This window comes from Terriglobia bacterium (genome assembly GCA_020072815.1).
Classification (GTDB): Bacteria; Acidobacteriota; Terriglobia; order Terriglobales; family Acidobacteriaceae; genus Angelobacter.
The window spans coordinates 286,860-334,700 of sequence record JAIQGE010000012.1 but is presented as its reverse complement, the minus strand read 5'-3'; the positions used below and the strand labels follow the sequence as shown (position 1 = coordinate 334,700).

63 protein-coding genes are annotated in these 47,841 nt (G+C 60.0%); 27 read left to right on the top strand and 36 right to left on the bottom strand.

What is annotated here, in order from left to right:
- Nucleotides 1–8 precede the first annotated feature (8 nt).
- The 19 genes from LAO20_16830 to LAO20_16740 form a co-directional block, all read right to left on the bottom strand.
- Nucleotides 9–416 carry a hypothetical protein gene (locus LAO20_16830; protein MBZ5533097.1) on the bottom strand — a complete coding sequence of 136 codons (408 nt, stop codon included), beginning with the start codon at nucleotides 414–416 and terminating at the stop codon, nucleotides 9–11.
- A 148-nt stretch (nucleotides 417–564) separates the two neighbouring features.
- A complete protein-coding gene (locus LAO20_16825) occupies nucleotides 565–1,347 on the bottom strand; it encodes a hypothetical protein (GenBank protein MBZ5533096.1) in 783 nt (260 codons plus the stop codon).
- A 293-nt stretch (nucleotides 1,348–1,640) separates the two neighbouring features.
- Nucleotides 1,641–1,931: a hypothetical protein gene (locus LAO20_16820; protein MBZ5533095.1), complete on the bottom strand. Its 291-nt coding sequence runs from the start codon at nucleotides 1,929–1,931 to the stop codon at nucleotides 1,641–1,643.
- Nucleotides 1,932–2,001: 70 nt separating this feature from the next.
- Entirely contained in the window at nucleotides 2,002–3,468 is a 1,467-nt protein-coding gene (locus LAO20_16815) for a hypothetical protein (GenBank protein MBZ5533094.1), read from the bottom strand.
- On the bottom strand, nucleotides 3,465–3,821 hold the full coding sequence (locus tag LAO20_16810; GenBank protein ID MBZ5533093.1) for a hypothetical protein: 357 nt from the start codon (nucleotides 3,819–3,821) through the stop codon (nucleotides 3,465–3,467). Before LAO20_16810 ends, LAO20_16815 begins: the two co-directional genes overlap by 4 nt.
- A gap of 13 nt (nucleotides 3,822–3,834) precedes the next feature.
- A complete protein-coding gene (locus LAO20_16805; protein ID MBZ5533092.1) occupies nucleotides 3,835–6,006 on the bottom strand; it encodes a hypothetical protein in 2,172 nt (723 codons plus the stop codon).
- A 9-nt stretch (nucleotides 6,007–6,015) separates the two neighbouring features.
- On the bottom strand, nucleotides 6,016–6,450 hold the full coding sequence (locus tag LAO20_16800; GenBank protein MBZ5533091.1) for a hypothetical protein: 435 nt from the start codon (nucleotides 6,448–6,450) through the stop codon (nucleotides 6,016–6,018).
- Between the two features lie 8 nt (nucleotides 6,451–6,458).
- Nucleotides 6,459–6,923, bottom strand: coding sequence for a hypothetical protein (locus tag LAO20_16795; protein MBZ5533090.1), 465 nt, complete (start codon nucleotides 6,921–6,923; stop codon nucleotides 6,459–6,461).
- Nucleotides 6,923–7,411, bottom strand: coding sequence for a phage virion morphogenesis protein (locus LAO20_16790; protein ID MBZ5533089.1), 489 nt, complete (start codon nucleotides 7,409–7,411; stop codon nucleotides 6,923–6,925). Before LAO20_16790 ends, LAO20_16795 begins: the two co-directional genes overlap by 1 nt.
- Nucleotides 7,411–7,839, bottom strand: coding sequence for a DUF1320 domain-containing protein (locus LAO20_16785; protein MBZ5533088.1), 429 nt, complete (start codon nucleotides 7,837–7,839; stop codon nucleotides 7,411–7,413). The genes LAO20_16790 and LAO20_16785 overlap by 1 nt, the downstream gene beginning before the upstream one ends.
- Nucleotides 7,840–8,136 carry a hypothetical protein gene (locus LAO20_16780; GenBank protein MBZ5533087.1) on the bottom strand — a complete coding sequence of 99 codons (297 nt, stop codon included), beginning with the start codon at nucleotides 8,134–8,136 and terminating at the stop codon, nucleotides 7,840–7,842. It abuts the gene before it with no gap.
- A 213-nt stretch (nucleotides 8,137–8,349) separates the two neighbouring features.
- Nucleotides 8,350–8,997 (bottom strand): hypothetical protein, encoded by a 648-nt coding sequence (locus LAO20_16775; protein MBZ5533086.1) that lies wholly within the window; start codon nucleotides 8,995–8,997, stop codon nucleotides 8,350–8,352.
- 170 nt (nucleotides 8,998–9,167) lie between these two features.
- Complete coding sequence (locus LAO20_16770; GenBank protein ID MBZ5533085.1) at nucleotides 9,168–9,494, bottom strand: hypothetical protein; 327 nt, start codon at nucleotides 9,492–9,494, stop codon at nucleotides 9,168–9,170.
- Nucleotides 9,491–9,892, bottom strand: coding sequence for a hypothetical protein (locus LAO20_16765; protein MBZ5533084.1), 402 nt, complete (start codon nucleotides 9,890–9,892; stop codon nucleotides 9,491–9,493). Before LAO20_16765 ends, LAO20_16770 begins: the two co-directional genes overlap by 4 nt.
- On the bottom strand, nucleotides 9,889–10,284 hold the full coding sequence (locus LAO20_16760) for a hypothetical protein (GenBank protein ID MBZ5533083.1): 396 nt from the start codon (nucleotides 10,282–10,284) through the stop codon (nucleotides 9,889–9,891). The genes LAO20_16765 and LAO20_16760 overlap by 4 nt, the downstream gene beginning before the upstream one ends.
- Nucleotides 10,285–10,503: 219 nt before the next feature.
- On the bottom strand, nucleotides 10,504–10,689 hold the full coding sequence (locus LAO20_16755) for a hypothetical protein (protein ID MBZ5533082.1): 186 nt from the start codon (nucleotides 10,687–10,689) through the stop codon (nucleotides 10,504–10,506).
- 63 nt (nucleotides 10,690–10,752) lie between these two features.
- A complete protein-coding gene (locus tag LAO20_16750) occupies nucleotides 10,753–10,956 on the bottom strand; it encodes a hypothetical protein (protein ID MBZ5533081.1) in 204 nt (67 codons plus the stop codon).
- 88 nt (nucleotides 10,957–11,044) lie between these two features.
- Entirely contained in the window at nucleotides 11,045–11,530 is a 486-nt protein-coding gene (locus LAO20_16745; protein MBZ5533080.1) for a hypothetical protein, read from the bottom strand.
- Nucleotides 11,527–12,168: a hypothetical protein gene (locus LAO20_16740; protein MBZ5533079.1), complete on the bottom strand. Its 642-nt coding sequence runs from the start codon at nucleotides 12,166–12,168 to the stop codon at nucleotides 11,527–11,529. The genes LAO20_16745 and LAO20_16740 overlap by 4 nt, the downstream gene beginning before the upstream one ends.
- 49 nt (nucleotides 12,169–12,217) lie before the next feature.
- On the opposite strand from LAO20_16740, the gene LAO20_16735 reads away from it, so the two are divergent.
- The 17 genes from LAO20_16735 (at nucleotide 12,218) to LAO20_16655 (ending at nucleotide 20,879) form a co-directional block, all read left to right on the top strand.
- Nucleotides 12,218–13,075, top strand: a complete 858-nt coding sequence (locus tag LAO20_16735; GenBank protein MBZ5533078.1) for a hypothetical protein — start codon at nucleotides 12,218–12,220, stop codon at nucleotides 13,073–13,075.
- Between the two features lie 90 nt (nucleotides 13,076–13,165).
- Nucleotides 13,166–14,047: an ATP-binding protein gene (locus LAO20_16730; protein ID MBZ5533077.1), complete on the top strand. Its 882-nt coding sequence runs from the start codon at nucleotides 13,166–13,168 to the stop codon at nucleotides 14,045–14,047.
- Between the two features lie 262 nt (nucleotides 14,048–14,309).
- Complete coding sequence (locus LAO20_16725) at nucleotides 14,310–14,510, top strand: hypothetical protein (GenBank protein ID MBZ5533076.1); 201 nt, start codon at nucleotides 14,310–14,312, stop codon at nucleotides 14,508–14,510.
- Nucleotides 14,507–14,794, top strand: coding sequence for a hypothetical protein (locus LAO20_16720; GenBank protein MBZ5533075.1), 288 nt, complete (start codon nucleotides 14,507–14,509; stop codon nucleotides 14,792–14,794). Before LAO20_16725 ends, LAO20_16720 begins: the two co-directional genes overlap by 4 nt.
- Nucleotides 14,791–15,141: a hypothetical protein gene (locus LAO20_16715; GenBank protein ID MBZ5533074.1), complete on the top strand. Its 351-nt coding sequence runs from the start codon at nucleotides 14,791–14,793 to the stop codon at nucleotides 15,139–15,141. Before LAO20_16720 ends, LAO20_16715 begins: the two co-directional genes overlap by 4 nt.
- Nucleotides 15,131–15,622 (top strand): hypothetical protein, encoded by a 492-nt coding sequence (locus tag LAO20_16710; GenBank protein ID MBZ5533073.1) that lies wholly within the window; start codon nucleotides 15,131–15,133, stop codon nucleotides 15,620–15,622. The genes LAO20_16715 and LAO20_16710 overlap by 11 nt, the downstream gene beginning before the upstream one ends.
- Nucleotides 15,623–15,803: 181 nt before the next feature.
- Nucleotides 15,804–16,145: a hypothetical protein gene (locus tag LAO20_16705; protein MBZ5533072.1), complete on the top strand. Its 342-nt coding sequence runs from the start codon at nucleotides 15,804–15,806 to the stop codon at nucleotides 16,143–16,145.
- A gap of 26 nt (nucleotides 16,146–16,171) precedes the next feature.
- Nucleotides 16,172–16,399 carry a hypothetical protein gene (locus LAO20_16700; protein ID MBZ5533071.1) on the top strand — a complete coding sequence of 76 codons (228 nt, stop codon included), beginning with the start codon at nucleotides 16,172–16,174 and terminating at the stop codon, nucleotides 16,397–16,399.
- Nucleotides 16,400–16,402: 3 nt separating this feature from the next.
- Nucleotides 16,403–16,963 (top strand): hypothetical protein, encoded by a 561-nt coding sequence (locus LAO20_16695; protein MBZ5533070.1) that lies wholly within the window; start codon nucleotides 16,403–16,405, stop codon nucleotides 16,961–16,963.
- 64 nt (nucleotides 16,964–17,027) lie between these two features.
- A complete protein-coding gene (locus LAO20_16690; protein MBZ5533069.1) occupies nucleotides 17,028–17,489 on the top strand; it encodes a hypothetical protein in 462 nt (153 codons plus the stop codon).
- 319 nt (nucleotides 17,490–17,808) lie between these two features.
- The gene (locus tag LAO20_16685; GenBank protein ID MBZ5533068.1) at nucleotides 17,809–18,036 is read left to right on the top strand and encodes a hypothetical protein; all 228 of its coding nucleotides are present in this window, start codon (nucleotides 17,809–17,811) and stop codon (nucleotides 18,034–18,036) included.
- Nucleotides 18,033–18,329: a hypothetical protein gene (locus LAO20_16680; protein MBZ5533067.1), complete on the top strand. Its 297-nt coding sequence runs from the start codon at nucleotides 18,033–18,035 to the stop codon at nucleotides 18,327–18,329. The genes LAO20_16685 and LAO20_16680 overlap by 4 nt, the downstream gene beginning before the upstream one ends.
- Nucleotides 18,326–18,745 carry a hypothetical protein gene (locus tag LAO20_16675; protein ID MBZ5533066.1) on the top strand — a complete coding sequence of 140 codons (420 nt, stop codon included), beginning with the start codon at nucleotides 18,326–18,328 and terminating at the stop codon, nucleotides 18,743–18,745. The genes LAO20_16680 and LAO20_16675 overlap by 4 nt, the downstream gene beginning before the upstream one ends.
- On the top strand, nucleotides 18,742–19,041 hold the full coding sequence (locus LAO20_16670; protein MBZ5533065.1) for a hypothetical protein: 300 nt from the start codon (nucleotides 18,742–18,744) through the stop codon (nucleotides 19,039–19,041). The genes LAO20_16675 and LAO20_16670 overlap by 4 nt, the downstream gene beginning before the upstream one ends.
- On the top strand, nucleotides 19,038–19,442 hold the full coding sequence (locus LAO20_16665) for a hypothetical protein (protein ID MBZ5533064.1): 405 nt from the start codon (nucleotides 19,038–19,040) through the stop codon (nucleotides 19,440–19,442). Before LAO20_16670 ends, LAO20_16665 begins: the two co-directional genes overlap by 4 nt.
- Nucleotides 19,443–19,850: 408 nt before the next feature.
- Nucleotides 19,851–20,360 (top strand): hypothetical protein, encoded by a 510-nt coding sequence (locus LAO20_16660; GenBank protein ID MBZ5533063.1) that lies wholly within the window; start codon nucleotides 19,851–19,853, stop codon nucleotides 20,358–20,360.
- 3 nt (nucleotides 20,361–20,363) lie between these two features.
- Nucleotides 20,364–20,879 (top strand): hypothetical protein, encoded by a 516-nt coding sequence (locus LAO20_16655; protein MBZ5533062.1) that lies wholly within the window; start codon nucleotides 20,364–20,366, stop codon nucleotides 20,877–20,879.
- A gap of 575 nt (nucleotides 20,880–21,454) precedes the next feature.
- Here LAO20_16655 and LAO20_16650 read toward each other — a convergent pair.
- Complete coding sequence (locus LAO20_16650) at nucleotides 21,455–22,291, bottom strand: CoA transferase (GenBank protein MBZ5533061.1); 837 nt, start codon at nucleotides 22,289–22,291, stop codon at nucleotides 21,455–21,457.
- 138 nt (nucleotides 22,292–22,429) lie between these two features.
- Between LAO20_16650 and LAO20_16645 the strand changes: the two genes are divergently transcribed.
- Nucleotides 22,430–23,746 carry a Xaa-Pro peptidase family protein gene (locus LAO20_16645; protein MBZ5533060.1) on the top strand — a complete coding sequence of 439 codons (1,317 nt, stop codon included), beginning with the start codon at nucleotides 22,430–22,432 and terminating at the stop codon, nucleotides 23,744–23,746.
- A 181-nt stretch (nucleotides 23,747–23,927) separates the two neighbouring features.
- Here the strand turns inward: LAO20_16645 and LAO20_16640 are convergent, their stop codons facing one another.
- Nucleotides 23,928–24,674 carry a hypothetical protein gene (locus tag LAO20_16640; GenBank protein ID MBZ5533059.1) on the bottom strand — a complete coding sequence of 249 codons (747 nt, stop codon included), beginning with the start codon at nucleotides 24,672–24,674 and terminating at the stop codon, nucleotides 23,928–23,930.
- A gap of 141 nt (nucleotides 24,675–24,815) precedes the next feature.
- Here LAO20_16640 and LAO20_16635 point away from each other — a divergent pair, with 141 nt between their 5' ends.
- Both LAO20_16635 and mdh read left to right on the top strand, forming a co-directional pair.
- Nucleotides 24,816–26,237: an NADP-dependent isocitrate dehydrogenase gene (locus LAO20_16635; GenBank protein ID MBZ5533058.1), complete on the top strand. Its 1,422-nt coding sequence runs from the start codon at nucleotides 24,816–24,818 to the stop codon at nucleotides 26,235–26,237.
- 29 nt (nucleotides 26,238–26,266) lie between these two features.
- Complete coding sequence (mdh, locus tag LAO20_16630; GenBank protein ID MBZ5533057.1) at nucleotides 26,267–27,193, top strand: malate dehydrogenase; 927 nt, start codon at nucleotides 26,267–26,269, stop codon at nucleotides 27,191–27,193.
- 165 nt (nucleotides 27,194–27,358) lie between these two features.
- Here mdh and LAO20_16625 read toward each other — a convergent pair whose 3' ends face one another.
- From LAO20_16625 to LAO20_16610, 4 genes are all read right to left on the bottom strand, one after another.
- Nucleotides 27,359–27,955, bottom strand: coding sequence for a hypothetical protein (locus LAO20_16625; GenBank protein MBZ5533056.1), 597 nt, complete (start codon nucleotides 27,953–27,955; stop codon nucleotides 27,359–27,361).
- Nucleotides 27,956–27,969: 14 nt separating this feature from the next.
- Entirely contained in the window at nucleotides 27,970–28,500 is a 531-nt protein-coding gene (locus LAO20_16620; protein MBZ5533055.1) for a peptidylprolyl isomerase, read from the bottom strand.
- A 30-nt stretch (nucleotides 28,501–28,530) separates the two neighbouring features.
- Nucleotides 28,531–29,289 carry a peptidylprolyl isomerase gene (locus tag LAO20_16615; protein MBZ5533054.1) on the bottom strand — a complete coding sequence of 253 codons (759 nt, stop codon included), beginning with the start codon at nucleotides 29,287–29,289 and terminating at the stop codon, nucleotides 28,531–28,533.
- 71 nt (nucleotides 29,290–29,360) lie between these two features.
- Complete coding sequence (locus LAO20_16610) at nucleotides 29,361–29,999, bottom strand: peptidylprolyl isomerase (protein MBZ5533053.1); 639 nt, start codon at nucleotides 29,997–29,999, stop codon at nucleotides 29,361–29,363.
- A gap of 219 nt (nucleotides 30,000–30,218) precedes the next feature.
- Here LAO20_16610 and LAO20_16605 point away from each other — a divergent pair, with 219 nt between their 5' ends.
- The 4 genes from LAO20_16605 (at nucleotide 30,219) to LAO20_16590 (ending at nucleotide 33,825) form a co-directional block, all read left to right on the top strand.
- Entirely contained in the window at nucleotides 30,219–30,809 is a 591-nt protein-coding gene (locus tag LAO20_16605; GenBank protein MBZ5533052.1) for an RNA polymerase sigma factor, read from the top strand.
- Complete coding sequence (locus LAO20_16600; protein ID MBZ5533051.1) at nucleotides 30,806–31,642, top strand: HEAT repeat domain-containing protein; 837 nt, start codon at nucleotides 30,806–30,808, stop codon at nucleotides 31,640–31,642. Before LAO20_16605 ends, LAO20_16600 begins: the two co-directional genes overlap by 4 nt.
- A gap of 186 nt (nucleotides 31,643–31,828) precedes the next feature.
- Nucleotides 31,829–32,938 (top strand): hypothetical protein, encoded by a 1,110-nt coding sequence (locus LAO20_16595; protein MBZ5533050.1) that lies wholly within the window; start codon nucleotides 31,829–31,831, stop codon nucleotides 32,936–32,938.
- Nucleotides 32,939–32,955: 17 nt separating this feature from the next.
- Nucleotides 32,956–33,825: a hypothetical protein gene (locus LAO20_16590; protein ID MBZ5533049.1), complete on the top strand. Its 870-nt coding sequence runs from the start codon at nucleotides 32,956–32,958 to the stop codon at nucleotides 33,823–33,825.
- A 63-nt stretch (nucleotides 33,826–33,888) separates the two neighbouring features.
- Here the strand turns inward: LAO20_16590 and LAO20_16585 are convergent, their stop codons facing one another.
- The 7 genes from LAO20_16585 to LAO20_16555 form a co-directional block, all read right to left on the bottom strand.
- Entirely contained in the window at nucleotides 33,889–35,379 is a 1,491-nt protein-coding gene (locus LAO20_16585) for a dipeptidase (GenBank protein ID MBZ5533048.1), read from the bottom strand.
- Nucleotides 35,376–36,071: a DUF5715 family protein gene (locus LAO20_16580; GenBank protein ID MBZ5533047.1), complete on the bottom strand. Its 696-nt coding sequence runs from the start codon at nucleotides 36,069–36,071 to the stop codon at nucleotides 35,376–35,378. The genes LAO20_16585 and LAO20_16580 overlap by 4 nt, the downstream gene beginning before the upstream one ends.
- Before the next feature lie 362 nt (nucleotides 36,072–36,433).
- Entirely contained in the window at nucleotides 36,434–37,180 is a 747-nt protein-coding gene (gene sdhB / locus LAO20_16575; protein ID MBZ5533046.1) for a succinate dehydrogenase iron-sulfur subunit, read from the bottom strand.
- Complete coding sequence (locus LAO20_16570; GenBank protein ID MBZ5533045.1) at nucleotides 37,180–37,377, bottom strand: hypothetical protein; 198 nt, start codon at nucleotides 37,375–37,377, stop codon at nucleotides 37,180–37,182. Before LAO20_16570 ends, sdhB begins: the two co-directional genes overlap by 1 nt.
- Nucleotides 37,378–37,530: 153 nt before the next feature.
- Nucleotides 37,531–39,318, bottom strand: a complete 1,788-nt coding sequence (sdhA, locus tag LAO20_16565) for a succinate dehydrogenase flavoprotein subunit (protein ID MBZ5533044.1) — start codon at nucleotides 39,316–39,318, stop codon at nucleotides 37,531–37,533.
- A gap of 109 nt (nucleotides 39,319–39,427) precedes the next feature.
- On the bottom strand, nucleotides 39,428–40,165 hold the full coding sequence (locus tag LAO20_16560; protein MBZ5533043.1) for a DUF1691 domain-containing protein: 738 nt from the start codon (nucleotides 40,163–40,165) through the stop codon (nucleotides 39,428–39,430).
- Nucleotides 40,166–40,481: 316 nt separating this feature from the next.
- Nucleotides 40,482–41,252 (bottom strand): hypothetical protein, encoded by a 771-nt coding sequence (locus tag LAO20_16555; protein MBZ5533042.1) that lies wholly within the window; start codon nucleotides 41,250–41,252, stop codon nucleotides 40,482–40,484.
- Between the two features lie 177 nt (nucleotides 41,253–41,429).
- Here LAO20_16555 and LAO20_16550 point away from each other — a divergent pair, with 177 nt between their 5' ends.
- Entirely contained in the window at nucleotides 41,430–43,100 is a 1,671-nt protein-coding gene (locus LAO20_16550; protein ID MBZ5533041.1) for a M20/M25/M40 family metallo-hydrolase, read from the top strand.
- A 257-nt stretch (nucleotides 43,101–43,357) separates the two neighbouring features.
- Nucleotides 43,358–44,656 carry a Xaa-Pro peptidase family protein gene (locus LAO20_16545; protein ID MBZ5533040.1) on the top strand — a complete coding sequence of 433 codons (1,299 nt, stop codon included), beginning with the start codon at nucleotides 43,358–43,360 and terminating at the stop codon, nucleotides 44,654–44,656.
- An 82-nt stretch (nucleotides 44,657–44,738) separates the two neighbouring features.
- Here LAO20_16545 and LAO20_16540 read toward each other — a convergent pair whose 3' ends face one another.
- The 3 genes from LAO20_16540 to LAO20_16530 form a co-directional block, all read right to left on the bottom strand.
- Nucleotides 44,739–45,095 carry a four helix bundle protein gene (locus LAO20_16540; protein ID MBZ5533039.1) on the bottom strand — a complete coding sequence of 119 codons (357 nt, stop codon included), beginning with the start codon at nucleotides 45,093–45,095 and terminating at the stop codon, nucleotides 44,739–44,741.
- A gap of 86 nt (nucleotides 45,096–45,181) precedes the next feature.
- Entirely contained in the window at nucleotides 45,182–46,759 is a 1,578-nt protein-coding gene (locus LAO20_16535; GenBank protein MBZ5533038.1) for a peptidase S10, read from the bottom strand.
- A 74-nt stretch (nucleotides 46,760–46,833) separates the two neighbouring features.
- Nucleotides 46,834–47,001 carry a hypothetical protein gene (locus LAO20_16530; GenBank protein ID MBZ5533037.1) on the bottom strand — a complete coding sequence of 56 codons (168 nt, stop codon included), beginning with the start codon at nucleotides 46,999–47,001 and terminating at the stop codon, nucleotides 46,834–46,836.
- Nucleotides 47,002–47,284: 283 nt separating this feature from the next.
- Between LAO20_16530 and LAO20_16525 the strand changes: the two genes are divergently transcribed.
- Nucleotides 47,285–47,506, top strand: a complete 222-nt coding sequence (locus LAO20_16525) for a hypothetical protein (protein ID MBZ5533036.1) — start codon at nucleotides 47,285–47,287, stop codon at nucleotides 47,504–47,506.
- A gap of 3 nt (nucleotides 47,507–47,509) precedes the next feature.
- On the opposite strand, the gene LAO20_16520 is transcribed toward LAO20_16525, so the two are convergent.
- Complete coding sequence (locus tag LAO20_16520) at nucleotides 47,510–47,791, bottom strand: 4a-hydroxytetrahydrobiopterin dehydratase (GenBank protein ID MBZ5533035.1); 282 nt, start codon at nucleotides 47,789–47,791, stop codon at nucleotides 47,510–47,512.
- Between the last annotated feature and the right edge of the window lie 50 nt (nucleotides 47,792–47,841).

The following is a 47,841-nucleotide window of genomic DNA, read 5'->3' as shown; positions in this document are numbered from 1 at the left end:
CGTCGCCATCAGCGCCCCATCCTTTCCCGCATGAACTTCTGTTTGCAGTTGTGCGCCGTTCCTTTTCGGAGGCGCGCGCCGCAGTCACCACAAGGCGGATTGTCGGCGTTCCACTGTTCGCGTCCGCGCGCGATCGCGATCAATCCTTCGGCTTCTTCCACTGTAAGTGGCTCCGTGAACTCAACGCCGGCATTGAGCATCTGCTCCAGCCAGATCAGGTACACCGCTCGCTCCGCATATCCGGGCGAGAGCCTGGTTCGCGGCGCCAGCTTGGCAAGCTGCTCAAGAGCGTTTGGCTGGCCTTCTTCATAGATGGCGTCCGCGCGCCGCGTGGCTGCGGGGTCCGGCTGGGAATGGTCACACAACTCCAGCATCGCCAACCGGACTCCTTCCAGGTCGTTGCTTACGCGAATCACAGATTCGCACCCCTCTTACGGCCGTTCCTCCGCTCGGAGTGCGATTGTGCGCCTGTTGCAGCGCGACGCGGCGCCCTGATGGGCCGCGCCGCTTGACCTGCATTTTCTGATCCGCGTTCATCTGCGGCAATCAGCGGTAAGGTTTGCCTCATGCCGCTTCCTGCGCCTCGCTGATGTCCGGGCCGCGGAAGATTTCATCCACAGCGACGAACTTGTGATAGGCGTCCATCTCCCGGCGAATGTTCTCCGGCCCTTCCAGCGGACACCCGTTGATTGCGTAGCCGTCCACGCTCAGAACCAGCTCGTCATAGATGGATAGCAGCGCCTTGTGGCGTTTGCTGAAGACGGTTGCGCCATCGCGCGAACCGCCCACCACCGTGCTCTTGCTGCCGGCGCTCAGGAACGCGCGCTTATGGTTCACCGTGGGAGGCGAGAAGCGATGGGCCAATCCTTTGAACTTGGTCATGCTTCCGTCCGCGGCGGCCGACCATAGCGCGTCCAACAGGACCTCCATGGAATCGCCGTCTGCGGGCGCCTGTGCTTCCTCGGTGGATGAGAGCACGTCAATCAGCGCTTGCGACGCTGGCAGCATGTGCCGCGGCCAGATGCGTTTCTGCCAGTCCGTCTTGGCCATGATGTCGCCGGAATAGCCTTCCACTTTGAAGAGCTTGCTCTCAGCCAGTTCGATCAGTGCGGACTGCGCGTCAATGGTGGTTTCGCGTCCGGCGGTCACGTTGCGCGCGGTCACCGTGATGCTGGCGAAGTAGCGCTCCCACTCCGCCTGGCTGATGCGGCTGAAGTGGAAGGTGTAAGTGTATTTGCCGTCGCGGATGGCGATGATGCGCGGCTGGTCGAGCGGCAGCAGCGCAGGCGTCGAGGGCGTGATCTGTACATTTTGTACATTTTCCAAAGTTCCCGATTCGCTGTTCATGGCGAGGATCTCCTGACTTTTGATTGTGAGTTTTTTCAGATCAGAATTGCTCGCCGTGCAAGCGGCCCGGAGCAGCAGTCAGTCTCCAGGCGGACCGGAGAAGTGTTTCCAGTCCAGGACCGCGAAGCGGTGCGGCCCTTTGTTACGAATCAGAAGTTACCACCTGTCTCTTGCCGTTTCCACCAACTTTTTTATAACCGAGGCCGCTTTTGGCGGCGGCCCCGGTCCCCCGTCTTTCAACGGGAAGCACGGCACGGAAGCTCCCCCGAACTGCGTGCCGAACGTCGAAAATCCTAAGTTGAAGTGGGAGCCGCGAAGAGTGAAGACGGATCAACCGGCATACACTGGCTGAGCGTCGCCGACCACTCCTGCCCGTGGATAGGCAGCCATGGACCGAAGCCCAGCTCAGACTTGAGCCGCTTCGCGACCGGAACAAGAGTTCCGTTGCACGTTGTCGACTGGCTCTGCGCTCCACAGAGAATGCCGATAGTTTCGCTGCCGACTTCAATTTCTCCGGCCTTATAAAGCTCGCGTTTGACAACCAGGTCGCCCGCTTTGGCTTCCTGTCCGTTTGCGTAATGCATGTTGGTTCTCCTTTAAAGTTTGAGGGGTCCGGAGCGGCTCGCCTTTAGGGCTGCCGCTCCGTCATTTTGCCTACGCTCCAACGCCGTAGGTAGCCTGGTTATTGATCACCACCGCCTGAAACACTTCCTGCGGTGAGTTCTTGAACACGTCCTGGTCGCCGGCGCTAATGGGCCAGATAATCTCGCGGCCGTACGCCGATCCCGCCGTCACCATGGGGTATGACCCGGGGAACTGCAGCGTGAGCTGCGCCGACGCGCCGGAGTTGGTGATGATCTGCAGCTCCTGCGGCGTGTCATTCAAACCGATGGTGCGCAGATCGTCCACGTCTTTCGCCGCCACGCTCATCTGCCAGTTGGCGCGCTGCTTCAACACTTTCATGAACGTGCCAAACAAACCGCCACCCGGAGCGCGGTTGAGTTGCATTTCCATCACCAGGTGCACTTGCCAATCGCGCACGCGCTCTTTGATGCTGGTAAGCGCCGTAGTGGATGACGGCAGCGCCGCGCCGGCGACGAAGCCGGTAGATGGCTCGGTGAAAATACCGCCGCCCGTGGTGATGGTGGCCACCTGCTTGGTTTCCGTGCCCGTGGTGGTTGAACCATAAATATTGATCGCCGTGATGCCCTTGGGAAACACCGCCGGCCCGGTGACCTTGCTTACGCTGTTGGCCGGCACGGCGATGGACATTTCCTGGCTGGCCAGCGTTTCTCCCGCGGCGTTCTGGTAGGTGAACTTATAGAACGCGGTGCGAGCGCCCAGGGCGCCAAGGACCGTGGTTGACAGCGTGAACTGCTGTTTGGCATCGAAGATGTTGGGCGCGGCCGTCCCCATCTTGATGTCCGAGTCCGACCCCATCAGATAGAGCGGCGCCGACAATGCCGGGAACGCCACCGAGCCTTCCACGTTGCCTGAGCCAATCATCTTCAACTGGCACTGCAGCGGTCCGGCTTCCTTGCCGCTGATCACCAGGTCCATGATGGCCAGGTCCGTGATCTGGTAGATCACGTCCGAAGTTTCCTGGAAGAGGATGGAGGTCACCGGCATCTGATTGGTGGATTGCAGGAACTTGAAAGTGTGCGTGAACGGCCCGGTTCCGGTGACGGTGTCCGCGCCCATGGCAAAGAACAGCGCCCAGCCGGCCAGGAAGGAATCAAGGTCAAAGCCCCAATCATAGGACGTGTCCTGAGCGACGCGCTGCTTCACCGTGGGCCACTGATGGCCCTTGTTGGCCAGTTGCTCGTCAGAATAGAACTGCGGGACGATGCCGGCGAATGCGGTGCCCGGATTGCGCGGCCGGTAAGTGTAGCTGGCCGCCGAGACCGGCGTAAGAAACGTGTTCTGCTTATTGGGCGAGATGGCCACGTTCTTGATGTCCAGGATGTCCTGCGGCTCGAAGGCCCAGCGCACCTGCGCCATCGCCATGCGACGCCAGCCAAAGATCGCTACGCGGCGATCCGGCACAGCGCCGAGCAATAGGGCAACGAGCAACTCGCGCAGCCACGCTCCAAACATTTTCAGTGTGTTGAAGAACTTCATTTTCCGTCTCCTTCGTCCACGTCGGGGATCTCGATCTCAATGGCGGTTGGTGTGCTCTCGGCGTCGGCGCCGTCTTCGCGCAGTTGGTTGGCGTGCCTGGTTTCGGCGGGATCGGCTTCGCCATCCGGCACAATCTCAAACAGCAGGTGGCCGTTGCTGTGCTGGTGGCGGAGTACTCGCTCCCAATCGTAGGCGCGCGTCACGCGCTGCGCCTCGCCGGCCTTGAAGATGAAGTCGTGGTGGCCGGAACCTGAGTCGCCCGGACCGCCGCCGCCGGTCACGCGAAGCGTCCCCTCGCCGGCCTGCTGCGCTCCGAATGGGGTGAGTCTGACGTTGACAAAATCTGCGCTCATTAAAAGTTTCCTCCTACTTGGTGCGCGAAGTTTTTCCGGTCTTCCCTGTGCCGCTGGTCGTAGTCAATCCGCCACGCCTGCCCATGGATGATCCCGATCCAGGCGCATATCCGAATGGTCCCTGGAAAGCAACTTCGGGGGAACTTAAAATTCCTGTAGCGATGGACGACCCCGATGCGCTGCCGGTAAACGAGCCGAATCCGCCCAGTAGCGCGGTACTGATACTGGAACCAGGCGCGGTACCGGCAAGATCAGCCGTTCCTGTAAGCGCCGCATTCGACGCGGCTACTCCTGCGGACGTGCCGCCCAGGGATCCGCTTGCGGTCAGCGTTCCGGCAACGGTTGACGATCCTGCCGATGCGCCTGTTGGCCCTGAGCCAAGATCGGTGATTGTTCCGGCTACGGTCGCAGTTCCAGAAGACGAGCCAACGAGCGCGCCGTTTCCAACGAGTGCGGACGTGCTCCCCGCAATGCCGGCGGAGCTTGCAGCAAGCGCGCCCGCTCCTGCAAGGGCCGCGGTGGACGATGCAACTCCAGCCGAACTAGCTAGCATTGCTCCGTTTCCCGCCAGAACGGATGTGCCTGCCGCCACGCCAGCCGAACTTCCGGCAAGTGTCCCGGCTCCAAGCAGAGATCCGGCAGCGGTCGCAGATCCTGCACTTGTGCCCGACATGGCGCTGAGAAGATCGCCCGTAGCGGTGGCCGTCGCGCTGCCAGCGGAGCTTCCCGCGAGAATGCCTGCGCCTGCCAGCGCGGACGTGCTTGCGCCCACGCCGGTCGCCGCGCCAGCCAATGCGCCGTCTCCCGTGAGCGATGCCGTGCTGGATGCAGTGCCGGATGAAGAAGCGGACATTGCTCCGCCCGCGGTACCTTTCAGCGCCACTCCAACGATGGCCCACGATGTTGACCCTACCGAGAAAGCCACAGCGTGGCTGCCCGAGGGCGAATCGTAGACCCATTCATCGCTTATCGGCTGGTGTGTGCCAGTATCTTGCGGCACAGCCGGCTGCTGATTGGCGATGAGGAACCCGTCGCCTTGAATCGGAGTGAGTGAAGTGGTGTCCTGGGTCATCGCGCCGACAAGGATGTCGCCGGCGGAGCCAACCGTCACGTTCACCGAAGGCGCTGCGCTTGTTCCGGTAGCGGAATTTGTTCCGTCCGCCGGCGAAGCAGTATCGCAATTCTTGAATTCCAGGACGCTGATTGAGATCTCGCCCGATGATCCGTTACCGGTCACAGTGATGGTGCTGGCAGAGTTGACGTTCTTGGCGACGAACTGCCTGACCGTTCCACCCGCGCCGGTGTTCGCTGTGCTGGTTTGGACGTAGCTATTTGAGCCGCCAGAAGCGTTGTCGGTAACCGTTGGCGTTCCAATTCCAAAATGCCCGACGTTCACCACAACGCAATCGCCGGCCGTCAGCGTGGCAAGCCCTTGCCCTGAGCCGACGGCGAGAGAAGCCGCGGACGCAGAATTGTTTCCTGCCTTCTGCACGAACGTTGGCTTGCTGGCGTCGCGCGCCGGCGCCAGCGCCATACTGATCAGACCCTTGGCCGCCGAATTGGCGAGCGTGACTGTTGTAGCGCCATAACTGCCGGCCGTCGTCAAAATGCCGAAGGCTGTTCCAAGTCCGCCGCCGAGACCGGAGTTATTGGTGTCGTCAGTTGCTTCGGTGATTGAGGCCAGGCTTGCATTGGTCCATGCGGAGAAGTTGGCTGTGCCGGTTGCATCGGGGAGGCCGCAGGAAAGCGCGGCCACGATCATGCAGCCGTCAACATCTGTTGTAGCGCCCGGAATCGAGCCACTGGTGTCGGACGTTGCCTCAACTCCTCCGGCGGTGACCTGTGCGGGATTGCCTTCAGCCACGCAGCCGCGGAAAGCCAGAATCCGTCCGAGTTGGTGATCGCCGGAATCACTGGTGGTTGGCGCTCCCTGCGTGCCGTTGTAACGCGACCAGAAACATGTGAGCCTGGTTGCCCCGCTTGCGGCCGCTGTGCCCGTTCCCTGTGGGGAATTATTGAGCTGCGTCCACGTTCCGCCGTTGGGAGTGGGAATGGTAATGGCTTGGTTTGACGTTGCCAGGTACAGCAGCAGGATATCGCCGGCGGAAATGGATGCAGGCAGCGCCGGGCTGATGGCCCCGGTGCCAGCCGCTACTGTTCCCGCATTGACGAAGGTGATGGCCATTAAAGCTCTTTAGTCTTCGGTGATGGTCAGCGCGCTGGCTGCAAAGCTGGGCGTAATCCCCGCGCTCACGGCAAGTGATGCCGTCAGCGCTCCGCTATACAAAATCTTGCTGGCCCCGCTAGTGGCCACTCCCACGGAAAAATGGGTGATCGTGTTGGAACCGGCCGTGCACGCTCCGAACGTAATCGTCGCTGCATTTACGGCTTGCGATGTGCCGCTGCAAGTCCAGCCGCCGGACGTCCTGGCCACGGCCACGCGGGCATACCCGGTATAGGTGGCCTCACTGGTGGTCTGATCGCCAGCCTCTCCCGGATCGGCAGTGTGCAGCGCGACAAACACGTTCGTCAGCGGCGCAGTTGCCGCGTTGTCGGCGATATTAGCGATGCCCGTGGCATTCAGGATCAACTTCAACAGATCAAGCTCGAACGTGTTGCTTTTACTCATGGCTCTCCTTAGCTAAATTGCGCAGCACCGGTAACAAGCACCTTTACGCCGAACCAGGTGCCGTTCTGGTCGAACTGAAAGAACTCCACACCATTGAGTTTGATGGGATCGGTTTTGCCGCCATCTGCCAGCGTGAGCCGCAATCCGGCCACGGCCTTCCTCACCAGTGAGATCAACTTCTGGCAGCCGATACGTTCATTGTCCGTGCCGGTAAGGTCCTGCGCCCCGCACAAGATCAGGAATTCATGGTCCGTGCTGTATGTGGTGCGCGTGGTGTCTCCGCGCTCGCCATCCAGCGTGCTGGAGTAGATAGGAAGCACGGCCGGCGGGATCGCGATCAGGCTGCCTTCCGCGTCCACCGTCTTGTCCGTGACGGCCGCGACCAGGGCATGGGTCGCGGCGATCCCGGCGTCCGCCTGCAATGCAGCTAGGAGGGCGGAATGGACATCTTCGATCTTGAGCTGCGTCGGCATTACTTCAGTCCTGTCTGGTGCGCGGCCTGGTCAATGTAGCGGTCCATGGCATCGGCCATGCGCTGTGGATCTTCGGGACGAAACACCAGATACGGACGCGCTGGAATTACCGGACGGCGTCCGCCTTTTTTCTTGAAAGGCCCGCGACGTCCGGCGACGCCGCCCTCCTGCTGGATGGCCGCGTACTTCAAATTTGTGCCGATAGTCAGCGTGTTGCCGCCGACTTCATAGTTGATGGAGTTTTTCAGCCGCCCGCTCTGGATCAGGATCTTCCTGCCCATCCCGCCTTTGCCGCGCTTCAACGTGGACGCAGCCAGCGGAGGCCACGATCCAGCGGGCGACCCCTGGTCGCGAAACGTCTGTTCAATCGAGCTGCGCATGATGGCGCCCGCGATGTTGAGCAACGGCTCCGGCTTGAGCTTGTCGGAAAAGTTCTTCAGCGCGAACTTCACCGGCTCGGCATTGACCTTCCACTTAAACTCCGCCATCAGACAAACCCCGCCAGGTTGTCGTCGCTGAACTTCTCTTCCACGTCAGTGCTCTGCACGTCGCCGCCGCCGGACTGCGGCGTTGCGGATACAGGCTGGTCCAGCCCGGCTTTGCCGGTGGACAGATCGCGCAGGAAAGAGACGGCATCTTCAAACGCCTTGCGCACGTCGTCCTTCACGCGCTTGCGCCGCAGATAGAGTTTGTATTCCGCGATGTCCAGGCAAATCCCCTTGACCTGGTCAGACGCCTGCAGCGGCACGTTGTAGCGCGCGCGGCAATAGGAATCAATCAGCGCGGACGACTCCGTAAGAACGTCAGTGACCACCTGAGCATTCACCGCGCCGGAATTCGTGTCGTCAGTGAGCTGGATCAGCTCAGCGGCGGTGATCCGGCGCGGCGAAAGATCGGCTTGGATGGCGTAGGGCACTTACTTCCCTGCCTCGGCCTTCTTGGTCTCGATGGCGGCCAGCATTTCATCTTTGGTCAGCGCCATGTCGAGCTCGAGCCCCAGGGTGTCCTTCGCGAAGTTGACGAGTTCCTGCTTGGTGAGCTTGGCCAGGTCAGGGCCGTTCCCGTTCGCGCCGCTGGTCTTCGTTTCGATTATCGGGGTCACCACGTCTTCGCCCATTGCGGCGGCCTGTTTTGCGGTGAGTTCAATGCTCTCCCCCGGAGCGTAGTCATCACCGTCGAGTCGTACCGGCGTCTTCACTGAAAATTTGGGCATTTCCTTTTCTCCTGTTCTTGAAGTTTTACCGAGGGCCTGATTGCTCAAGCCCCCGGCAGCTCTGGCGATTCTCCGCTACCCAACCTTTTCCCTTGGCTAAATAGCCGCGCCAAGTCCTTGGTTTAGGCGACCGCGTTTTTGATCAGGTAGGCGTAGAGCGACACCAGGACCGCTGCCGTGGCGACCGCTTCGATTGCCTTCTTCCGGATTGTTTTACGCTGCGCCAAGTCCGTAGATCTCGTCCACTCTCTGCTTCAGCTGTTCGGGGCTGAGCTGCTTCTTCTTCTCAACGTCTTTTTTCAACGCGACGACTTTGTCTTTGATCTGCTCGATCTTCAGCTTCAACGCTTGCTCGTCGGTCTTTTGCTTGCGCTCCTGGATGTCCAGCTTCCGATGGTTTGAGAGCAACTCGCCCAGGGCCAACAAGCCGCTTACAACTTTGGTCCGGCTCTTGTCGTCCGCGTTCTGCATCATGGCGAAGAGCTGGTCGCCCAGGGCGTTGCGAACCGCATCCGGCAAGTCCTTAAAATCTTTTCCCGCAAACAGCGCCGCGATCTCCCGGGCTCGCGTCTGGTCCGCCAGCATCTCGCGCTTCACCTGCTCCACTCGCAGGTCGTACCAGCGAAACAGCGTGGTCTGCGGAATCCGCCCGCCGGGGAACTGCTTTAATGTCTCGGCGTCGGCGGCGACCGTCTCCCACTCTTTAAAGCTCGGCGACATGTCTTGGATCTCGCTCCACGTCCGGCCGGCGGCGCGTTCTTTCATCACGCGGTCCAGCAGCTCCTGCGGAAGCCGGTCCATCTTGAGCGGCTGCCGGACTTGCGGCCGCTCTCCGACTTTTCGTCTGCGCTTATTCGCCACGAGAATCATCCGCCTGAAAATCGTTCTCCAACTTCAGCCCCGCGCCGTTCTTTGCCTTCGGGCACTTCTGGCAGTTCAGGTCAGCGTGCCCTCCGTCCCTGCACTTGTTGCACGTCGCGCCAAACACTCCGGAGCCCCGCACGCGTGACAGTGCCCAAGCAGTCCGGCCCTCATCTCAAAACATGCACCGCTGGATCGTCCTCACTTCCCTCAAGCAGGTCACGCCCATCGGGCGTGATCATGATCTGGGAAATGCGCAGGTCGTTCGTTTTGCGATTGCGCTCTTCCTGAAACACCAGGTAGCCGCGTTCCTTCAGGTCCTGCAGGATGGTCAGAACGTCATTCTGGCCAACGTCGAAAAGCATCTTGCGGAGAACGCCCCACAAAACGACGTGGTCCATCCGCGACCGCTGCTTCTCATGGCCTTCATTGACCAGCTCCAGAATTGTTCCCCGCAAACGCTTGCGGGTCTCGACATCGTGTGGCGACGCGCTCATGTTCCGGCTCCGCGTGATTCTGTATTCCGCTCAACCGTCTCCAGCTTTTCCAGGACCTTTTCCATGGTGGTGCATACGTGGTCCAGCAGGATCTTCTGCTGCTGGGTCTCATAGCTGTCTTTGTTCGCTATGGAATTCACCGCGTCAGCCAGACGCTGCTGCGCGGCCGATGATTCCTTGGCCGCCTCCACCATGCTGCGAAACCCGCTGTTCACCATCACCAGGCCCAACACGCACAGAAGGCTCAGCGGGCCCCACGTCCGGAAAGTGTCAATGATTGCGTGGGGATCGTTTTCCACCAGCTTCCACGCGATCATTCCGCCAACGCCCATGCTGGTGCCCATCACCGCATGCCGCATCAGTTCTTTGCCGCCGGTAGTGAGGGAGCCGAGATTCATTTGCCGGCCGTGCTCTTCGGATTGAAAACCGCGACACCGGTTGTTGGCGCCGCGACATTGACTGGCACAGGCGCGCCCGGCGGCGTGATGCTCAATCCAGCCTTGGTCGCTCCGGCGATTACGTCGCCGACGATGGTCGCGATCTGCGCGCCGGTCAGCGGCTGCTTGGATTGCGCGACGCGGCGGACGTCTTCCAGCGCGATCATGGTCATCTGCGCCGCGCGGTCGCTTTTCGCGCCGAGTCCGGCCAGCCCTGCGGCCATCGCCAGCATTCCTGTGGCGACAGTTCCGTTGAACGCGTTGAACCACCAGCCCAGGCCGGCGACGATTGCCAGTCCCGCGGCCGAGAGGTAAGTCTTCTTGCCTTTGAGAAATTCACGGATTCTGTTCACCGAACCCCTCCGGTCGTCCGATCTTGTGAAATTTTCTTAAAACGGGGTCTGACCCATGCCGCCAGACCAATTCCTTGCCCGGTGTTGCGCGTGACAAGACCCCTCTAAAGAATTTGTGGGGCTACCCTGGCCAGTTTTTGCCAGACCCCCCACTTTTCGGCTAACTCGGGAGTTACCCCCGGTTGACGGAAAGCAACTCCCGTGCTAGCTCATCTGGCGTTAAGCCGGAGTGGCTGCGCCGGCGGTTTTGTCGGCCGCCGCCTGACCGTCCGCGATGCGCTTGTCAATGGCGGCCTTCCAATCTTGGCCCGCCGTGATGAGTGCACTCTTGGTGACATTCACTCCGGCGGCCGCAGCCTGCAGGTTGCTCTCTGCGAGTTCGAATGCTTTCTGTTTCTCGTCCATGGTTTTCAGTTCTCCTGTTTCGGTTTGTGACGTTGCGAAGCAGCGCGCTTCGGGAAAGCCTTCCTACTTCTGAATGTTCGCGTCGTCGGCTTTGACCGCAGCCACGGCCTGATCGATCAGTCCGCCGATGCGCGCGATGTAAGCCGCGTCGGCTTCGCCCTGGGCCTGCGGATTGCCGTGGACCAGCTTGGCGATGTCGGCGACGATTAGCGGCCCGGCTTGCGCAAAGATCGGCAGCAGAGTCGCGATAAGTTGCGTGTAGTCCATGATTCTTTTTCCTTCTCCGCCATTCAGCGCCGGCGGCGCGCGATACTTTCACGAGCCCACATTGTGGCCACACCGTGGCTACAACTTCCTACGGGCCTCCGAACTTGGCTTTGAAGCTTTCCAGTGTGGCGACCAGGCCTGCGATACTGCCTTCCACGATCAGCTGCGAAGTTTGGTTCTTAACGCCGACGCTCGTAAGGTCAGAAGGCGAGACCGACGCAGCCACCGCGACCAGGGCGCCCTTCCAGTCAGCCGTGCCGCCGTTTTTGGCCACCTGGATTTTCTCGATGGCCACCACGTTGGCGGCAGACATCTTCTTCAGCAGCGGTTTCACATGCGCGTAGTAATCTGGTTCAGCCGTCTCCAGCTTCTCCACCGCGGCATTCGCCGAGGCCAGGCCATCTTCAAGCAGCTTGCAGGTGTCCGCGGCGTCGGCCAGCGCGGACGCTTGGACCACTGCGGGGTTGGACGTGTTCACGTTGTGCCGGCAGCCGGCCGTCAACAGAAGGCTGGCCATCCCCAGCGGGAGCAGCACGCGAGCGGCAAAGCCGCGAATAAGGTTTCCGAATTTCATTTTTCCTCCTTGGAAGTTTTCACCGGACCGGACGGGTTCGCCGCGGCGTTGTTCTGCGCGCACGGCCCTTCAGTCCACCAAACGTTTTTGCAGACGAACCTGATGTCGCGCAGCAGCGGCCTGCAGTCCGCGGGTTGAAAGCGGAAGCAGATGCCGGGCGCGTCGGGATGTTGTGGCGGAACGAAGGTGGTCCGCGTGGAGACTTCAATCAGCGCCGGTGGCGGCTGCTTGGCTTTTGTTCCTGGGTCCCAGGTAACCGCGGCGAAGTAGACCAGCACGCGACTGCACGCCGTGGCCACGCCATTCGAGATGACGACGTTCTTCTCCGGCCGGCTGGTTTGCTTGCAGTTCTCCGGGCGGTAATAGATTTTCTGGATGCTGTGCGTGTCTGGCGTCTGGGCGCGGATGGTTGCCGGCGCGAGCATTGCGACCAAGAGAATGCAGCCATTGATGATGCCCGCAGCCAAACTTTTCCCCACCTGGCGCGCCGGAATCCGCAACGTATTCTCGGCGCCTCCGCGTCTCCGCGGTAAGACTTCCGGCAGCGGCGCCGCGATCTTCTGCATGATGCGTTCGCAGTCGTCGGCGTGATCGCGCTGGCACGGCAGGCAGAACTGAAACAAGATGAAGTTGCGCACGCGCGGAATCCCCTTGCCGTCAGGACAGGCGTGAGCGCAGCGGCTACAGATGATCCGATGGTGGCCCAAGCATCCGCAGTCCAAGCAGATCGAGTCCTTTTTCAAGACTCTCCACCAGCGTTTTGACGTTCTTTGGGGAAGCGCTTATTGCGGCGGCTCGATTGCCACGCGCTCCGAGTTTGCCGACGAGCTGCTGAAAGAACACCAGCGTTTGGTCAAAGCCGGCGACGCCGACAACTCTCCGCTGCCGGCCGCGAGCGACTTCATACAGACCGCGGCCAACTGGATAGACGCTTTTAATTCCGGTTTCAAGCACAGCGGCCGCGGAATGAACGGCAAGACGCCGCAGCAGATTTATGACGCGCAGCTTCCGCCCAAGAATCGCCAGCCGGTGAATCTGGCCGACGTGGCGCAGCTATTTTGGGACCGCCAGAAGCGCGTGGTGTCCGAAGGCGGATGCGTCGATCTCTTTAATGCGCGCTATCAGCCGGCGGACGCAGAATCGGCCGCTGCGCTCATGCTGGAGATCAAGCGCGAAGTGCTGGTGGCCTGCGATCCGCTCAGTGTTGGTGAAGCCATCGCGCTCACGCCGGAAGGAAAGTTCCTCGGCAACCTGCGCGCGCAGGAGTTGCTGGTCCACGGCGATACGCCAGTCGAAGCCATCCGCTCGTCGCTGCGCGCGCGCCGCCAGGTTTTCACCGCAACCAAACACTATCTGGCCGCGCTCGGCAACCACCGCTTGCTGGCCGGCGACGTCACTGAACTTGAAGCACTCCAGCATCGGGGTGCTGCCAGCTCGATCAAACCCATCATCCACGCCTTGCCTGTTCCCAAGGCGGTCAACGCGCCGGCGCAACCGCGCCTGCACATTGATGACATTGCGGACGGCTACTTTGAGGAACCTTAAACCATGGCACTCTCCTGGAAACAACGCAGGGACCTTCTTGCCGTGTCTGCTTCACGGCGCACCAGAGTAATACGCGACACCCGGAAATACATGGCTTTGAGTGGCCTAGGCGAGCAGGACCTGGCGAAGCGCGTCAACTATTCCCACGCCACACTCAACCTCTTTCTGAACAATCGCTATCACGAGGTGTCCGGCGACGACTCCGCGATCTGCGCGGCCGTGGAAAGCTTCATGCAGGCGGAGCCTGTCAGTCTTGAAACCGAGACTGAAGGGGCGCTTTACGAAACCGAGAACGTGCGCCTGCTGCGCAAGTACTTCTATGAAGCTCTGGATTGGGGCGTCCCTTATTATTTCCGCGGCGCTCCGGGAACACAAAAGAGCTTCGTGCTGCGCAGCCTGGTAGCCGAACTCAACCGCCAGGACCTGGTCAAGAACGGCCACGGACGTCGCGCCTTCTACATCTATTGCAGCCAGGGAATTCGCCCGACGCAGCTCATGAAGGACGTGGCCATCGCCGCACGTTCCATTAGCACGGGCGATACACGCCGCATTTTCCGCAATCTGCGCTTTGATCTGCGCGGGCGCAAATCTCTCTTCATTTTCGATGAAGCCCAGCACCTAGACATCCCCTGCCTGGAGACGGTGCGCGAACTGCACGACATGCCTCCGCACAGCGGGCTGCTCTTCGCTGGATCGCATGAGATCGAGACGACGTTTAACAGGCTGGATATGGAGCAGTGGGCATCGCGCCTGCGCAAAGGCGCCGAGCTGCCCGGCATCCAGGAAGATGAAGCCGAAAAGATCATCCGCGCGGAGTTGGGACCGAAGGCCAACGTGAAATATCTGGTCTCTAACTCATACGCCAAGGACCTGCGCAAAGGCCGCGAGACGAAATACATCTCAGCGCGATACCTATTCGGCGGCATCAACAAAATCCGGCGCGACCGCCAGAAGGACGGAGACGCGCAATGATTCACAGTTGCTCCTCGACGCAGGATCTTTTGAGCCTCTTCTACACAGACCTAAGATCGCACATTGAATCCTGGCAGCATGTTGCGTTCTGTCTTCACTGCCGGGTTTTCATTTGTAGCTGCTGCTCGTCGACGGAGCGGTGGAAGGCTCCGATAGAGGCGCTGCCGACACCAGGTGTTGACGCCAAGTCGTGGTTCTGCGAATTCCTATCCCAGGGCGATGACTTTGCCGCCGCACACACGCACGGAACTGCGAGGGTTCAATGACCTGGTCAGAACTCAGCGCACGCGCGGACCGCGCCGCCGAACGCCTGGACCGGATCGCCTGGAAGCTTGCGTGGAACTCAGACCGGCGCATGGAGCACGCCGCCACCTGGGTCATTGTCATGGCCGCGGTCTATTTCCTGGTGAACATCCTGGTGGCGTGGTTCTCCGGCAGCTTCTTTCAGTCGGTGACGCCATGAATGAGCACACGGTGGATACGGTGAAGTGCGCCGTCTGTGGCGCGCTCAAAGGCGAGACCAATCACTGGCGCGTGCTGCGCGTGAAACCGAAGCGCGGAGCCGAGGACACCAGGCTGACTGCGACGCTGATCATTGACGCGTGGGACGCTAAGTCGGCGCGACGCAAAGGATCATCACCAACCTGCGGAAGCGCATGCACGCAGAAAGCGGTCGAACGTTTCCTTGCAGGATCTCCGCTGGCGGGATCTCCGCTGGCAACGCCGGCAGCCGGAGGCACGCAATGATCCATTCCACCTTCGTTCCCATCGCGCGCATTGCCGATCTGCTCACGCATCTCTACGCCGCTTACAAAGGGTTCGCCCTGGCGGAGATCCCGGCATCGCGGCCGCTGGCAATCCTGAACGAGCTGCGCGCCGAGTTGGGCGACAGCGAATACGACGCTTTTGAGTCCGACATGTCCCGCCTGCTGAAGAAGGTCGCTGCCTGGCACGCCGTGGCCACCATCATCGCCAGCGCCATCCGGCGCAAGATGGCGATGCGCAGCGCGCTGGGCTCGCGCCACCGGATCATTGAGTCTTTCAACACCAAAGAATCTTTCAACAACCGACTGGAGAACACGCATGGCAGTTAAAACCCCCATCCCCGAGAAAAAAGAGATTGACGCGCTGGCCGCGCTCTATCTCGAAGCAAAAGCCAACGTCGAAAAGGCCGCCGAAGGCGTCGCCTGCCTGCGCGACCAGCTCACCGACATGGTGAACGAACACGGGTTCGTCCCCAAGAAGGCGACCAAGTCCACGCGCATCATCGGCGAGACGTATGAGATCACCTTGAGCCGCGGACAAAGCATTGAAGTGGACGGCACGGCCGTCATGCGCATCCGCGCCACACTTAAGACAGCGGGTCTGAGTAAATTCTTCCGCAAGCTCTTCCGCCGCGAAGTGATTTACGTCCTGGCCGACGGCGCGCACCAGTTCATGGTTGAGCATTGCCTGCCCGCCGACGTGGGCCGCTATTTCGCGCAAGCCGTGATGGTCCGCGAGAACTCGCCCTACCTGAAAGTCGAGCCGGTGAAAGAAGAAGCCGCCGCCGGCAAGAAAGGACGGGCCGCATGACGCTCCCCCTCATCTGCATATTCTGTCGAAACGGACGTCATGCGCTGTGCACTGAAACCTTTAGGGTCTTTGGCGACGGCAGCTCGTGGACCGCCTATTGCGAGTGCACGCACGGGCTCGGCATCCCTGAAGGCGAAGACCTGGGCGATCTGAGCGATCACCTGCTGAGCGAGGCCGCAGCATGAGCCTCCGCAACGCAATTGAATTCCTCGTCCTGGGCGCAATTGCTTACCGCGTCTGCGACAAAGCTCTGGCGCGTCTGTTCATCTGGCGGCATCGCCTCCGGCAGGAGAAGTGGATCGCCAAGGAGCGCGCAGCCCGCATCGCCAAGCTGCTGGCCGAGACGCACAAGGCTGCCAGCGCCTCCATGACAGGGCATCCTTCGCCGCTGGATGTCTTCTACGTGGAGATTCCGCGCGGCGTGGACGTGATGCCGCTCCTGAAGTTCACCATGTGCATGCTCCGCATGCAGGACCCTCGCCGGTTCTTTTCGCAAGGAAGCTCGGAGGAGCTGGACTCATGACTGAGCGACTGGAAGGAGCCGAATAAATGATCTCAACGCCAACCCAGACCTACATGTTCAATGACGGCGCCGTGCTCATCACCAGCGCCGCGCCTGGCGCGTGCACCTGCGGACGCTCGGCTTTCCTGTTCATCAACCGCGACGGTGTGACCGCCTGCCTGGACTGCGATTACCGGCGCTTAATGGTGGCGCCAAGCGAGACCGTCGCCACCAGCGGGGACAGCGCGCAAGAAGCCTTCAATCTGATTGTGTGAGCTATGAAGTACAACGCAAATGGAACTCCGCGCGGCGCTGGCAGCGACTATGGGTCGGATGCTCGCGCCGACATCAAGCTGAAGCCGTGCGATCGCTGCCGGCTGCGCGGTCACTATTGCGAAGCGCAGACCATCGGCGACGACGAAGAGCCGCTCTGCGTGTTCTGCGCGGACGGCGTGACCTGTCTGCATGAGCGCGTGGACGCCAAGAAACGCGCGGCCGCGCCGGCAAAGCTTGGGCCGGAGATTCTCCGCGACGCCATCGCTGAAGCAAAGCGTCCCGAAGGGCAACCGCGCAAGCCGCGTAATCCGAACTCGCCCTGGCGCGGCAACGCCGGGCTAATTTTGAGCAACAAAGCGCCGCAACGTCCGCCATCGGCGACGCCGGCTGAACCAGAAGCAAAGAAGGAGACGATCATGAAAGCAAGAGCGCCACGTATGTGCGCGTGCAAACCTGGATGCCCTGAAATAGCCAAGAGCAACGCATCGCCGTACGCCAAAGGCCACAACCCCAACGCCAAGAAGCCTGCATCGCGCAGAGCTACGCCCCCCCCCGCAAATTGAAGACCAAACGCGGACGTCCCGCGAGCGGAGCGCCCAAGCAGGAGTTACGGGCGTCTTCGCCGGCATGAGCGAGGACGCCGCGGACTCGCACGCTCGCCGCGTATTGATGTCCGGCGAAGGTCCGTGGCCGCTCACACCGCTGCAGCGCGCGCTGCTCCGCATTCTGCTGTTCCGCGTGGGCGCGCGCAAGGCCATCACCTTGCGAGATCTTATCGCCAGGCTGGAGCAAATCGCCGATGCGCAATCCGCCGGCTCTCCCCACGGACCCATGGCCAGTGAGCGCGAGATCAAGGACGCCATCCGCAGCCTGGTGATTGACTTCAAGGTGCGCGTGGGCGCAACGCGCAGCCGCCAGCATCCCGGCTATTACCTGATCACCAGCGCCGAGGAACCGCGCGACACCGCCCGTCCTTACGTGCAGGAGATCAAGAACCTGGCGCAGCGCGTCCGCGTGATCCTGGACCCGCACGACCTGGCGGAGTTTGAAGGCCAGCTCACCCTGGCGGAAAAGAAGGAGGCCGTGTGAAGAAAGCCGCTATATTGCCTCCATTGCGAGGGCGCCTCACCGAACGACGGCGCAGATGCATCAGGACCTTTAGAGTTAACTTTGGCTTCTGCCAGATGTGCATGAATCCGCGGCGCAAGCCCGCCCTCCATCTCGTTCTGGAATTTGCCTTCGCTCAGTTTTGCGTCCACTTCAGGCCTTTCGTTAAAGGCGATGACATCACAGCCCATATGAGCCAGTTCAGCAAAGCAAGCGATCTTCGACTTGGAGTTGATCTTTGTCGCGCCTGCTCACGTCGCCTTGTCGCACGCATCGAGGCAATTCTCTACAAAGGACAGCTATGACCCAACACGTCTGTCGCGCCACAACCTGCAACAAGGCCATCGCCGATTCATCCATGGGCTGCGCTGTCGGAGCGTCGGCAAAAGGCCTGGTCATTTTCGCGCGACGCGCCGCCGAGGGGCTGCGCATCGTCAAGTCAGCAACCGACCCTACCATCGTCCGCCAGCTCACCGGGCGCGAGATAACCAAACAGTGCTGGCTTCCAGTGAATAGGAGCAAACCATGATGGCCCACCTCAACCTGCCGGCGGCGAACGTCGTCGCTGTAGGACTCGACAATAGTCTCTCCGTCGGCGCCAACTCAGGAGCATTCTTCATATTCCTGGCCGAATGCCAACGCTTCCAGCGCGACACGCTGATCGCCGTCGCCGACGCGATGGAAACCGGCGCGCGCCAGCTTGAACTCACCAAAGCAACTCTCACGCCCGACGAGCTGCGCGCTGAAGCCGCAAAGCTCCGCCAGCACGCTGAGCGCATCGCGCCAGGCGGAGTCGCCGACGCAACCGGAGTGCCAGCATGAGCCAGCTATTTAAAGTCGCCAGTGATCGCGAGTGGGCAAGCCTTCCACGCGCACGCTACAACTTGCAGTTCGTCCGCACCGACCTCCACGGCGACATCTATCAGGCGCTGGAGTATCTGAAGGCCAATCCCAACCGGATCGTGAAGATCAAACTGGCCGAAGGAATCAAATACGAGTCGAAGAGGAGCGTGGCGCATGAATATGCTTCCCGGCAGAAACTGCCGCGGCTCTCTACGCTCTGGGACCCATCCCGGCGCTGGCTTCTTTTCACCGCGCGCGCCAAGAGGGACCTGCCTCTTCCTCTACCGCCTGGCATTCCGGCCAAGCGCTTGTTCATGAGCACAACCGCTGCGGAGTGGCGCGACGTCCGCACCACGTTTGACCGCCGGCACACCAGCGCGCGGAGATCAGCATGAGCGCTGATGTCATCCTCAAATTCGCGGCGACGCTGAAATCGCAGACATGCAAGTGCGTGGTCAGCGCGTCGGTCACGCCGGACCGCAGCCTGAGCGTCATCGCGATCCACAAGTGCACCGATCACGAGCCCGTGATCGAAGCGCTGTCGGCAGAGGCTTACCGCGTCGTGCACGACGCGCTGGCCAAGTGGAAACTCGGCGTCGAGATGGCGCCCTACGTCATAGGCAAAGGGCCGGCCGCGGTGTTCGCAAGCACCGGCATCAGCGAGGTGAGGCTGTCAGAAGGAGCGAAATGAGCATCAAGAGTTCTGTCGTCATTGCAAAGCTGCTGTGTTCCGAAGGTTTCACCGATCACCTCGGAAATCAGATCGAGAAGTACTGGAAAACCTCCATTATGCGCGGCGGAGCCAGGCGCAAGATCGCCCGGCTGGAGAAGGAATTCTCCGACGCCATGACCGCGAAGCTGGACATGAAGGAAAGGCTTCTGTTGGGCAGATTTATCGCCCTGCACAAACGGATGAGCTTCGACACCGCGCTGAGGATCGGACTTCAGGCCTTTCAAATGAAATGCCCTGAGAGTGGCCGTATCTTCCCTTCGGCCACTTCCGTGAGTCCCTGGGCGATCCCCTTCAATTCTTCGGACGACAAATCGTCGGTTGAGATCACGGAAATCGAAGCGGACATGCAGAAGGAATGAGGCGGTCTGTACCGCTTGGGGTTGCCCAAAAGTGAACGGGGTTTTAGCCGGAGACATTCAGACTGGGAACTCTCCGGTGTGTGGCAGAGCGTTAATAGCGGCCAGCCGTCCAAATGCCGAACGGGCGCTCGTTACGATCCTAGGAGACCATAACCTTAGTAGCGTGGGGCGATCCCAAGGGGTACATACAAACAATGGCCAGGTTCTGCATCTGCGGTTGCGAGCGTGAGCTGGTCCTGTCTGATGGCTCGACGGATTACAAACGGATGTTTTACTCCAAAGCGTGCAGGGACAAAGACAGCGCGCAGCGGATGCGGGACCAGCGGAAGAAGATCAAAGGTAAGAATATTTGCCCGACGTGCCGGCGTCCGATGCAGAAGTAGAATTAAAGGCCTGGAGGAAACAACAATGGGCATGGAGATCAGAAGGGTTCCACCTGACTGGCAGCATCCGAGGTACACGAAGGATAACGCCGAGAGACCAGAGCAGGTAGGCAAGCTGATTCCGACCTGCGATAACGACTATGAGAGCGCCTCAGAAGAGTGGATGGCGGAGCTCGATCTCTGGCGAGCGGGCAATCATCCCGATCAGGTGGACTACTGCAAATATTATTGGGAATGGGCTGGTGCGCCTCCAGATGAAATCTCGTATCGCCAGCGCAAGTGGACAGCGGAAGAAGCCACGCACTTCCAGGTCTATGAGACCGTCAGCGAAGGCAAACCTATCACCCCTGCTTTCGCAACAGAGGCTGAGTTGGTGGATCACCTGGTCAATAGTGGAACCGATTGGGACGACGAGCCAAAAGGATGGCCGCGCGACAATGCTAAGAAGTTTGTTGAACACCAACACGCATTCTCCATGGTTAAGCATCCAGGCGAAGGCATCAAGCAGGTTCGCGATCCGGGTTTTTTCAAATAGCCAATGCCCGAGACGAACATCACTCGCGACCAACTCAAGCGCCTCCAGACGCTGTGGGGCCAGTACGCCCGCCGCGAGTTGATTGTTAGCGCCCGCGAGGCCAGACTGACATGGGCTTCGGAACAGGTCAACCGATTTATAGCCAGCTTCAGCGAACTCACACTGGCCGAAGCTTCCTCGCTGATCAATGTTCTCCAGAGCGGCATGGGGATCGCTGAGACCAGGCCCGACGCGCGGCCGCGGCGCTTCCGCTCCCGCATCAAAGACAAAGACCAGGCCCATGACGCCGGCACCGAAGGCCGCCACGGAAAGCGCGGCAAGCTCACCATCGCCACGGCCGAAGATATCGGCATGATTGACGCGCAGCTCTCCAACATGGGTTGGACGCGCGCTCGCCTGGACGCGCTGCTGGCGTCGCCTTCGTCACCGCTCGGCCGACGCTCCAATCCTCAACTGCGCACGCTGGCCGATGTCAATCGCGTCCTGTGGGCGCTCAGGCGCATCTCAGGCAAAAGGTGAAGGCGGAGGCCCACGCATGAGACGCAAGCCCGAACAGCTGCCATTATTCCAAGAGAAATTCGTAAGCGTGAGCTGGGTCTGTGAGGAGTTGAAGACCTCTCAGTCTAACGTACTGCGTTACCTGGAGGCGGGGCTGTTGCGTGGATATCAGCTTCGCCCAGGCGGCTGGTGGCGGGTACTCCTTGACTCGGTGGTTGAGTTCAAAGAACGGGCCGCGAGCCATCGCGCGCTGGCTCGGGATGGCTCAAAATGATGGCAGTGGGATGGCAGTGGGATTTATTGGACTCGTCCAGCCTGTCAGTTGCGCCGTCTCCGCCTGAAATGCGCCTGAGATCGCCTTTTGCTGCGCCAAATCGCGGCGAGGCAGTGGGAGTTGCTATCTCGCTGTCACTTGCCACGCGGAATCAATAACTTACACCTATACGGCGGCGGCGTCCCGCCATGAGGCACTGCAGCCATCTCCACCGCAGCGACGCACCGTAAGGCCCGCCAAACCGCGACATTCCACCTTATTACGCCTCCTTCCGCCACTGCACTCTACTTCCTGTTCGCCCAAGTTTGGGGGCGATGACGGGTCATCGCACCGCGACGATCGGTAAATCACGCTCCGCCGCCCAGCTCTCCCACGCAAGCGCGCTTCGCTCGCGAAAGATGCGGACGAATTCGCCGTGGTCCGCCTGCTGGAGCTTGAACTCTGCCAGCAGGCGCTCGGCGAAGCGGGGTTCCAGCGCAGCCAGCGCAATCCAGCCATCGCTGGCCTGGTAGAGGCCGTAGAGCGGAAGGCCGCCGCCCAGCAGCTTTCCCCGTGGCGTTAGTCCGGCTTCAAGCGGCGCCGCCAGCTCCCGCGCGCAGTCATACAAAGAAACCATCGCACACGCGGCTTCGCCCGTCCGGGCAAAGTTGAGCAGCAGCGCCAGCGCCTGGCTTACACAGCGTTCGGCCCCAGCCAAATCCACAAACAGACTGGGCGGCAGCTCCGGCGGCCTGACCAACCCGGCTTCCGCGAGGTACGTCAGATCGTGGCCGCTTTTTTCCTCCAGCGGCGCCGGGTAGCCGATGATCCCCACAAAACACAGCTTGGGATGGCGCGCATGAACGCTCTCCCAGTCCAGGTCCAGGCGGCCTAGAGCAGACGGCCGAAACGACGCAATGAGCAAGTCGGAGCCAGCGAGCAGCTCTTCCAGCTTGGGGCGTTGCGCAGGCTCTTTCAGGTCGAGCGTGATGACCGTCTGCCCTTGGATCATCGCCTGGTACCACGCCGGAGCAAAGGTCCTGATGGGATCGCCCGTGGGAGGCTCGATCTTAATGACCTGCGCGCCCATTTTCGCCAGGCGCGACGCGGCCACCGGCCCCGGCGTGTTGATGCACAGGCTCACGATCTTGATGCCGCGCAGCGGATTCTCATTAGCCATCAAAAACTCTCTTGTTTGCAAACCCGGCCGACATTATATGCAAAGCTCAGAGTCCAAAGCCGACGGCGTCCGCGCGCGCATGGTAGAATCCGCTGCGCTTGCTCCAGGAGCGATTCAGGAAGAATTCGGGAGAAACCCATGCCGCGCAGAATCATACTCGCCCTGCTTTTTGCACTCTTAACCGTTGCCGCTTACGCCACCGAACGCCAGAACAACGCCGACTATCGCGCCCGCCGCGTGGCGATGGGCAGAGCCATGAGCGCCGACAACGGCGCGCTGATCCTGTTTGCTCCCACCGAGGCGGAAGGCCAGAACGATCTCTACGGGTTTCGCCAGGAAGACAACTTCTACTATCTCACCGGCTGGGCGGAGCCTGGCGCGGCGGTCCTCATCAACGCCAATCCCTATACAGAAATTCTTTTTCTTCCTGAGCACAACCTGACGCAGGAGAAGTGGACCGGTCCCAAGCTCGGCCCGGACAGCCCGGATGCCGCCAAAATCACCGGCTTTGACAAAGTCGCCAGCCTGGACAAAATGCATGACGAACTGCTGAAGGTCCTGCCGCAGCCGCGCGCGCTGGTTTATGCCGACCTGGGCAGCAACGGGCAGACCACGGCCTCCACCGGCCCCATGGAATGGTTGCGGCGCGGCAACTCGTTTCCTAACTACGTCGCGTTCCGTGATGCCCACCAGCTCTTCGGGCGCTTGCGCATGATCAAGGACGCGGGCGAAGCCCAGCTCATCACGCATGCCACCGACGCTTCCGCCGCGGCCCACCGCGCGGCGCTCAAGGCCATCCACCCGGGCGTTTCAGAACGCGAAATCTCCGCGCTGATGCAATATGAATTCGGCAAGCGCGGCTGCGAGCGCCCCGCGTATTCGCCCATCGTCGGCTCCGGTTTCTATTCCACCGTGCTGCATTACTCGGATGACGACAAGATCATGAAAGACGGTGACGTGGTGGTGATGGACGTAGCGGGCGAGTATTCCATGTACGCCTCGGACATCACCCGTACCGCGCCGGTCAACGGCAAGTTCACCGCGCGCCAGCGCGAGATCTACAACATTGTTCTCGGCGCGCAGGAAGCGGCCATCCAGGCCTTCCATCTGGGAATGTCGCGGCTGGAACGCGGCACGGGCGCAGATTCGCTCTACAAGGTCGCCTTCGATTACATCAACACCCACGGCAAAGACCTGCACGGCGGGCCCCTGGGGAAATATTTCATCCACGGCCTGGGCCATCACGTGGGCCTCAACGTCCATGACCTCAACGACCCCGCGCCGCTCAACAAAGGCATGGTGTTTACCCTGGAGCCGGGGATTTACATTCCGGAAGAGAAGCTCGGCGTGCGTATTGAAGACGTGTTTTACGTTGATTCGGACGGCAAGCTGGTCATGCTGAGCAAAGGCCTGCCCCGCACCGCCGACGAAGTGGAGCAGGCGATGAAGAAGTAGCAACCTTAGCCCTCGACGCAGGCGATTGAAAGTTTTTCCAATCGAAGCTCTCCAACCCTGTCATGTTGAGCGAAGGCCAAGCCCGCGTCGCGGGTGAAGGCGTAGTCGAAACATCCCGAAGATGATTCAGTCACCCATGCAGCTTCAGGGCGCCCTCATCATGCCGCGTTGCCCTTGGCCGTCACTTCACCGCCACCGCCAGCGTGTCATGGTGCTCGCGGATGAATCGCCGCAAATACGGCCCGATCTGGCTGGGAGCTTCGAAGCCGGCGGCTTTGGCGGCGGCCTCCTGGTCTTTCGCCGGGACGTCGGCGCTTTCGGCGTAATGTTTCAAATCGCGGAACACGCCGATGGTGAAGATGTCCCACGCGGCCCCCTGGTCGCGGACGAAGATGAAATTCTCCGGCTCTTTGATTGCTTTGGCGTAGACGTTTTCCATTTCGCGTTCTTTGTACAGGTCGGCGAATTTGCCTGGCAGCGCGATGAACATTTCCACGTGGAAGAATGCTCCCGCGGCAAAGGCTTTCCGCAGATCAGCCAACGGCGGACCATATACAAACAAGTCTTCCTGCCAGGCGATGTTCTCCGCGATCTTGGTCGCGATTGCCTGGGCCGCCTGCTGGCGCTTGGCGACGCGCTCTGGCTTGTAGAAATCCGCGTAGCTTCCCATCGGCGCCAGGATCATCAAGTCCCAGTGGTCACCCTGGCTGTGCCGCATCCACAGCGGAGCCTCATCCCCGGCTTCCTTCAATCCCGCGGCGCGAGCTTTGTACAGGTCAATCAGCTCCGGCAGCTTGCCCGGCGCGGCCTGCACCAGGCTGACTTTGTAAAGATAAGGCGTATCCGCCGCCAGGGCCGCAGGGCAGCCAAAAGTCGCCCCGCAAATGCCCAGCACAATCACCAACCGAACCAGTGTGATCTTCGTCATAGGTGGTTTTTTCCCGAAAAACTAGACTTGGAGGAACCGTTCACAATGCTCTGCGCGTTCCAGGCGATTGCGCCGTGTCCGCAGCGGATGTTAACTTAATAAGTTTGGATTGTGAACGGATTTCCATCCGTGGAGGAACCAATGGCGTCTTCATATAACGGTGTACCGCTTCCAGCAGGCGGCAAGGCTATCACTTTCAGCGGCGGCAAGCTGCAAATTCCTGACAACCCCATCATCCCGTACATTGAAGGCGACGGCACCGGCCGCGACATTTGGGCCGCCTCGGTCCGCGTGTTTGACGCCGCCGTGGAGCATGCCTACGAAGGCAAGCGCAAGATCCACTGGTTTGAGACTTTCGCCGGCGAGAAGGCCTTTACCAAGTTCGGCAACTGGCTGCCGCAGGAAACCATTGACGCCATCCGCGACCTCCACATCTCCATCAAAGGCCCGCTGACCACTCCGGTGGGCGGCGGCATCCGTTCGCTGAACGTGGCGCTGCGCCAGATTCTCGACCTCTATGGCTGCGTCCGCCCGGTGAAGTACTACCAGGGTGTGCCTTCGCCGGTGAAGCATCCGGAGCAGGTGGACATCGTCATCTTCCGCGAAAACACGGAAGACGTGTACATCGGCATTGAGTGGAAGCAGGGAACGCCGGAAGTAAAGAAGCTGATTGATTTCCTCAACAACACCATGCTGGCCGGGACCAACAAGCACATCCGCGAAGATTCCGGCGTAGGCATCAAGCCGATTTCCATCTTCGGCACCAAGCGCCTGGTGCGCATGGCCATCCAACACGCTATCAAGGAAAAGCGGAAGAAGGTCACCCTGGTGCATAAAGGCAACATCCAGAAATTCACGGAAGGCGCCTTCCGCGAGTGGGGTTACGAACTGGCATGCGATGAGTTCCGCGACCAGATCGTTACCGAGCGCGAAAGCTGGATCCTGGACAACAAGGACAATAATCCGAACATTTCCATCGAGCAGAATGCGGCCCTGGTTGAGCCGGGAATGGAATTCGCCGCCGAGAGCTTCAAGCAGGAAGTCTACGCGGAAGTGAAGAAGTGCCTGGATTCCATCGGCAAGTCGCACGGCAACGGCGCGTGGAAGAAGAAGATCATGATCAATGATCGCATTGCCGACTCCATCTTCCAGCAGATCATCATCCGTCCCGCCGAGTATGACATTCTGGCCACGCCCAACCTCAACGGCGATTACCTCTCTGACGCCAGCGCCGCGCAGGTGGGCGGGCTGGGAATCGCGCCGGGCGCCAACATCGGCGACCAGCATGCCATCTTTGAAGCCACGCACGGCACCGCGCCCAAGTACGCGGACAAAGACGTGATCAACCCCGGTTCGGTGATCCTGTCCGGCGTCATGATGTTCGATTTCATGGGCTGGAATGAGGCCGCGCGGCTGATTGAAAACGCCATGGAAGCCACCATCCAGAAGAAGATGGTGACCTATGACTTTGAGCGCCAGATGCCCGGATCAACCAAGGTGAAGACCAGCGAATTCGCCACGCAGATGATCAACAACATGGCGGGCCAACTGGCAAAAATCTAACCCAGCAGGTTTTCAGGAGAGATATTTTCATGCGCAAGAAAGTGACTATCGTCGGGGCAGGGAACGTAGGCGCCACTGCGGCCCACTGGATCGCTTCCAAGGAGCTGGCCAACGTTGTCCTGATTGACGTGCTGGAAGGCGTTCCCCAGGGCAAGGCCCTGGACCTGCTGGAAGCCATGCCGGTGGAGAAGCGCGATTCCTATGTGCTGGGCACCAACGACTACGCTGACACCGCGAATTCGGACATTGTAGTGATCACCGCCGGCATCGCGCGCAAACCGGGCATGAGCCGCGACGACCTGCTCAACACCAACTTCAAAATCATGCAGGACGTGGTGGCCAAGGTCGTTGCCAACTCGCCCAACTCAATTTTGATTGTCGTCTCCAACCCGCTGGATGCCATGTCCCAGGCGGCTTACAAGCTGAGCAAGTTCAATCGCAACCGTGTGCTGGGCATGGCCGGCGTGCTGGATTCTTCGCGTTTCCGCACCTTCATCGCCCAGGAACTCAACGTGAGCGTGGAGAACGTGACCGCCTTTGTGCTGGGCGGCCACGGTGACACCATGGTCCCGCTGCCGCGCTACTCCACGGTGGCGGGGATTCCCATCACCGAGCTGATTCCCAAAGACCGCCTGGACGCCATCGTGCAGCGCACGCGCGACGGCGGCGCGGAGATCGTCAAGTATTTGAAGACCGGCAGCGCATACTACGCGCCTTCGGCCTCGGCGACAGAAATGGTCGAGGCGATTCTTAAGGACAAGAAAAAAATCCTGCCGTGCGCCGTCTATCTCCAGGGCGAGTACGGGATCAAGGACCTATTCGTGGGCGTGCCGTGCAAGCTGGGCGCGAACGGGCTGGAGCAGATCATCGAAATCAAACTGACTCCGGAAGAGCAAGCCGCCTTGCAGAAGAGCGCAGACGCGGTGACGGAACTGGTGAAGGTGATTGGAGTGTAAGAAAGATCGCCGGAATTGCCAAAGATTGCCAAGATCGCCGAAATTTGAAATTAGATTTTGCTTGAGTTTTGGCGACTTGGCATCTGCAGTTGATTTGAAGTAGGAATGTCTTTCCGATCCCGGCGATGTCGCGCGATGACGGCGATTCCGGCGATCTCCAAGCACTCATTCCATCGCAGGAATGCTTGCGGTGCTTTCTTCCGCGCCAGCTTTCCCATACCCCTTCATGATTTCCTCGGACACGGTTTGCAGAATCACCTTCAAGTCCCAGCGGGCAACGATCAGCACCGGCGCCTCAAAGTAAAGTGACTCGAAGCGCTCCGTCCGCATAATTTCGCTCAGTCCCGCAGGGCTGGCCACGGTGTACTCGTAGGTCCATGTGTGTCCGCTCGCGGGGTCCCGCGCCTGCAGGTAAAGTTCGTCAAAGAAGCTGTCGGGATCAGGCGGTCCAGTGACCAGATCAGTCTTGCTGAAATAGTAGTTCAAGAATTCTGGGCGGTTGAATTTTCCATCGCTGTCGCGAGTAATCGCGGGAAGTCGGATGGGGAAGCCAATTTCTTTCCCGATGGCTGCCGGCTTTTTCTTTCCATCGTCCAGCAGCTCTGGTTCGGGCACGGGCGCATCCACAAGATGACTTTCCGCCACCGAGGACATCCCAGTGGGCATTCCCCCGCGAATCTCTGAGGACCTGGCCAGCGCCCGCGCTATGACGAGCAGCAGGACGAACACCGCGACGTAGATCAGAATCTTGACTGGCTCCACAGAGAGTGCTCCGCCTACGTGGTCCGCTCGATGGTGATGGAGTTGATCACCACGTCCTTCAGCGGACGGTCCTGCGCGCCCTTCTTGACCGTGGATATCTTGTTGGCGACGTCCTGGCCTTCCACCACCTCGCCAAAGATGGTGTGCTTGCCGGTGAGCCAGTCGGTGGCGGCCACGGTGATAAAAAACTGTGAGCCGTTGGTGTTGGGGCCCGCGTTGGCCATGGCCAGCTTGCCCGGCTTGTCAAAGCTGTGGGGCGAGCCTTTGGTTTCGTCCTCAAAGCGGTAGCCCGGCCCGCCCATGCCGGTGCCGCTGGGGTCGCCGCCCTGGATCATGAAGTCGGGAATCACGCGATGGAAAATGGTGCCGCTGTAGAGCGGGCCGTCGCCCTTTTTCTTGCTCACCGCGTCACTCCAACTGCGCTTGCCTTCCGCCAGGTCCATGAAGTTCTTGGTGGTGATGGGCGCTTCTTTCTCAAACAGCCGGCAAACGATTTTGCCTTCGGTGGTGTCAAAGATCGCGTAGGTTCCGGGCTGACGGGCCATATTTTTCCTCTTTCGCTCAAGGTTGAGATGCTAGGGTTTGGGTGACGGCGCAGGCTTGGGCGTTGTGCTTTTCTTCTTGGCCGGCGACGGAGCGGCCGGACCGTGTCCGGCAATCTCCACGTGCTTGATCTTCACCGGCTCCAACGGACGGCTGTTGTTGTTGGAGCACGTTACGCCTCCGCTGCAAGGCATGCGCGCGATCCTTTTCACCAGATCCACGGACGCGTCATCGCACTGGCCAAAGAGCGTGTAGCCGCTGTTGGGTGGGCGGCGCCCGCCCATGCAGCCATTGGGATCCAGGCAGGGATTCAGAAAAGGCACTTCTTTTTCCGTGATGAAGAATTGCGAGCTGTTGGTGTTGGGCCCGCGGTTGGCCATCGCCAGGCGGCCGGGTTTGTCGAACAGCAGATCGGCGTGCAGCTCGTCTTGAAAGGTAAAGCCCACGTCGCCGGAGCCTGTCCCGGAGGGGTCGCCGCCCTGGATCATGAATTCAGGAATCGTTCGATGGAAGATCACGCCGTCATAGAGTGGCTTGCCGTGGACGATCTTTCCGGTCAACGGTTCCTTCCAATCCTTGGTGCCCTTGGCCAGACCAATGAAGTTGGCGACCGCCTTGGGCGCTTGGGTGGGGAACAGCTCACACTTCAAATCGCCGGCCGTAGTGTGCAGGATGGCGACCGGATTTGCCGCCGGGACTGGTTTCTTGGTTTTGGCCGATGAAGTGGACTTGGCTGGCAGCTTCTCGGTAGCAGTCTGAGCGGACAGCGCGAAGCTGCCAAGCACAAGCATTGCGGCGATAAGACTCAAGGTGCGGGTTTGACGAGTCAATGCAGTCATTTTTCTCATGGCTCCGCGATGGGTCATTGCGCTTTGGCCGGCGAGTCCGACTTGGCCGGTTCGGCGTTGGGATTGACGATCTCAATGTGGTTGATCTTCACCGGGTCTGCCGGACGGTTCATGGGGCCTGCAGGCATGCGCGCGATTTTTATCACCAGTTCAACCGACTTGGCATCGCACTGGCCGAAGATGGTGTGCTTGCCGTTCAGATGCGTGGTGGGAACTTCCGTGATAAAGAATTGCGAACCGTTAGTATTGGGTCCGGAATTCGCCATGGCCAGCCTGCCGGGACGATCAAACGTGAGGCTGGCGTCAAACTCATCTTCAAACGCGTAGCCCGGCCCGCCGAAGCCTTGGCCCAGGGGGTCGCCGCCCTGAATCATGAAGTTGGGAATCACCCGGTGGAAGATGGTGCCGTCGTAGAGGGGCTTGGTCTGCTTCTGCCCGTTCACGGGGCTGGTCCATTGCTTGGTTCCGCTGGCCAGGCCAACAAAGTTCTCCACCGTCTTGGGGGCCTTAGAGGGAAACAGTTCGCACTTGAGGTCGCCCGCCGTGGTGTGGAAGATGGCTACCGGATTGTTGCTCGCTTTCGCCTTGTCATCCGACGCGGAATTGGAATTGGGACCGGGGGTTGCCGCCGCGGCCGGCAGACACAGGGCCATTACGGCCAACATCAGTTTACGCACCATTCGTTGCTCCTGAAGAAGAGGTATCGGGTTCCTATTAAAAATGCATCGGGAAAAGAAGTAAAGCCAGCGTTGCTACCAGCTTACCATCCCCTATACCGGCGGGGGAGCTGTTCCATGTAACCTTTTTACTGGACCCCGGTAATCATCCGGTGAAAGGACAAAACGCCCCTGAAAGTTCCAACGCCCAATGCGATGTCCGACGAAGAGCTGATGGCCCAGGTGCGCAGCGGGGTGGGCGAGTTGCTGGGCGTCTTGTTTGAGCGCTATCACCTGGCGCTGTTCAACTTTTATTACAAGCTCACGTGCGAGCGTGCCCTGAGTGAGGACCTGGTGCAGGAAGTGTTTTTCCGGATTCTGAAATATCGCCACAGTTACAAGCCGGAGACGCCGTTCCGCGCGTGGATGTACCAGATCGCCCGCAACGCCCGCGTGGACTACCTGCGCAAGAGGCGTCCGGAGGCCAGTTGGGAGCCGGAGATGTCGCCGGCGATCACGCCGGATGATCCAGCGCAGCAAAAGCAGGAGACGGCGCTGCTCCACCAGGCGCTGATGGAGCTGACGGAAGACAAGCGCGAAGTGCTGGTCCTGAGCCGCTTCCAGGACCTGAAGTACGAGGACATCGCGCAGATGATGGGCTGCGAGGTGAACACGGTGAAGGTGCGCGTCCATCGCGCGCTACAGGACCTGCGGGAAATCTTCCGCGGTCTGGAGAGCGGCAAGCTGGTCCGCAAGGCGGGCCAGAGAAGGGCCGGTTCGTGGACCGGTCCGGGGAGTTTGCAATGAACAACGAAGCCATGAACTGTGACAAAGCATCGGAATTGTTGCCGGATTACCTGCAGGGCAGCCTGGATGACGTCCGTATGAAGCAGGTGGAAGCCCACGTCGCCCAATGTGCGCAGTGTGGCGACGAAGCGGCGCTGTGGCACAAATTGGGCGCAATGCCGGACGTCCAGCCCAGCCCCATGCTGCGTTCGCGCTTTGAATCCATGCTGGAGACGTACCAGGAAGGCCGCTGGGAGAAAGCCAACCTGACTTCCGAACGTAACAAGTTCCACGACCTGGGCCACCTGTTCAACTGGGTGCGCCGGCCTTCCATGAGCGCAGCCTGGGCCGCAGTGCTGGTGATTGCGGCGTTTCTGGGCGGCAGATATATGGACCGCGGCAAGACCTCACCCGACCCGCAAGTTGCACAGATTCATGAAGAGCTTACGGACATGCGGCAGCTGGTGGTTCTCACCATGCTGCAGCAGCAGTCGGCCAGTGGGCGCCTGCAGGCCGTCAGCTACAGCCGAGATTGGAGTGGGCCGCGCACGGCCCCTGATCCCAAAGTTCTCTCCGCCCTGCTGCACACACTGCAGTATGACCAGAGCGTGGACGTACGCCTGGCCGCGCTGGACGCGCTCACCCGTTACGGCAGCCGTCCGGACGTCCGCAAAGGCCTGATGGACGCGCTGGAAGGCCAGCAGTCGCCCCTGGTGCAGGTGGCGCTGATTGATGCCCTGGTGGACATGCACGATCCCGGCGCGGTCCAGCAGCTCAAGAAATTGCAAGAGAACCCCAAGCTTGATCCTTCAGTCCGCAAGCGGGCCGATTGGGGAGTCACGCAGCTGAGCTAGCTGGCACAGGAAAGCACGCGTTGGCATGCGAGACAAGTGTCAGGGCACGACTTTAGTCGTGTCGTAAAGGAACACAAGCGCCGGAGGCGCGAAATGAGTTAGCCCAGGCCGGCAGGCCTGGGTAGGGGATAACAAGAATCCGAGCCCTGGGGGGGCGACACCTGAATCTCGAAAAGGAAAGCACTTATGCTGAGAGCCAAAATCATCCTCGCACTGTTAGTCACCGGCGCCTTTGCCATCACTTACGCATCGGCCGGCAAAGGCAAACACCAGGCCGCGGGTTTTCACTTTGCCGCAAACCAAGGCGCCGCTCCCGTCGCGGACACCGACGCTGAGGACGACAATGACGTTGATGTTGATGTTGACGTCGAGCCCGATGTCGAGATCGGCGACATCGATGTTGACGCGGAAGACGTCAACGTGGACGTAGATCCCGACGTTGACGCGGAAGTAGACCAGGACATGGACGGAGAGTCAGATCACGGCCGCGACTCCGACTACACGCTGCGCGAGCAGGAGACCATCACCAAGACCTTCAATCTCGGTGGAAGCCATCGCCTGCTGGACGTGGACAACATCAACGGCTCCGTCGAAGTCGTCGGCGGACAGGGTGACCAGGTGCAACTGGTCGTCAAGAAGACCGTCCGGGCGGAATCCAAGGACCGCATGGAAGCCGCCAAGAAGGAAGTTACGCTGGACATCACCGACCAGCCGGACCTGCTTAAGTTCTACGTGAACGGGCCTTTCCGTTGTAACTGCGACGGGGGTTCCGACGGCTGCCGCGGCTGGCACGGCGACCGCGGGTATAACGTGACCATGGATTTCCAGCTGCAAGTACCGCGCAATATTGACATCAAGCTGAAGACCGTCAACGGCGGCCACGTGGACGTCCGCAATGTGACAGGGAAGTTTTCCGTGAACAACGTGAATGGCCGCATTGAAATGCAGGACATCGCGGGCTCTGGCCGCGCGCATACCGTGAACGGCGGGGTGAAGGTCACGTTCCGCGAGAACCCGAAAGAGAACTCGGACTTTGCCACCATCAACGGCAACGTGGACCTGCATTTCGTCAAAGGCCTCTCCGCGGACTTCCGCTTCAAGACCTTTAACGGGAACGTGTACAGCGATTTTGAAATGACTTCGCTGCCGGCGCACAACGCGAGCGCGGAGCAGCACAACGGCAAATTTGTTTTTCGCTCCGACCGCTTTACGGGAGGCCGCATCGGCTCCGGCGGGCCGGAAATCAAAGCAGAAAACCTGAACGGCAACATTCGCGTTCTTGAGCGCCACGAGTAAAACCTATGACTAAATCAATGACCCAACTTCATAAACTGTTTATCGCTCTCATCGTCATCCTAACGTCCGCGGGCTTGCAGCCGCTGCTGGCCCAGAACAACAACAACCGCGTGACGGTGCCCATTGCCGATCCGTCACGGCCCATCCAGCTCCGCGTCCACCTGCTGAACGGCAGCATTACCGTGAAAGGGGCGGACGTGAAAGAAGTCATCGTGGAAGCCAAGTCGCGCGACGATGGCGACGGTGACGATTCCGAAGGCCGCAGAGAACGCCGCCGCGATAGCGACCGCAGTGAAGGCATGAAGCGGATTCCCATGACCTCCAGCGGCCTCAACATTGAATCAGAGAACAACCAGGTCCGGGTCAGCACGGACTCCATCAATCGCAGCTCAGACCTGATTATCACCGTCCCGGTGCACACCTCGGCGTCACTGCATACCGTCAACGGCGGCAACATTTCAGTCACCGGGGTGGATGGGGAACTGGATGCAAATAACGTGAACGGCGCGGTCACGCTGAAAGACATTTCCGGCAGCGCGGTGGCCCACGCCCTGAACGGGCGGGTACTGGTGACGTTCATTCGAGCGGACGCCAAGCCCATGGCTTTCAGTTCGCTCAACGGCAATATTGACGTTACCTTCCCCGCCGGATTCAAAGCCAACGTCAGCATGCGCACCGACAACGGCGAGGTGTACAGCGACTTTGACGTGGCGCTGACCACTACCACGCCGCAGCAGACGGTGGAGGACAATCGCACCAGCCAGGGCGGCAAGTACCGGGTGAAAGTGGACAAGACCGTCCGGGGGACCATCAACGGCGGCGGGCCGGAAGTCCAGTTCAAAAACTTCAACGGCAATATCTACATCCGCAAGGCTGGAAACAAGTAGCGTGCAGCTAATCCGGATTGCCCATTTCTCTCCTCGGGCAATCCGGATTTTCATTCCGATTAACTACTTCTTCTTGCTTTTCGCAATCGCGTCCAGCGCTGCGTCGTCGGCTTTCAGGGCCTTCATGGCCTCGCGACGCTCCGGCGTCAGGTCAAAATTCACGCCGTGCTCGTGAACAAGATCGATGAGATGAGCGCTGGTCACGCGGTTCCCCAGCATGAGCAGCACTTGATCATAGGTAAGCGGGTCGGATTCCTTGTGCTCCGCCTGGAGTCGCTTGGCCGTGGCTTCCACGTCACGCATGACGCGCATGAAGTTGCCGCCCAGGATCTTTAGGAGATCTTCCCGCGAGTAACCGCGCTGGTAAAGCGCCTCAGTGATCTTGGGCAGGTCGGCGACGGAATCAATTCCCTGAGGCAGTGACGTGACGCCATCAAAATCTGAGCCCAGGCCCACGTGGTCCACGCCCGCCACTTTGGCGACGTGGTCAATGTGGTCAATCAGCGATTTCAGCGGCGGCCGCGGAAACTGCGCCGCCCATTTCTTTTCCAGCTCCACCACCTCGTTGTACCCCACCGGACTGCCGTCAGCATGGGCGTGTTCTTTGGTGAACGCCGCAACTTCAGCGTCGCGTTGCTTCATTTTCTCGGGATCGAAGAAGGCTTTGCGGAAGTCTTCGTCAATGAACGCGGAAAAGAAATTCACCATGACCACGCCGTTGTTGAGGGCCACGGCGCGCAGCATGTCATCGGTCATGTTGCGCGGATGGTTGGTGAGCGCGCGTGAAGATGAATGCGACGCGATGATCGGCGCCTGGCTGATCAGCAGCGCCTGGTAGAACGTGGCGTCGGACACGTGCGAAATATCTATGATCATGCCCAGGCGGTTCATCTCCCGCACCACGTCTTTGCCGAAATCGGTCATGCCGTTGTAGTGCTTGACGTTGGGGTCTTTGATGTCGCCGGAGGAATCCGCCCACTCGTTGGTATTGGACCAGGTCAGCGTCATGTACCGCACGCCCAGGCGGTGGAAGTCGCGCAGCAGGCGGACGTCGTTTTCTATCGCGTGGCCGCCCTCAATGCCCAGCAGTGCGGCGAACTTGTGCTGCTGGTGGGCGCGGACAATGTCGTCCGCCGTAAATGCCATGGTCATCTGGTCAGGATGCCGCGCCGCCTGCTGATACACGCTGTCAATCAGGTCCATGGCGCGCTTGGCGTAGTGGCCTTTGAAGTCGGGCTCAACCCAAATGGAGAAGAATTCCGCGCCCAGGTTGCCTTTCTTGATCTTGCCCAGGTCCATGTGGCCGTCAGAGACGGGAGTGTTCTCGCCCAGATCAAAATGTTCATCGAGAAAGCGTTGCGGCGTGTCAGCGTGAGTGTCAATGATCAACGCGGACTCGTGGATGGCCATTGCCGGATCAACTTTGAGCGCAGGCTTGGCTTTGCCCTGACCAGACGCTTTCTTCTGCGGGGCAGACTTGTGCGACGGCTTGGATTGGGGCAGAGCTACGATGGAAAGCAGAAAGAGGCTAAGGACGATATATGTCGGCTTCATTCACGAGCAATTTTATCAGCCGACTGGTTCGCCTCGCGCCATTCTGTGTAACGATCCGACACCATCACGTGGAAACAAGCCTGGCGGCGCTCTTCCGCCACTTCCACCAGGTTCTGGTCCCGCAGGTTCTTCAGGTAATTCTCAATCCACGCGTGCTGCGTGCGGGTGAGGCCGCGTTTGGCCAAGTCCACGGTGATGCCCGCCAGGTGGGACGAGCCGTTTTCGCCGGTCTCCGGCGCGGCATTGCGGTTGCGGCGGCGCAGCGTGTGCTGCTGTTCCATGGTCCGCACCGCGGAGGTCACCTGCAACGGCGTGCGAAATTCAGTGAAATAGGCGGCGCTCATGTCCTGCAGGAAATAGTTGACCCAGGGCCGGGCATAGCGCTTTTCCGGCTTGATGGCCGGACTCACTTTCAGAGCGCGGTTCTCCGCGATGGGTATCAATTCCTGGGTGCGCTCCAGCTCGATCAATTGCTGGTCGTCAGCGATGCGGGGCAGCTGCAGGCGGTCAATCTCTTCGTTCTGCCGCAACTGGGAATCGTGGGAGCCCTTTAACACGGGATTCCAAACCACGCGCCGCGCATGCGCACGGCGACGGGTCGTGGTGTGCACGCTGGTGGCTGGCAGCGCGGTGGCGACCGTCGCAGCCAACAAAAGTAGAGACGAAGCTATCAGTGTGTTTCTGGCGCCCATCGGGTACGTTGGTCCTGTAATGCCTGGTGTTGATTTGATGCCAGATTCTACCCCAGCATCCATACTGTTTCCAGTAAGTTAATCGCCTGAGATTGCCCAAACTTTAGTACCCGCCCGGGGACTAAGCGTTGCCTTTGGCAATCAATAACTTGTGAACTATGACAATCTTTGTCATTTTCCTGTTTTATTTGCTATTGGCCGCCTTGAGGGGGCGATCATGAAGCCCCTTTAATAAACACGGGTCGCCCAGGATGGTTGCGTTAGGGCTCGTCTGGGGTTGAATGCGCATATCCCGAGCCGCTCCCCCGAAGGGGTCAGGGAGGCAGGCTGACTGGCCAGAGAATTTGCTGCGCGGCGCCCCCTTATCCGCGGAAGAAGTCTTTGATCGCCTGCTTCATGACTTCGCGCCCGGTATCAGAGATGGCTTTGGTCAGTGGGATGTCCTTGGGGCAGACTTCCACGCAGTTCTGCGCGAATCCGCATTCCTGAATGCCGCCATCGCCCATCAGGGCCTGCAGCCGTTCGTGCTTGAGCGCTTTGCCCGTGGGATGCTGGTTGAACAAGCGCACTTGCGCGATGGTGGCTGCGCCCACGAACCCCGTGCTTTCGTTGAACTGCGGGCAGGCTTCCATGCAGCAGCAGCAGGAGATGCAGCGCGAAACCGGGTAGTTTTGCTCCTGCTCTGTGGGCGACATGCGCGGGCCGGCGCCCAGATCGTAGGTTCCGTCCACCGGCACCCAGGCCTTCACGCGCTTGAGGTTTTCAAAGATCACGCTGCGGTCCACTTGCAGGTCACGCACCACGGGAAACTTGCTGAAGGGCTCCAGGGTAATGGGCTGCTTGAGTTTGTCCACCAGGGCGGAGCAAGCCATGCGCGCGCGGCCGTTGATCAGCATGGCGCAGGAGCCGCAGACTTCTTCCAGACAGTTGGAATCGTAGGCGATGGGCGTGGTCGTCTTGCCGGAGCGGGTGACGGGGTTGGCGGCAATCTCCATCATCGCGGAGATCACGTTCATGCCGGACTTCCACGTCAGTTCAAACTCTTCCCAATGCGGACTGGCGCCGGGATTTTCCTGCCGCTTGATCTTTATAACGACGGTCTTGGCCATTATCGTCCTGTCTCCCTTACGGCGATGAACTTCAGCGTGGTCATGATGGCGTTCAGCAACGTGATGCCGGCAAAAGCCCAGTAGATCCAGTCATGCTTGGTGATCCCCGCCCACACCAGCGCGCCTGCAATGGCAAAGAACAGGATCGCGGTGTTGCGGTACCAAATCGGCGAAGCGCCGGCGCGTTGTTGTTCCATAAAAACCTTTTAACCACAAAGGACACGAAGGATCACGAAGGATGTTGCCTCGTACGCTCCTGGTGGCTACGGTCGTCGAGCTCTAGTGTCACTCACCGTTCTCGATGTCCTCTCAACCTTTGTGTTCCTTCGTGTCCTTTGTGGTTTGCTTGCCTATTTCGCCATATCATAGCGACGCGGCCTCGGAGGAATCAGCGAAACATCCACCGGCTCAAATTCAAACTTGGGCTCGTCGGCGTCCGGCGCGAAATAAGCTTTGGTTGTCTTCAGCCAGTTCTTGTCGTCGCGGTCGGGGAAGTCCGGCTTGTAGTGCGCGCCGCGCGATTCGTCCCTCATGCCCGCTCCCTGGGCGATCACCCGCGAGAGCTGCAGCATGTTGTACAGCTGCCGCGTGAAGGCGAAGGAGGTGTTGGCCCACATGCTCTTGTCGCCCATGTTGACGTGGCTGAAGCGGTCCAGCAATTCCACCAGCTTGGCGTCAGTCTCTTTGAGATTTTTGTTGTAGCGTATGACCGTGCAGTTCTTGGTCATCAACTCGCCCAGTTCGCGCCACAGGCGGAAGGGGTTCTCCGTGCCGTTGGCCGACATCAGCTTGCCGTTGGCGTCTTCCTGGCGCTTCTTCTCCGAGTCATAAACGCTGCTGGGCACTGCGGCCGCGGATTTTGCATTGTTCTTGGCGTACTGCACCGCTTGCGGCCCGGCCACGAAGCCGCCCCATATGCACGACACCAGCGAATTTGCGCCCAGACGATTGGCGCCGTGGTAGCTGTATTCGCACTCGCCGGCGGCAAAGATGCCGGGGATGTTGGTAGCCTGCTTGAAATCCACCCACAACCCGCCCATGGTGTAGTGCATGCCGGGGAAAATCTTCATGGGCACGTCACGCGGATCGTCGCCCACGAACTTTTCGTAGATTTCCAGGATGCCTTCCAGCTTGCGGTCCAGCGTGGCGCGATCAATGTGCGTCAGGTCGAGATACACCATGGGCTGGCCGTCAATGCCCAGATCTTCTTCGTAAACAATCTTGTGGATGGCGCGCGTGGCCACGTCGCGCGGCACCAGGTTGCCGTACTTGGGATACCACTCTTCCAGGAAATAAAAGCGGTCAGAGGCTGGGATGCTCTTCCAGTCGCGCTTGTCGCCTTTGTTTTTCGGCACCCAAACGCGACCACCTTCGCCGCGCGCCGATTCCGACATCAAACGCAGTTTGTCTTCGCCCGGAATGGACGTGGGATGCACCTGGATGAACTCGCCGTTGGCGTAGTAGCAGCCTTGCTGATAGAGCGCCGACTGCGCTGATCCGGTGCAGACCACGGAGTTGGTGCTCTTGCCGAAGATAGCGCCGATGCCGCCCGTGGCCACGATGAGCGCCTCGCCGGGGAATGTGCGAACTTCCATGGTGCGCAGGTCCATGGCGCAGATGCCGCGGCAGGTACGCTGGCCGTCGAGCACGGCGCTCAGGAATTCCCAGTGTTCGTATTTTGTGACGCGGCCTTCGGCTTCATAGCGGCGGACTTGTTCATCCAGCGCGTAGAGCAATTGCTGGCCGGTGGTGGCGCCGGCGAACGCGGTGCGGTTGAACAGCGTGCCGCCAAAGCGGCGGAAGTCGAGCAGCCCTTCCGGCGTGCGGTTGAAGGGGACGCCCATGCGGTCCAGCAGGTCAATGATCCCCGGCGCGGCGTCACACATGGCTTTGACCGGAGGCTGGTTGGCCAGAAAGTCGCCGCCGTAGATGGTGTCGTCCAGGTGCTGCCAAGTGGTGTCGCCTTCACCCTTCAGGTTCTTGGCCGCGTTGATGCCGCCTTGCGCGCAGACGGAATGCGAGCGCTTGACCGGGACAATGGAAAACAGGTCCACGTTGCCGCCGGCCTCGGCAATTTTGATGACCGCTGCCAGCCCCGCCAGCCCGCCGCCAACTACGATGATTTTGGGATTCGCCATTTTTGAAACCTTTTAACCACGAAGGGCACAAAGGATCACAAAGGAAAGGCCCGGACTATTCTTTCTGCTAGCTCCTTTGTGTTCCTTCGTGTCCTTTGTGGTTAATTTCTCAATGTCCGTTCTCCACGACTTGTTGCGCCGCCGGCAGCTTCTCCGGAGTGTTCAACCACTGTGTCCGGAAGAACGCCCCCATGGTCGCCAGGCCGACCGCGATAAACGCGACGGCGATGCCCGTGCACACCAGGCCAAAGCCTTTGCGCGACCGCTCGCTCACCGTGATGCCCCATTTGGCGGCGAACAGGTACAAACCATACGAGAAGTGCCATGACGCCGCGACGATGCCGATGATGTAAAACGCGATCGCCCAAGGGTGCTGTAATTCCATCTGTACTTTGTGGAAGGCCGCCTGCGGGTTATCCATGAGGTGGACGGGCGCGATGCGCATGGTGTATACGTGCCATCCGATGTACAGGAAGGCGATGCCTCCGGTCCAGCGCTGCGCCGCGTACATGAAGTTGCCGGCCCAGGGATAGTCGCTCACGTTGGATTGCCCGCGGATCCAGATGTAAAAGCCGTAAAGCGCGTGATAGGCCAGCGGGATATATATGCCAACCCACTCCAGCACCGGGACAAACGGCAGACCGCTCAAGAACTTTACTTGGTCGGCATAAGCGCGCGGCCCGTTGGTGGCAAAGGCGTTGGAAATAAAATGTTCCACCAGAAACGCGCCCACTGGGATGATGCCGCTTAAGGAATGCAGCCTGCGCCAGAGGAAGGAACCGCCCTGGCCGGCGCGCAACGGCGGAACACCTTTGGCAACGTTATGAGGCGAGACGGCGCTAGCCATGCTGTATTGTGCGCTCCTTATTCGGGTCCGTCTGCAAGAGCAAACCTTTCATTATGAAACTCTGCGGTAAGCGGCGTCAAACGTGAAGAGCCGCCGTCTGCATTGCCGCCAGACGCAAATCGTACCTGATGCTGCGGACGGCGCCATGATCTGCGTCACACCGGCCCAGGCTGACGGCCAAAATCACCGGGAGCCACCTCGTCACGCGAAGCGCGCGCCGCCAAAAGTGAAACGGCGCAACAGGCAACCACCTATTGCGCCGCTGGATCTGGCTCGGCGGCCCGGTGTTTTCGGCTGCCGTCCGCCTGCAATCCGCTTATTTTTTGCTGGTGAACACCACGCTGACGCTGGTGCCGTCGCCTTCCGCCCCGACGGTTACAATCACCGTGCGTTTTTTGTCCTTGCTTTCCCCGTTGACCATGCCAGAGACCTTGCCCTCGGAGATATGAGTGGTGCTGGAGACCTCCAAGCCTCCAGACCTGAGCTGCTGGTCATAGTAATTCATGACTTTGTCGCTGGCGTCGGAAGTGGTGAAGACGTAGCTGCCGTTTTGTTCCTTGGCATCGCTAAGCGAGTATGTGTTCTTGGGCGAGGAGCCGGGATACACCGGCACCCAGTCCGGCGGCTTGTCCGCGTTGGCGCCGATCTTCATGGTGCCGTCGTCGCTCTTGATTTCTAGATTGCCCTTCTCCGAGTCGGCGGAGAAGGTGGTTTCTTTGCCCTTCTCGTCAGTGATCACCATGGTCCTCTTCTGGGGATCAAACTTCATCTTGGTGGTTTTGCCGGTCTTCTTGTCGCGCACCACCATGGTCCCGGCGTTGTCGTCGCTGGACACGATTTCTGTGTCCGGATTCACGGTTACGGCGAGCTTGGCTGCGGACAGGGCAGGGTTCTTTTGCATCTGCTCACGACTAATGCCGGCCTTCTCCAACTTATGCATGCCGTAGTAATACAAGCCGACAAAGCACAGGATGACGATGACGATCAGCGTCCCGCACCCGCCCAGAACCCAAAGAAGCGCGTTAGATTTCTTGGCCGGAGGCATAGCGCCCGGCGTTTGCGGACCACCTGTTGGTGTCGTGGACATGTGATTCTCCTGTTTTTTGGAATCCGGGGGATGGATTTGACTGGCCATTATACGTCATGACCTTTGCGCGCGAGTAAAGCACATGGCGCGGTGCCCGCATGGTTACCGGATTGCCGGCATTCCTCAAGATGGACATTGGTGCGGCCAACCTTTATCTTTATCCACCGGAGAACCTGAATGTCATTGCGGAATCGTCTCTTTCCCCTGGTCGTCTGTCTCGGTCTCTTGCAGCTTCCCCTGGCGGCGCAGACCGCCGTTGATCCTGACATCAACAAGAAGATTCGCGACGAGGAAGCCAGCCACTCGCAGATCATGCACACCATGCATTTTCTTGCCGACATTTACGGCCCGCGCCTGACCGGTTCGCCCAACCACAAAGCCGCGGCGGACTGGGCCCTGAAGCAAATGAAAGAGTGGGGATTTGAAAACGGCCACCTGGAGCCGTGGGACTTTGGCCATCCCGGTTGGATGAACGAGCGTGCCAGCGGCTACATCGTTGCTCCCGTCAAAGACCAGCTTACGTTCAAAGTCTGGGCCTGGACGCCGAGCACCAAGGGGACGATCACCGCGCAAGTCTTCCAGATGGTCATTCCCGAAAAGCCCAAGCAAGAGGACCTGACAGCTTATTTCGCGATCGTCAAGGACCAAGTGAAAGGCAAGATGGTGCTGGTGGGCAAAGGGGACGCCGTGCCGGTGGTGATTGAAGTTCCTCCGCGACGGCTGGAGGACAAAACGGTCGCCGAGCGTTTTGACCCCAAGAATCCCAATGCGGGGCAATTTGGCCCGCGTCCGGGGCAGCCGCCAACGCCGCCGGAGCCGGGCGTGCTGACGCCGGCGCAGATCAACGAACAGACTGACCAGTTTCTGCTGGCCAACGGCGCCGCCATGCGGCTGAATGATGCGCACATGACCAACGGGCACATCCGCGCCTTCCAGAACCGCACCTACGATCCCGCCAAGGTGGTGCCGACGGTCGTCCTACGCAATGAAGATTTCGGGCGCATCGTACGCATTCTGGCCGACGGCTTGCCTGTGCAGTTGGAATTCAACATCCAGAACAAAGTTTTTCCGGAAGGGAAAACTACGTACAACACCGTCGCGGAAATTCCCGGCACGGACAAAAAAGACGAAGTCATCATGCTGGGCGGGCATTTGGATTCCTGGCACTCCGCCACCGGCGCCACCGACAACGCCATCGGCTGCGCCATCATGATGGAAGCTGCGCGCATTTTGAAAGCCTTGGGAGTGAAGCCGCGGCGCACCATCCGCGTGGCGCTGTGGAGCGGCGAAGAGCAAGGCTTACTGGGATCGCAGGCGTACGTGAAGGAACACTTCGGCTCGTTTGAAGATCCCAAGCCGGAGTACGCCAAATTCGGCGGCTACTTCAACATTGACTCCGGCACCGGACGCGTCCGCGGCCTGGGGGTGTTTGGTCCGCCGGAAGATGCCGACATCCTGCGCCAGATTGTCACTCCGTTTGCTGACCTGGGCGTGGCCGGGGTGATTTCCAACAAGAACCGCCGGGCAGGCGGCACGGACTCAACTTCATTTTCCCAGGCGGGGCTGCCGGGAATCGGCATGGCGCAGGACCCGATTGAATACTTCGCTGACACATGGCACACCAACCTGGACACCTACGAGCGGATCATTGAAGACGACGTGAAGAAAGCCGCGATGGTTGCCGCAGCCAGCGTATACCAACTGGCCATGCGCGATGAGATGCTGCCGCGCTTCAGCAAAGCCGAAATGCCGCCCAAGCCGGAGCCGGGACCGGTCACAACACCGACCGTGCCCAATGGTCCTGCAACCCAGCCGGCAAAACCTGGAACGGCGGGCGCGAAGCCTTAAGACGAAACCCAAAATCTTTGAAACACGGAGGAAAGGAGGACACGGAGGAATGAGGGACGAAGAATCGGTAGTTGCCAAAGCTGGGTAGCGGCTGATTGCAGTTTTGGCAATCTTGGCAATCTTGGCAATTCGGCAATCCTGACAATTCCCAAAATCCTCCGCTTCCTCCGTTCCTCTGTGTTTCAAGGTTTTGGGTTTGGCATTTTCGATCACCAATCTCAGCGGTGTTACTCTATCCATTCCTCCAAGGAGCCCCAATGAACTCTTCTCGCCGCCGTTTTCTGCAGAATGCCGGAATTGCCACGTCTGCCGCGCTTGTCCCACGGGGAGCGCTCTTCGCCGAGCAGGAGGGCCCGTCCAAATTTGTGCCCCAGCCCATCGCCAAACTGAAGTCGCGCAAGGACGAAGCCAAGCCCATCACGATTGAAGAACGCCAGCAACGCCTGGAACGCGCGCGGCGTTTGATGGCGGAGAGCAAACTTGACGCCATCATGATGATCGGCGGAACGAGCCTGGTGTACTTCACCGGCATCCGCTGGTGGCTGAGCGAGCGGTTGTTCGCGATGATCGTGCCGGCGAAGGGCAATCCGTTTTACGTTTGCCCGGCGTTTGAAGAGGACCGCGCGCGCGAACAGATCGTCATGGGCATGGGCGACTCCAAAGCCGACGTCCGCATATGGCAGGAAGATGAAAGCCCTTACCAGCGCATAGCCGACGGCATGAAGGAACGCGGCATCGCCGCCGGAAAGATCGGCATGGAAGAGACGGTCCATTACGTTTTCAGTTCGGGTGTGGGCAAGGCCGCGCCAGCGGCGCAGATCCTGAGCGCCACTCCGGTCACCGCCGGCTGCCGCATGATCAAGAGCGACCACGAGCTGCAACTGATGACCCTGGCCAACCAGGTCACACTGGCCGCCTATGAAGCCGCGTACCTTTCCACCAAAGAAGGCATGACGCAGCGGGACTTCGCGCAGATGGTCTCGGCGGCGCACGCGCAGCAGGGCTTCCAGGGCGGGGCCGGGGTCCAAGTGGCGGAGTCTTCCGCGTTACCGCACGGCTCGGCCAAGCCGCAGGTCATCCGCGAAGGCACCATTCTGCTGATGGACGGCGGCTGCAACGTGGAAGGCTATGACTCTGACATCAGCCGCACGGTCGTACTGGGCAAACCGACGGACAAGATGAAGAAGGTCTTTGAGATCGTGCATCGCGCGCAGTCCGCCGCGCTGGCCGCCGCCAAACCCGGCGTGCAGTGCCAGGCCGTGGATGCCGCGGCACGCAAGGTGATTGACGACGCCGGCTTCGGCCCCGACTACAAACATTTTGGCCACCGCGTGGGCCACGGCATCGGCATGGACGGCCACGAGTGGCCGTACCTGGTTCGCGGCAACACTTTGCCGCTCGCGCCGCGCATGTGCTTCAGCGACGAGCCGGGGATTTACATTCGCGGGGAATTCGGCGTCCGCCTGGAAGACGACATGCACATCACGGAGAACGGTGCGGAGTTGTTCACGCCGCAAAGTCCGAGTTTGGAAGAGCCGTTTGGGAAAAGCTCTTAGGATCGCCGTGATCGCGCGAAATCGCCGTAATCGCGCGGAATCGGAAAAGAAGCCAAGTGTCTTTTCCAGCCGCTCTCGCCCCTCAAGTTCTGGCGGTTTTCCGGGATGCAGTGAAGATTGCTACGAGCTGAGTTGCCTCAGTGAGCAAACTTTGCAATTTCACAGGACGCACAATACCGCTATCTCCGAGCATCTCAAGCCAAAACACGGTTTCATCTGCCTCTTCCACAACAACACCGATCTTCGCGATGAACTCAGCCTTTGACCTTGATCGACCAGCGGCGCGATAGTTGGCCGCCATGCCAGTTGCAGATCTAAGAACTTGCTGAAGGATTACGTTTGCCTCGCGGCTTCGGGGCAGGGCTTGAGACATGCGAATCACGCGCAGAGCAAAGGCCTTGGTTCGCGTTCTTAACTCCTGATGCTTTTCTGAGTTCATTCGCTCCCGTTGTCTGAGCCCCGATCACGGCGATTACGCGCGATCACGGCGATCACGCGCGATTCCGTGCGATTACGGCGATTGCCTTACTTCAGCGCGTTCGCAATGAACCTCCCCACGTCATTCTTCAACTCACCCAGCGAGCTGTCCTGGATGTACATCATGTGGCCGGCGCCGTAGTAGCCCAGGGTGATGCGCGAGTGCTGCGCGTTGTCCAGGCCCATGTGGTTGATGGTGTATTGCGTGGCGTAATAGGGCGTGGCCAGATCGTAATATCCCGAGCCGATGAACAGCTTCATGTAAGGGTTCTTGTCGAAAGCGTCTTTTAGGGCGCGCGCCGTGTCAGGGAAGCCGCCGCGCTGGACGCCCCAGTCCCACTCGTCAAAGCGGAAGCCTCCGCCCAGGATGTAATACTCCAGGTCTGACTTGTAGCCGAGCTCAGTGCGCACGTACTGGTTGAACATGGCGGTGTACGGCGGACGGATGGCGCTCATGCTGGGATCGAACCCCGCGGTCTCGGCGATGCCCGAGCGGTCGCTGCCGGTGAAGCGGCTGTCCAGGCGGCCCACGGTCTTGCGCTGGTCGCGCAGCAGTTCTTTTACAAAGTGCGGCTCGTCCACGCGCAGATCACTGTTCTCGACGTAGGACTTGCTCAATCCGGTGAACTTGGCCAGCCGGTCGGCGACGGCGCTGCGTTCCTGCGGGGTGAGCCGGTCGCCTTTGGCCAGAGCGTCGGCGTAGCCATTGAGCGCCCAGTCTTCCACGTCAGCGCGCAGTTTGTTGAAGTCCTGCATGTCGGGACCAAGTTTCTTGTGGTACCAGGCGGTGGTGGCAAAAGTCGGCAGGAAAAGGACGTAAGGCAGATCGTTGCCGGGAGCGCCGTCTGTGGTCTCAAAGTTCAGGATGCTGGAGATCAGCATGATGCCGTTGAAGGCGATGCCGTGTTCCACCAGATATCCGGAGAGCCCGGCGGCGCGCGTGGTGCCGTAACTTTCGCCGACCATAAACAGCGGCGACGCCCAGCGCTCGTTGCGTCCCAGATACAGGCGGATGAATTCGCCCACGGACTCGATGTCGCCGCGCAGGCCCAGGAATTTGCGCGTTTGGTCGCGCTTGACGGCGCGGCTGTATCCCGTGCCCACGGGATCAATGAACACCAAGTCAGTCTGGTCGAGCCAGGTATGCTCGTTGTCCACCAGTTGGTAAGGAGGCGCGGGCATCATGCCGTCAGCCTGCATCTTCACACGCTTGGGGCCGATGGCCCCGAGGTGCAGCCACACGGATGCCGAGCCGGGGCCGCCGTTGAATGAGAACGTGAGCGGGCGACGCTCGGCTTGCTGGCCGTCCATGGTGTAAGCCATGTAGAAGACGTTGGCTTCCACCTCGCCGGTGTCAGTGTTCTTCAGTGGCATCATGCCGGCTGTGGCGGTGTAATGCAGCGTCTTGCCGCCAACGTGGATTTCATGGTGAGTGACCACGGGAGGCTGCTCGGCCGGTTCTTTCTTGGCTTCGGCCGCAGGTTTGGCGGCTTGGTCGGCTGCCGGGCTGGCCGCCGGCGCCGAGCCCGGAGGCCGGCCTTCACGGTTACGTTGCTGGGCGGTTGCGCTAAGAGCAAACAGCAGTAGGACGGAGAAGGACAAAGTCAGGGCACGCTGTAGCATCATTCTTAACTCCACGGAAGAATTAGACGGGATTCGATAAAACAGGTGAGTTTAGCTGGCGAGCGATCAAAGGGCAATTACGAAACAGAATATTGAGATATGACCGCGCCGCGATGTTCCAGCGGAGTCGCAGGCCTTTTTTCCCAATGCCTGGCGGCGATGACCAGCAGAATCACCAGCAAAATGACCAGGACCAAAAAGGACAAAGCGAAGCGGGCCCCCGGAGTTCCTGCAACTTTCGCCATTTTCGTGTACCTTCCGCTAGCACCATTGGACACCTCCAATCAAGGCAATGCAAGGGACGCGCCCAAGCGTGGCGCGGGCGATTGTCGAGCGCAACAAATCGCGCATACCGCAGGAGTCGTGCCGGCCCGTCTTTTGGAGTGGTTGGTCGGCGTCGTAAGAGCATTACCTGAGTAACTGTACAAAAGTCCGATGATTGAACATCCTAAAGCTGTCTACGGCTGTCCAATGGTCATGCACAAAAGATCCGAGCAAGGGACGATTTCAATACTGGGGACCACGCGTATGAAGAACTGGTTTGTGCCTGCGGCGTTGCTGGGGTTGAGCGGTTTAGGATTGCTTTTTGCCAGCGAACGCGCTCGCGGACGGATGCTGGGCTGGGTTGAACAACTTGCCGATGGCGCCGACTCGTTGGGTGAATTCAGCAGGTTTTATGACGAGCAACTGGAAGCCATCCAGTCGGCTCTTGACCATCTGGCGGAAGCGCTGGAACAGCAGAAAGCCTAGCCTTTAGCCGGCCAACTGGTTGATCTTCTCCGCCATCCGCACGTCTCTTCCTGTGATCCCGCCTGAATCGTGCGATACCAATGCCATGGTGACTTTGTTGTAGCGGATGTCTATGTCCGGGTGATGGTTGGCCTGCTCCGCGGCGTCGGCGATTTTATTCACGAAGGCCATGGCCGCCTTGAAATCAGGAAACTCGAACACGCGCTGGATGGCGATGCCGTTGCGCCCCCAGCCGGGAAGTTTGCCCAGGGCCTGCTGGATTTCTGCATCCGTGAGGACAGCCATACGCACACCTCTCTGCGAAACGAATCAAAATCCGAAGGGATCATTGTATC

Coding starts and splice junctions, on each gene's coding strand:
- LAO20_16825 (MBZ5533096.1), bottom strand. CDS start 1,347: ATGAACAGCGAATCGGGAACTTTGGAAAATGTACAAAATGTACAGATC.
- LAO20_16820 (MBZ5533095.1), bottom strand. CDS start 1,931: ATGCATTACGCAAACGGACAGGAAGCCAAAGCGGGCGACCTGGTTGTC.
- LAO20_16815 (MBZ5533094.1), bottom strand. CDS start 3,468: ATGAAGTTCTTCAACACACTGAAAATGTTTGGAGCGTGGCTGCGCGAG.
- LAO20_16810 (MBZ5533093.1), bottom strand. CDS start 3,821: ATGAGCGCAGATTTTGTCAACGTCAGACTCACCCCATTCGGAGCGCAG.
- LAO20_16805 (MBZ5533092.1), bottom strand. CDS start 6,006: ATGGCCATCACCTTCGTCAATGCGGGAACAGTAGCGGCTGGCACCGGG.
- LAO20_16800 (MBZ5533091.1), bottom strand. CDS start 6,450: ATGAGTAAAAGCAACACGTTCGAGCTTGATCTGTTGAAGTTGATCCTG.
- LAO20_16795 (MBZ5533090.1), bottom strand. CDS start 6,923: ATGCCGACGCAGCTCAAGATCGAAGATGTCCATTCCGCCCTCCTAGCT.
- LAO20_16790 (MBZ5533089.1), bottom strand. CDS start 7,411: ATGGCGGAGTTTAAGTGGAAGGTCAATGCCGAGCCGGTGAAGTTCGCG.
- LAO20_16780 (MBZ5533087.1), bottom strand. CDS start 8,136: ATGCCCAAATTTTCAGTGAAGACGCCGGTACGACTCGACGGTGATGAC.
- LAO20_16770 (MBZ5533085.1), bottom strand. CDS start 9,494: ATGAGCGCGTCGCCACACGATGTCGAGACCCGCAAGCGTTTGCGGGGA.
- LAO20_16765 (MBZ5533084.1), bottom strand. CDS start 9,892: ATGAATCTCGGCTCCCTCACTACCGGCGGCAAAGAACTGATGCGGCAT.
- LAO20_16755 (MBZ5533082.1), bottom strand. CDS start 10,689: ATGGACGAGAAACAGAAAGCATTCGAACTCGCAGAGAGCAACCTGCAG.
- LAO20_16750 (MBZ5533081.1), bottom strand. CDS start 10,956: ATGGACTACACGCAACTTATCGCGACTCTGCTGCCGATCTTTGCGCAA.
- LAO20_16745 (MBZ5533080.1), bottom strand. CDS start 11,530: ATGAAATTCGGAAACCTTATTCGCGGCTTTGCCGCTCGCGTGCTGCTC.
- LAO20_16735 (MBZ5533078.1), top strand. CDS start 12,218: ATGATCCGATGGTGGCCCAAGCATCCGCAGTCCAAGCAGATCGAGTCC.
- LAO20_16730 (MBZ5533077.1), top strand. CDS start 13,166: ATGGCTTTGAGTGGCCTAGGCGAGCAGGACCTGGCGAAGCGCGTCAAC.
- LAO20_16725 (MBZ5533076.1), top strand. CDS start 14,310: ATGACCTGGTCAGAACTCAGCGCACGCGCGGACCGCGCCGCCGAACGC.
- LAO20_16720 (MBZ5533075.1), top strand. CDS start 14,507: ATGAATGAGCACACGGTGGATACGGTGAAGTGCGCCGTCTGTGGCGCG.
- LAO20_16715 (MBZ5533074.1), top strand. CDS start 14,791: ATGATCCATTCCACCTTCGTTCCCATCGCGCGCATTGCCGATCTGCTC.
- LAO20_16710 (MBZ5533073.1), top strand. CDS start 15,131: ATGGCAGTTAAAACCCCCATCCCCGAGAAAAAAGAGATTGACGCGCTG.
- LAO20_16705 (MBZ5533072.1), top strand. CDS start 15,804: ATGAGCCTCCGCAACGCAATTGAATTCCTCGTCCTGGGCGCAATTGCT.
- LAO20_16700 (MBZ5533071.1), top strand. CDS start 16,172: ATGATCTCAACGCCAACCCAGACCTACATGTTCAATGACGGCGCCGTG.
- LAO20_16695 (MBZ5533070.1), top strand. CDS start 16,403: ATGAAGTACAACGCAAATGGAACTCCGCGCGGCGCTGGCAGCGACTAT.
- LAO20_16690 (MBZ5533069.1), top strand. CDS start 17,028: ATGAGCGAGGACGCCGCGGACTCGCACGCTCGCCGCGTATTGATGTCC.
- LAO20_16685 (MBZ5533068.1), top strand. CDS start 17,809: ATGACCCAACACGTCTGTCGCGCCACAACCTGCAACAAGGCCATCGCC.
- LAO20_16680 (MBZ5533067.1), top strand. CDS start 18,033: ATGATGGCCCACCTCAACCTGCCGGCGGCGAACGTCGTCGCTGTAGGA.
- LAO20_16675 (MBZ5533066.1), top strand. CDS start 18,326: ATGAGCCAGCTATTTAAAGTCGCCAGTGATCGCGAGTGGGCAAGCCTT.
- LAO20_16670 (MBZ5533065.1), top strand. CDS start 18,742: ATGAGCGCTGATGTCATCCTCAAATTCGCGGCGACGCTGAAATCGCAG.
- LAO20_16665 (MBZ5533064.1), top strand. CDS start 19,038: ATGAGCATCAAGAGTTCTGTCGTCATTGCAAAGCTGCTGTGTTCCGAA.
- LAO20_16660 (MBZ5533063.1), top strand. CDS start 19,851: ATGGGCATGGAGATCAGAAGGGTTCCACCTGACTGGCAGCATCCGAGG.
- LAO20_16655 (MBZ5533062.1), top strand. CDS start 20,364: ATGCCCGAGACGAACATCACTCGCGACCAACTCAAGCGCCTCCAGACG.
- LAO20_16650 (MBZ5533061.1), bottom strand. CDS start 22,291: ATGGCTAATGAGAATCCGCTGCGCGGCATCAAGATCGTGAGCCTGTGC.
- LAO20_16645 (MBZ5533060.1), top strand. CDS start 22,430: ATGCCGCGCAGAATCATACTCGCCCTGCTTTTTGCACTCTTAACCGTT.
- LAO20_16640 (MBZ5533059.1), bottom strand. CDS start 24,674: ATGACGAAGATCACACTGGTTCGGTTGGTGATTGTGCTGGGCATTTGC.
- LAO20_16635 (MBZ5533058.1), top strand. CDS start 24,816: ATGGCGTCTTCATATAACGGTGTACCGCTTCCAGCAGGCGGCAAGGCT.
- mdh (MBZ5533057.1), top strand. CDS start 26,267: ATGCGCAAGAAAGTGACTATCGTCGGGGCAGGGAACGTAGGCGCCACT.
- LAO20_16620 (MBZ5533055.1), bottom strand. CDS start 28,500: ATGGCCCGTCAGCCCGGAACCTACGCGATCTTTGACACCACCGAAGGC.
- LAO20_16615 (MBZ5533054.1), bottom strand. CDS start 29,289: ATGCTTGTGCTTGGCAGCTTCGCGCTGTCCGCTCAGACTGCTACCGAG.
- LAO20_16610 (MBZ5533053.1), bottom strand. CDS start 29,999: ATGGCCCTGTGTCTGCCGGCCGCGGCGGCAACCCCCGGTCCCAATTCC.
- LAO20_16605 (MBZ5533052.1), top strand. CDS start 30,219: ATGTCCGACGAAGAGCTGATGGCCCAGGTGCGCAGCGGGGTGGGCGAG.
- LAO20_16600 (MBZ5533051.1), top strand. CDS start 30,806: ATGAACAACGAAGCCATGAACTGTGACAAAGCATCGGAATTGTTGCCG.
- LAO20_16595 (MBZ5533050.1), top strand. CDS start 31,829: ATGCTGAGAGCCAAAATCATCCTCGCACTGTTAGTCACCGGCGCCTTT.
- LAO20_16590 (MBZ5533049.1), top strand. CDS start 32,956: ATGACCCAACTTCATAAACTGTTTATCGCTCTCATCGTCATCCTAACG.
- LAO20_16585 (MBZ5533048.1), bottom strand. CDS start 35,379: ATGAAGCCGACATATATCGTCCTTAGCCTCTTTCTGCTTTCCATCGTA.
- LAO20_16580 (MBZ5533047.1), bottom strand. CDS start 36,071: ATGGGCGCCAGAAACACACTGATAGCTTCGTCTCTACTTTTGTTGGCT.
- sdhB (MBZ5533046.1), bottom strand. CDS start 37,180: ATGGCCAAGACCGTCGTTATAAAGATCAAGCGGCAGGAAAATCCCGGC.
- LAO20_16570 (MBZ5533045.1), bottom strand. CDS start 37,377: ATGGAACAACAACGCGCCGGCGCTTCGCCGATTTGGTACCGCAACACC.
- sdhA (MBZ5533044.1), bottom strand. CDS start 39,318: ATGGCGAATCCCAAAATCATCGTAGTTGGCGGCGGGCTGGCGGGGCTG.
- LAO20_16560 (MBZ5533043.1), bottom strand. CDS start 40,165: ATGGCTAGCGCCGTCTCGCCTCATAACGTTGCCAAAGGTGTTCCGCCG.
- LAO20_16555 (MBZ5533042.1), bottom strand. CDS start 41,252: ATGTCCACGACACCAACAGGTGGTCCGCAAACGCCGGGCGCTATGCCT.
- LAO20_16550 (MBZ5533041.1), top strand. CDS start 41,430: ATGTCATTGCGGAATCGTCTCTTTCCCCTGGTCGTCTGTCTCGGTCTC.
- LAO20_16545 (MBZ5533040.1), top strand. CDS start 43,358: ATGAACTCTTCTCGCCGCCGTTTTCTGCAGAATGCCGGAATTGCCACG.
- LAO20_16540 (MBZ5533039.1), bottom strand. CDS start 45,095: ATGAACTCAGAAAAGCATCAGGAGTTAAGAACGCGAACCAAGGCCTTT.
- LAO20_16535 (MBZ5533038.1), bottom strand. CDS start 46,759: ATGATGCTACAGCGTGCCCTGACTTTGTCCTTCTCCGTCCTACTGCTG.
- LAO20_16530 (MBZ5533037.1), bottom strand. CDS start 47,001: ATGGCGAAAGTTGCAGGAACTCCGGGGGCCCGCTTCGCTTTGTCCTTT.
- LAO20_16525 (MBZ5533036.1), top strand. CDS start 47,285: ATGAAGAACTGGTTTGTGCCTGCGGCGTTGCTGGGGTTGAGCGGTTTA.
- LAO20_16520 (MBZ5533035.1), bottom strand. CDS start 47,791: ATGGCTGTCCTCACGGATGCAGAAATCCAGCAGGCCCTGGGCAAACTT.